This window comes from Nocardia sp. NBC_00508, assembly GCF_036346875.1.
Classification (GTDB): domain Bacteria; phylum Actinomycetota; class Actinomycetes; order Mycobacteriales; family Mycobacteriaceae; genus Nocardia.
This window is the reverse complement of record NZ_CP107852.1, coordinates 2,008,762-2,065,642: the sequence shown is the minus strand read 5'-3', so window position 1 is coordinate 2,065,642 and position 56,881 is coordinate 2,008,762. Positions and strand designations below refer to the sequence as shown.

Sequence of the window (56,881 nt, the reverse complement as noted above, 5' to 3'; positions counted from 1 at the left end):
CCGGCTGTTCGTCGAAGGGGCCGACGGGCCCGCGCTGGCCATGGGGGTGGAATTGGGGCGGGCGTTGCGTCTCGGTGCGGCCGTCACGTCGATCCGGCAGCAGGCCGATGGGGTCCGGGTGGGCGGTGAGTTCGGCGAAGTGCACGCCGAGCACGTGATCGTCGCGGTGCCGCCGGTCATGGCCGGGCGCATCTCCTACGATCCGCCGCTGCCCGCGGCCCGTGACCAACTGACCCAGCGCATGCCGATGGGGTCGGTGCTGAAATCCTTCGCGGTCTACGAGCGGCCGTTCTGGCGTGACGACGGGCTCACCGGCCAGTCGCTGAATCCGCACGATCCGGTGCCGGTGACCTTCGACGCCACCCGCCCGGGCGGGCCCGGCGTGCTCGGCGCGCTGGTGCCCGGCCGTGCGGCCCAGCGGCTCGCCGCGCTACCCGCGTCGGAGCGACGCGCCATGATCGTCGGATCGCTCGTGCGCGCGTTCGGCCACGCGGCCCGCGATCCGATCGAGTGGCACGAAAAGGTCTGGGCGGAGGACCCATACGCGCGCGGTGGTTACGGCGCCTTCTTCCCCCCAGGTGTGCTGACCACTTTGGGTTCGGCTCTGCGGCAACCGATCGGCGCGATCCATTGGGCGGGCAGCGAAACCGCCACGGAATGGTCGGGCTACATCGAGGGCGCGATTCGCTCCGGCGAGCGGGCAGCCGCCGAAGTGCTGGCACTACGTCGATCCGTGACCGGGGCGTGATCGGCCACGTAGCCCGAATGCTGGCTCGGGTCGGCCCCGAGGGACCAGAATGAAGGGGTGTTCCAGCGGATCGTGGTGGGCTACGACGACTCACCCGGCGCCCGAGCCGCCTTGACGATGGCGCTCGACTTGGCGGCGGTGCACCGCTGCGCGCTCACCGTGGTGGCAGTCGAAGAGTTTCTGCCGCACTACGGTCCGGTGGTCGGCGAGATCGAGGACGAACGCTCGATCGGAGAGCAGACTTGCCGCCGATGGCTGAACACCGCCGCCACGGCCGCCGAACAGCGCGGGATCCCGGTGCAGGCGGAGATTCGCGCGGGTCAGGCAGCACGGGAGCTGGCCACCGCGGCCGAGGACCATGATGCCGACCTGCTGATCCTCGGGCGCAGCGGACACTCGGGCATCTGGGGCCGGTTCATGGGCAGCACCGCAGAGAAGGCCGCCCGGCACGCGGGCTGCTCGGTTCTCGTCGCGCACGAGGGCGTCCGACCGGCCGAGCAGCGGTGACCGTGCGCGGCGGTGCGGCTACCCGGAACAGCCGCGGCATTCCGCCCGCCGACAGTCCTACTCCGAACAGCGCCGCATCGTGCGTATAGGAGACCTGTGTGCCTGAACTGACCGAGCACCCGATCGAGACCCGTGCGCGTCGCACCCGATGGCGCGAACTCTGGGGCATGCACGGCACTGCGCTGCTGGTCGTCGCCGCGGGCGGCGCGCTCGGTGCGCTGGCTCGTTATGGAATCGCACAGTGGCTGCCGGTCCATTCCGGTCGATTCCCGTGGGCCACCTTCCTCACCAATGTCAGCGGTTGCTTTCTGATCGGCGTGCTCATGGTGGCGGTCACCGAGATATGGGCGGCGCATCGGCTGCTGCGCCCGTTCCTCGGCGTGGGTGTCCTCGGCGGATTCACCACCTTCTCCACCTATGCCAACGAGATCCGCGCTCTGCTTCGGCCCGGCACGCTCGCTGTCGCGTTCGCTTACACGACGGGCACAGTGATCTGTGCTCTGTTTGCCACGGCTGCCGCGATGTGGTTCACCCGGGCCGGCTACGAGCGCCGGCGCCGCGCGCGGGTGCGGTCGGCATGAGCGTCGGAACGCTGCGCGGTAGCTCGGGTAGCGACCGAGAGTCCGGCCATGCCGCGGAGGGGACAGCGTGAACGTGCTGCTCGTCGTCTTGGGCGGCGCGTTAGGGGCGCCGCTGCGCTACCTCATCGACCGGGCGGTGCAGGATCGCCGCGACAGCCTGTTCCCATGGGGAACGTTCCTGGTCAACCTGATCGGTTGTCTCGTGCTCGGCGGGCTCAGCGGCGCGGGGACCGCGCTGGCGACGCCGCTGTTCGCCTGGCTCGGCACCGGATTCTGCGGGGCGCTGACGACCTACAGCACCTTCAGTTACGAAACCGTGCGGCTGGCCGAGCGCGGCGCCTATTTCTACGCGGCGATGAACGTCGTGGTCAGCGTGATTGCCGGGTTGGCCGCCGCCATGTCCGCGTATGCCGTGGTGCATGCCATGCTCGGCTGACGATGCCATAGCGGCGCAGGCGTGCGGCCGCTCGCGCCACGGTCGTCGAGGACGGCGGCGTGGCGGCATTTTGCGACGTGATCCAGCTCACTGTGTCTGTCCACCGCGAGCCGGTCACGGTGAGTTAAGCTACCGAACAGATGCAGTTATGCGCATACATTTCAGTGACGCGAGAGGGGTTGGGTCGATGGGACACGAGCACGGGCATGGTCACGCCCACGGACACGGGGTGTCCGGTAACGCCGACCGCAGGTGGCTGACCGTCGCGCTCGCTCTGATCGCCGGATTCATGGCGGTAGAGGTTGTGATCGGTGTGCTGGCGAACTCGCTGGCGCTGCTGTCCGACGCGGCGCACATGCTCACCGACGCGGCGGCCATCGTTCTCGCGCTCGCCGCCATCCGGCTCGCCGCCCGTCCCGCGAAGGGCAAATACACCTACGGCTACAAGCGCGCCGAGATCCTTTCGGCGCAGGCCAATGGTGTCACGCTGCTCGTGCTGGCGGGCTGGCTCAGCTATGAAGCCGTGCGGCGGCTGCTGGAGCCGCCGGAGGTCACCGGCGGACTCGTGCTGGTGACCGCGTTGGCGGGTGTCGCGGTCAATATCGCGGCCACCTGGGCGATCAGCAAGGCCAACCGGTCGAGCCTCAACGTCGAGGGAGCCTTCCAGCACGTGCTCAACGACCTGTACGGATTCATCGCCACCGCTGTGGCCGGCCTCGTCGTGCTGACCACCGGATTCGCCAGGGCGGACGCGATCGCCACGCTGGTCGTGGTGGCGCTGATGGTCAAGGCGGGGCTCGGCCTGGTGCGCGAATCCAGCCGGATCTTCCTGGAGGCGGCCCCCGCCGGTGTCGATCCGGACGTGCTCGGGCGCAGGCTGGTGGACATCGAGAGGGTCGACGAGGTGCACGACCTGCACGTCTGGCAGATCACCTCCGGTGACATCGCGCTGTCGGCGCATGTGCTGGTCCGCCCGGGCGCCGACTGCCACGGGCTGCGCCAGCGGATCGAGCGGTTGCTCGACCACGACTACGGCATCACCCACACCACGTTGCAGGTCGATCACAGTCACGGCGTCACCGCCTCTGCGGCAGCGGACGCGCAGCGCCTCCTCCCGGTGCTGGACGGCCACTGCGACGATGCCCACGGACCGGTGCACCGCGACCGCCCGTCGTCCGCGGCGCGGATCAGCGCGCCCTGACCTACTGCGCGCCACGCGCGTGGACTATGGCGGGCGGAATATCGCGCAGCACCGGAAGACGTTCGAACAGCGGCAGACTCACCGCGAGCGGCCCCCGGGAAGGTCCGTAGGATGACACGTTCACCTCGGCCACCCGCGGGCTCCACTCACGCAGGAGTCGCGCGACCCGGCTGCGCCGGATGCCCCACGGCATCGGGGGAGCGGTGTAGTGCGGCGTTTTGCGAAAGCCCTGCATGGTCTTCTGGGAGAACCACGGCGGGATGACGTCGAACATCAGCTCGACGCCGGGCAGTCGGTCGAAGATCGTGGCGCACAGCCGCCGCACCTCGCTGGGTTCGAAGTACATGAACAGCCCCTGCGCCGTGATGAAGACGCCGCGGTCGGCGTCGACTTCGTCCAGCCAGGCCAGGTCGAGTGCGCTGATCGGAAGGTGGCGACAGCGCGCGCTCGGTGGCAGGAACCGTTCCCGCAGCGCGATGCCTTCGGGGACGTCTACGCACAACCAGTGCACTTGTCCGTCGTCGCACCGCTGGAACTGGGTCTCCAACCCGGAGGCGAGTTCGACGACGGTCCCGCCGGGGTGCGCCGCCAGCCATGGGCGCAGCGCTTGGTCGAACCGCAGCGACCGCACCGCATGCGTGCCGTCGGGAGCGCCGAACGCCCGCTCGTAGTCGTAGTCGAGCGCGTCGAAGATCCGGACGCAGTCCGGGTCGCGCAGGATGCCGTCCGCTCGTTTCGCTTCCGACGCCCGGTTGTAGAGCGTCCACAGCATGGTCTCCGGGACTCCCGCCAATTCGACGTTCGTGCCCATGATTTCGTCCTCTCCGGCCGTGAACGCTTCTTCTAAATTTAGCCTAACCTAATTTATCTGGAAAACGATCCAGACGAGGGAACGGCTGCTCGGACTCCACCAGGTAGGCCAGCTCCAACAGGGTGCGTTCATTGCCGCGGGTGGCCGCGAACTGGACGCCGACGGGGAGCCCGGCCGCGGTGAGGCCCGCCGGAACCGTGATGGCGGGCGTTCCGGTGATGTTGTTGATCGGGGTGAAACAGACGTAGGCGCGCAGCCGGTCGATCAGTTCGTCGAACGGCACCGTCGGGCTGAGATAACCGAGTTCCGGGGTCGTGTGGCCGAGCGCTGGAAGCAGCACCGCGTCGTAGGGCCCGAGCGCCCGTTCGTAGGTGGTGGCCGCCGCGCGTAACCGGTAGAGCGTCAGCGGCGCGTGCAGGGCTCGGCGCAGGAACAGGCCGCGCAAGCCGACGGTGAGGTCGTCTACGCGGCGCGCATCGAAGCGGCGATCGAGCAGCTTTCCGGTCGTGGTGATCGCCGCCGCGAGCAGCCCCCAGTAGTGCAGGAAGGCATTTTCGATCGCCACGTCGAACGGCAGCGGCACCACCTCGACCGAATGTCCGCCGGATTCGAGGGTCCGGGCGACCTTTTCGACCGCATCCCGGGTCGGACCGGCCGCGAGCGGTCCCGCGATGTTGTCGAGCACAAGTGCGATCCGCATCCGCCGGGTTGTGGGTCCCTCGACATGGCCGATCGGCCGCAGCGCGGGGTTGCGCCAATAGCGTTCGGCCGCCGCGACGTACGCCGCCGTGTCGCGCACCGTTCTGGTCAGCACTCCCTCGCTGATGATATCGATCGGCAACGTGCGAGCCAGTCCGGACACGACATGCCGTCCGCGGCTCGGCTTCAAACCGACCAATCCGGCGCAAGCGGCCGGGATGCGGATCGACCCGCCACCGTCGTTGCCATGCGCGATCGGGACGACGCCCGCCGCCACCAGTGCGGCAGCCCCGCCGGACGACCCGCCCACCGAAAACCCGGTGTGCCACGGATTGCGCGTGGGCGGGCCGTGCGGAGGCTCGTTGCTGGCGTTGAAGCCGAACTCGGGCATGGCGCTCTTACCGAGGACGGTCATGCCTGTGCTGAGGAACTGCCGGGTGTAGCCGCTGTGCGCCCGGGCGGGCAGGGCGCGGAAGGCCGCGGTGCCCTGATTGGTCGGCATGCCCGCGACGTCGGTGTTGTCTTTCACGAAAGTGGGCACGCCATGCAAGGCGCCGGTCCGCTGGGCAGCAAGCAGCGGTTTCGTGTAGCTGGGGTAGGCGACCGCGGCCAGCTGCTCGACCTGCTGGGCGCGGGCCGCCGCGGCGGCCGCGAGTTCGCCTGGCGAGACCGCTCCGTCGCGCACCAGTGCGGCGAGGGCGATCGCATCGTGATCGCCGAGCGCGTCATCGCCGAAGGCGTGGACGCGCGTGGGTAGCGGAATATGAGCGTCGGCGGTCATGTACCGAATCTAGTGTGTGCACCAGGCAGTACGTCCAGATGAGAAAGGACCGCAGGTGCCCGCGACACAGCCCGATCCGCTACCACCCAAGGCGCGTGTCGGCCCGCAGCTGTTCGCCCTGCCAGCTGTCGGCAGACGGTGGAGCCCAGCGCTGCGCGCCGCGGTGGCGTTCGCCGTGCCAGGCGCGCTCGTCACCGGTCTCGGCCGCCCCGACGCGGCGGTGTTCGTCCTCTTCGGCGCCTTCGCTGCGCTCTACGGCGAGGGACGGCCGTTCCGGCTGCGCGGCCGGGTGGTGCTGGCGGCCGGTCTGGCGCTGCTCGCCGCGTGTGGCCTGGGTGGGCTGGTCGGCGGACTGCTCACCACCGGATTCGCCGCTTCGCTGGTCGTGGTGGTCGTGGTGTCGGCGATCGCGGTGTCGGCCGTTTTCGTGATCGACGCGCTGCGGCTCGGGCCGCCGGGCGCGCTGTTTTTCGCGCTGGTCTGCGCGGGCGCAGTGAAAGCCGTGGAGTCGGGCACGTCGCTGGTGACACTGTTGACCTGCACGGCGTGCGGTGTGCTCGCGTCGATCGTCGTTTCGATGGCCGGCGTGTTGCGTGATCACCGCAAACCCGAACGCATGGCGGTCGAGGCCGCGGTGCGCGCGGTCGACGCGTATGTCGCGGCGCGGGAGGCGGGCGGATCCGCTATCGATCTGCGCCACCGGGCGGGCGACGCGATGGCCGACGCGTGGGCCGCGGTCTACGACGGCGGCTTGCCGAGCGACCCTGGGGAAGCGAAGCTGCTGACCGCCCTGCAGCGTGCGCGGCACCGGCTCGCCGGGCACGCTCCCGCCGGCAACACCGATGACCTGCTGGTCGACCCGTTGGTCTCGTTCGCCCGTCCGAGCGTCGGCTTCCGGCTGCGGCGTTCCTTGTCCTTCTCCTCGCATGCGGCGATCAGCGCGATGCGCGTCGCGGCGGGCTGTCTGGGCGCAGGCGCGCTGAGTGCATGGCTCGGTCTGGAGCGACCGCACTGGGCGGTGCTCAGTGCGCTGATCATGTTGCAGACCGGGCCCGATCAGGTGCGCGGGCAGGTGCGGGCCATCCATCGTTTCGTCGGCACCCTCGTCGGCCTCGGACTGTTCGCGCTGATCTACCAACTCGCGCCGACCGGATACGCCCTGATCGTGCTGATCGCCGCACTGCAGTTCGGCATCGAGCTGTTCGTTTCGCGCAACTACGCGCTGGCCGTCGTCTTCATCACCCCGGTCGCGCTGATCGCGAGCGGGGTCGCCACCACGGACGGGCCGATCGGGCCGGTGCTGCGGGATCGGTTGGTGGAGACCGTGCTCGGTGTCGCGGTGGCGGTGTTCGCGCTGTACTGCGTCGTGCCGCACGGGCATAGGCGCACTTTCCAGTGGATGGAACGTCGCGCGCTCGCCGACGCACGCACCCTGCTCGACAGGCTGCGCCGCAAGCCGATGGACACCGCGGCGTGGGTGCTGGTCCAGCGGTTGCAATTCGAGTTGGTCGGGGTGGTCCGCAGCGGTATCGACTCGGCGACCGACGACCCCGAATGGACCCGTGGACACTGGCCGGAGCATGCCGTCCTCGCGCATTTCGGTCATGACCTGCTCGCCGCCTGCTGGGTACTGCAGCCGGGCGAGCGGCTCCCCGACGTGGACGGGTGGGCAGACCGCCTGGAAGCGGCCCGGCTCGAGCCGGGCGCGGCGAACCGGTTGCCCGCTAGGCGGTACCTCCGCCTTCGCTCCGGCCGTGCGCGGGCTGAGGACGGACTACGTCCGACAGCGCCCATTAGAGTTCGGCGCATGCACGACAGCGTGACGGTCCGGATGGCTGCACCGGCCGAGAAGATCTGGGAGCTGGTCAGCGATATCGAGAACACCGGGCGGTTCAGTCCCGAGACGTTCGCCGCGGAGTGGCTCGGTGGCGCCACCGGCCCCGCGGTGGGGGTGAAGTTCCGCGGGCACGTCAACCGCAATGGCTGGGGCCTGAGGTATTGGACCGTGTGCCGGATCGTCACCTGCGAGCCCGGTCGCGAGTTCGCGTTCACCGTGCTCGGCCCGCGCGGCATGCCGGTCATCACCTGGCGCTACGTTCTCGAGCCGGTGGACGGCGGCACCGACGTGACCGAGTCGTTCCAGTTGCACGACAACCCGGCGCTGCGGCTGTACTGGCTGGTGGCCGGATGGACGCGCGGCAAGACGAACGTCGAGGGCATGCGCGAGACACTGAACCGGATCAAGGCCGTCGTCGAATAGCCTCCTCGCACAAAGCCGTCCGGCGTGGCTCAGGTGGCGCACCTAGGCTCGATAACCATGAGTGCTCCTGTGTTCCTCGTACTCGGTGCCGGTCCCGGCATCGGGCTGTCGGTTGCCCGCTTGTTCGCCGATGACGGCTTCGCCACGGTGCTGGCCTGCCGCTTCGACGACGAGGCCGAACCGCTGGCGGAGCAGTTGCGCGGGCAGGGATTCGACGCGGAAGGCGTCGGGGTGGACCTGACCGATCCCGCCGACGTGGGCCGGGTGGTCACCGGGGTGGGCGAACGCCATGGCCGCATCGACGTGCTGCACTTCAATCCGAGCATCTTCCGCCAGGCCGATCCGCTGCAGTTGTCGGTTCCCGAGCTGATCGAGGACTTCACCGTCGGCGCCGCGGCACTGCTACCTGCCGTCCGAGCCGCGCGCCCCTTCCTGTCCGACGGCGCCCGCGTGCTGGTCACCGGGAGCGCGGCCGCCGACAAGCCGGGGCATCAGGCCGCCTCGCTCGGCGTCCAGAAGGCGGCGGTGCGCAACCTGGTGACCAGCCTCGACACCACACTGGCGCCCGCGGGCATCCGCGCTGTCGCGGTGCAGATCAACGGCGTGCTCGGCGAGGGGGCGTTCACCCGGGACCGGGTCGCCGCGGCGTTGCATGCGGCGGCTACCCGCCCCGCTGACGCATGGACGCCGCACGTCTCCTACGACGGCTGAATCCCGTCCACCTGGGACGCCCGCCAGCTGGATCAGGCAGGTGCGCCCACACAGATGACGTGTTCCCGGTAGTGCGGCGGCTCGGCGGGCAGCGAGAGTGAGTCGACCCGTGGTGCGAACCGGGTCAACGCCGGTCGCGGCTATCGCGGCCGGATCGCCGCGAATTCGATCGGCAGTTGCGCTGGCCCACGCAGATTGACGTGTTCCCGGTAGCGCGGCGGGTGCGTGGGCAGTGCTGTGGATTCGACGCGTTGTGCGAAACGGGTCAGCGCGATTCGCGCCTCCAAGCGGGCCAGCGGAGCGCCGACGCAGAAGTGGGCCCCGAGTCCGAAGGCCAGGTGGCGGTTGTCGCGTGCCGGGTCGAATCGGTCGGGGTCGCCGAATACCGCTGGATCGCGGTGTGCGGCGGCGATCAGGAGCACCACCAGATCGCCGCCCTGGATGTTCATGCCGCCGATGGTCAGGTCATCGGCGGCGATACGCGGAATCAGCTGAACCGGCGGGTCGAAGCGCAGCGTCTCCTCGACCACGCCCGCCGCCCGGTCCGGGTCCGCGCGCAGTGCGGTGAGTTCGTCCGGCCTGCGCAGCAAGGCGAGGGTCGCGTTGGCGATCAGATTGACCGTGGTCTCATGTCCCGCGACCAGCAGCAGCGCGCACGTCGAGATCAGTTCCGCGTGGGTGAGCACGTCACCGGCGTCCTCGGCCGCGATGAGTTCCGACAGCAGATCGGGGCCGGGCGCGTGGCGGCGGCGCTCGGTGAGTTCCTCGAAGTAGGCGTGCAATTCGGTTCCGGCGCACTGAATCTCGGCTGGGTCGGCGCGGAACTGAGGGGCCGCGCGGGAGGTCGGGTCGAGGGTGCGGGACAGCAGCGCGGACCAATTGCTCAGCCGCGCTTCGTCTTCCAACGGCACGCCGAGCAGTTCGCAGATCACCGTCACCGGAAGCGGGTAGGCCAAGTGGTCGACGACGTCGAATGTCCCCGCGTGTGCGCGTTGATCGAGCAGATCGTCGACGATCTCGGTGATCCGCGGCTCCAGTCGCCGCACGACGCGCGGGGTGAACGCCTTCGACACCAGTCGGCGCAGGCGGGTGTGGTCGGGCGGGTCGAGGAACAGGAACGAGGGTTTCGCCTGTGCCGCACCGTCTTCGCGCGTTCCGTCGTAGATCGGCATCGAACCGAGTTGCAGTCTGGCCAGCGACCGGTCGACGCTCGCCCGCGGATCGCGCAGCATGGCGGCGCAGTCGTCATAGCGGGCCAGCACGACCACGGGTGCGGTGCCGATCCGGAACGGACCGGATTCGCGCAGCCGCGCGAGGAGGGGGTACGGGTCCGGCCGCACCGCCGGGTCGAGCAGCCGCACGTAGTCGTCGGTCGGGTGGTTGGTGGTCGTCATCGACACTCCCAGCTGTCCGGCCCGGAGTCGGCGCCGGGCTTAACGGTATTATTCAGATACCGTCGGTAGGAATGCAATACTGGGTCGGGATGCGAAGATGTCGCCATGACACTCCGGCGCCCGGTCGACGATTCGGTCACTCGCGTCGTCGAACTGCTCGGCGACCGGTGGACCATCCTGCTCATCGCCGAGGCGTTCTTCGGGGTGCACCGCTTCAGCGATTTCGCCCGCAACATCGGCATCACCAACCGCAACCTGCTCACCAGCCGTCTGCGCATGCTGATCGAGGCGGGCATCTTCACCCGCACCGATCACGGCGGCGGACGCGTCGACTACCACCTCACCACCGCGGGCCGTGAGCTCTATCCCATCGTGATGGCCATGATGGTCTGGGGCGACAACCATCTGGTCGGGCCGGAAGGCCGCCCGATCGTCCTGGAGCACCGCATCTGCGGGCACGAGACCTCACCAGTGCTGGTCTGCGACCACTGCCGCGAACAACTCGACCCGCGCGACGTCGAACCCAAGGCGGGCCCCGGCTTCCACCAACCGCCGGGCGCCGAACAGGCCGGTTAGCCGGGGTGTACGCCGCCGGAGCGGAACCGCCTGCGGTGCGCTGGAATCGATCCGCGCTCAGTCCAGCATGCGAAAGAAGGCCTCGGCCAGATAGAACGGCAGGAGGACGTAATACAGCAGCATCGCCATTGAATCGGCTCCGATCATGAACGCGGGTCCCACGCCGTGCCGCCGTGGGTACGTCGCAAGATGGGAGACCGAGTGGTCTCGCGAGTGCAGGAGGCTAGTGCAGGCGCCGGGTGTCGGCAAGACCGATCAGCGGGTCGCCCGGTGGCGTACGTGCGACCACCGCGGCGCGGATCTCCGCCGTCGGATGTCAGTTACCGGTCATCGCCCCGCCACGCCGCCAGCACGGTCTTCGGGCCCGATGCCGCGGTGCTGACCCGGCACTTGTGCTCGGTCGACCACCAGCGGCGCGGCCGACCGACGGCGGCGGCCTGATCGACCCGCGCTACAGGCGGCGGATCCTGGCCAGCCATGCGGCGACGTCGACCTGTCCGGACTCCGCGACATCCAGCTGAGCCGCCTCCTGGGTCACCGCTTCGGTGACCCGTCCTCGATACCGAGCCGGACGCAGGTCCTCGATCGTCCAGCCGTCGCCGAAGGAATCCCGGATCAGCGTGTCGCTGATCCGTGGCCCGAACCCTGGCTCGGCATCGGAGAGCGCGAGGACATGGACCGTGCCGCCCGGCTTGCAGACCGCGTGCAAACTGCGGACGTACGCGGCGCGCGCCTCGTCCTCGGTTCCGAAGACGTGGAACAGCGCGCTGTCGACGATGGTGTCGAATGCGGGGGCAGAGCCGGGTGGGTCACCGGCGAAATCCGGCCGGTCGCTCAGCGTGAGCGCGTCGGCCACCTCGAACGCAGCGGTCGGCACGCCCTGTGTGACGGCATTGGCGCGCGCATACGCCACCGCGCTGGGCGACATGTCGATCCCGCGCACGTTGTACCCGAGTTCGGTCAGCAGAATCGTGTGCTCGCCCGCACCACAACCGGGATCGAGCACACGTCCGCTGATCCACCCCTCGCGTTCGAGCTCGACGATGGCGGGCTGCGGCTCGCCGATCACCCAGGGGGCGGTGTCGTTGTCGTAAACGGCGTTCCAGAAATCAGCGGGACGAGTCATCACTCCATGGTCCATCCTCTACCCCGCTCGAGGTCAAGATCGGAAATGATGCGGCGCCGAGCGGCGGGCCCATTCCGTCGGACCTGCCTACGGCCACCGGGTGCCGCGCCGACCTGCGTCGCCAACCCGTGACCGGGTACGCGCCCGGTATGAGCACACCGAATATCGATCCAACCACCGCGGAGTCGATGCAGCAGGATGCGGATTTCGCCGACGAGCACACCAAACCGACGCACGCCGACGAGCATCCGACCGACGAACAGCTGGAGACCGACGAATCGACGCCGCGCGGGCACGGCGGCATGGACCGGTGAGCACGGCGTGGCACGGTCGCTGGGAACCGTGCCACGCCCGGGCTCAGGCGATGGCGGCGACCAGCCGAGCCGCGTTGGCGGATTGGTCGTCGGCCGCCTGGTTGGCGGCCAGCTCGGCGTGCACCCGGTCGCGGTAGCGACTGATCTCGCGCTCGGTGGTGGCGGCGTCCCAACCCAGATGGCCGCCGATCAGCCAGGCCACCTCCGGGCTTGCGGCCAGTCCGCGGTCGGCCGCCTCGATGGAGATCCGGGTGCGGCGGGTGAGCACGTCGTCAAGGTGCAGCGCGCCCTCGTGGGTCACCGCGTACGCCGCCTCGGCGGCGAGGTAGTCCGGTGCGCCGGTCAGTGGCTTGCCCAATTCGGGCTCGCGTTCGATCAGTTCGAACAGGTCGGCGATCGCCGAACCGTAGCGGCCGAGCAGGCGCTCGACCGTCGCCCTCGGCAGGCCCGCGCGCTGGGCGAGGCTGTCCAGGTCGGCGGCGAGTTCCTGGTAACCCACCGCGCCGAGGATCGGCAGGTGCTCGGTCACCGACGGAGCGACCGCCCGGCCGAAGCCCGCCACCGCCGCGTCCACGACGTCGGCCGCCATCACCCGGTAGGTGGTGTATTTGCCGCCCGCGATCACGAACAACCCTGGGGCCGGTTCGGCGACCGCGTGCTCCCGCGAGAGCGTCGCGGTGTCGGACGACGCACCGGACAGCAGCGGGCGCAGCCCCGCGTAGGTGCCGACGATGTCCTCGCGGGTGAGCGGGTCGCGCAACACCCCGTTGACGTGGTCGAGCAGGTACTGGACGTCGGCGTTGCTGGCGGCCGGATGGTCCTTGTCCAGCGACCAATCCGTGTCCGTGGTGCCGATGATCCAGTGCGCGTGCCACGGGATGACGAACAGCACGCTCTTCTCGGTGCGCATGATCAAACCCGTGTCCAGGTTCAGGCGGTGGCGCGGCACCAGGATGTGCACGCCCTTGGACATGCGGACGTGGAACGGGAAATCGACACCGGTCATCCGGTTCATCTCGTCGGTCCACACACCGGTCGCGCTGATCACCCGGCGCGCCCGCACAGCGTGCACCTGGCCGGTCTCCAGATCGGTGACCTCCGCGCCGACGACGCGCTCGCCGTCGCGCAGCAACCCGGTCACCTTGGTGCGGGTGAGCACGGTCGCGCCGTGCTGGGCCGCGGTGCGGGCGATCATCATGGTGTGGCGGGCATCGTCGACCTGTGCGTCGAAGTACCGGATCGCGCCGGTCAACGCGTCCGCGCGCAGTGCGGGCGCCAGCTCCAGCGCCCGCGTGCGGGACAGGTGCCGGTGCATCGGCAGCGCGCGGGCGCCGCCGATGGTGTCGTAGAGCGCGACACCCGCTCCGATGTAGGCGCGCTCCCACACCCGGTGCTGCAACGGCAGCAGGAACGACACGGGGCGCACCAGATGCGGCGCGAGGCGGCGCAGCAGCAGCCCGCGCTCTTTCAATGCCTCGCGCACCAGCCAGAAGTCGAGCTGCTCCAGGTAGCGCAGGCCGCCGTGGATGAGCTTGCTGGAGCGGCTGGAGGTGCCCGCCGCGAAGTCCCTGGCCTCCACCAGGGTCACGGTCAGGCCGCGGGAGGCGGCGTCGAGGGCGGCGCCCGCGCCGACCACGCCGCCGCCGATGACGAGCACGTCGATCTCGGTGTCGCCGAGTGAGTTCACCGCGCGGGCGCGGTACTGGGAGTCCAATCGTGCGGACACAGCGGTATCTCTCCTTGTTTCGGTGTTATTCGGATAGGCCGACGTCGCCCCTCATTCGTCGACGTCGATCCAATCGAGGGTGCGGGCGACGGCCTTCTTCCAGCGCGCGTAGCCGCGCTCGCGCTGCTCCGCCGACCAGGTCGGATGCCAGCGTTTGGCTTCGTTCCAGTTCTGTTCGAGTTCGTCGGTGTCGTTCCAGAAGCCGACCGCAAGCCCGGCCGCGTAGGCGGCGCCCAGCGCGGTGGTTTCGGCGACCACCGGACGCGACACCGGCACACCGAGGAAGTCGGCCTGCAACTGCATGCACAGCTCGTTCGCGGTGACGCCGCCGTCCACGCGCAGCGTGTCCAACTGCACGCCGGAGTCGGCCTGCATGGCCTCGACCACGTCGCGGGTCTGGTAGCAGATCGATTCCAGCGTCGCCCGCGCGAGATGGGCGTTGGTGCTGTAGCGGGACAGGCCGACGATCGCGCCGCGGGCGTCCGAGCGCCAGTACGGCGCGAACAGTCCCGAGAACGCCGGGACGAAATACACCCCGCCGTTGTCCTCGGCCTGCCGGGCCAGCGATTCGCTCTGTGCCGCACCGGAGATGATGCCCAGCTGATCACGCAGCCACTGCACTGCCGAGCCGGTCACCGCGATCGAACCCTCCAGCGCGTACACCGGCTTGTCCGAGCCCAGCTGGTAGGCGACCGTGGTGAGCAGTCCGTGCTGTGACCGCACGATCTCGGTTCCGGTGTTGAGCAGTAGGAAGTTGCCGGTGCCATAGGTGTTCTTGGCTTCGCCGGGGCGGAAGCAGACCTGCCCCACCGTGGCCGCCTGCTGGTCGCCGAGCACACCCGACAGCGGAACCGCGCCGCCGAACGGACCGTCGGCGCGGGTGGTGCCGAACAGCTCCGGGTTGGCCGAGGGTGCGATGGTGGGCAGCATCGCGCGCGGAACACCGAAGATGGACAGCAGTTCGTCGTCCCAGTCCAACGTCTCCAGGCTCATCAGCATGGTGCGACTGGCGTTGGTCGGATCGGTGACGTGTACACCGCCGTCCACGCCACCGGTGAGCTGCCACAGCAACCAGGTGTCGGTGGTACCGAAGAGCGCGTCGCCACGCTCGGCGTCCTCGGCCACACCCGGGACATTGTCCAGGATCCAGCGCAGCTTCCCGCCGGAGAAGTAGGTGGCGGGCGGCAGGCCCGCCTTGCGCCGGATGGTCTCGCCGTGCCCGGCCCGCTCCAGCTCGGCGGCGATGCGGTCGGTGCGGGTGTCCTGCCACACGATGGCGTTGCAGTACGGCCGCCCGGTCTTGCGATTCCACACCACCGTGGTCTCGCGCTGGTTGGTGACGCCGACCGCGGCCAGATCGCCCGCGACCAGATTCGCCTTGGTGAGCGTGCTCTGGATGACCGCGCGGGTGCGCTCCCAGATCTCGGTCGGGTTGTGCTCCACCCACCCCGGGCGCGGCAGGATCTGCTCGTGCTCGAGCTGGTGGCGGGCAATTTCGTTGCCGCTGTGGTCGAACACCATGAAGCGGGTGCTCGTGGTGCCTTGATCGATCGCGCCGACGAACTTGGTCATTGCGGTCCTTTCGAGAATCTGCTAGCGGAGAGACGGTTCAGAACAGGAACTGGGCAGCGAGACCGGCCAGCGCGCCGCCGACCAGCGGGCCGAGCACCGGCACCCAGGCATACCCCCAGTCGGAGTTCTTCCCGCGCGGTTCGGTGCTGACTTCGGGCGACTCGGCCGACGAGCGGGCGCCTACGCCTACCGGCACCAGCTCTGCATCGGCCGGCACGGGCTTGCTGATCGGCAACAGTGCGTGCGCGATGCGCGGACCGAGATCGCGAGCCGGGTTGATGGCGTATCCGGTCGGGCCGCCGAGCGAGGCGCCGATGCCGACGACCAGCAGTGCCGCAGCGGCCGGACCGAGCCCGCTCGGGGTGTGGCCGAACGCGAGGATCACCAGGACGAGGGTGAACGTGCCGATGACCTCGGTGGCGAAGTTCCAGCGGAAGGCACGGATCGCGGGGCCGGTGGCGAACACCGCGAGCTTCTTCTCCTCGTCGGTCTCCTCGTCGAAGTGGCGCTTGTAGGCCAGGTAGGCAACGGTCGCGCCGAGGAAAGCGCCGACGAGCTGGCCGCTCAGATAAGCGAGCGTGCTGGCGCCCGAGATGGCGATGCCGGAGGCGTACTCCTCGGCGCCGCTGAACAGGATGCCGATGGTGACCGCCGGGTTGAGGTGGCCGCCGGTCTTGTAGGCGACGTAAACGCCGGCTAGCACCGCGAACCCCCAACCCACGTTGATCAGTAGCCAGCCGCCGTCCAATCCTTTGGACTTGGCCAGCAGTACGTTCGCGACCACACCGACCCCGAGCAGCAGCAGTACTCCCGTACCGAGTGCTTCGCTGAGGAAGATTGAGCCGAAGTTCATCGTTGAGCCTCCGTTTCGCCCCGCAGGTCGCGGGCGCGACCGTGCGTGAAACGGAAGTTACGGGCGGATTCCGACCGCGGATATAGGCCGCATTCGACAATGTCGAACGGGTCGGCTGGTTGCCGACGGGTGGCGCCACTACCGTCCGACCGGCTAGGAGGATGTATGGCGCAGCTCACACTGGGTTTCAATGATGTGGCCCAGGTATCACCGATCATTCGACATTGTCGAATCGCGACCTTCCGGATAGGTTTCCCGATATGCCGGGTCCGATCCAATCGATCGAGCGGGCTGCGGCCGTACTGCGGTTGCTGGCCCGGGGTTCCGGGCGTCTCGGCGTCGGCGACATCGCGGGCGCGCTCGATCTGCCCAAGCCGACTGCGCACGGCATCCTGCGCACGTTGCAGGGCGTCGGTTTCGTCGAGCAGGACCCGGCGACCGGCAAATACCAGCTCGGCGCGGCGGTCCTACGGCTGGGCAGCAGCTATCTCGACGCCAACGAGCTGCGCTCACGGGCGATCAACTGGGCCGACGCGTTGGCGGCGCGCACGGGCGAGTCTGTGCGCATCGGCGCACCGGTGGACGGCGCGGTGGTCGTGGTCCACCACGTGTTCCGGCCGGACTTCACCGAACAGGCGCTCGAGCTCGGCGAACTCCTGCCGCCACACGCCACTGCCCTGGGCAAGGTCCTGCTCGCCTACGACACCGACCTGGCCGCCTCGGTACGCGGTGGCGAACTGGCCCCGCTCACGCACCGCACCCTCGTCGACCGGGCCGCGCTCGCCAGGGCGCTGGCCGGTGTGCGACAGGCCGGTTGGGCGGGCGACACCGAGGAATTCCGGACGGGCGAAGCGGGTATCGCGGCGCCGATCCGAGCGCCCGGTGGTCTCGTGGTCGGCGCTATCGGCATCACCGGCCGGGTGGATCGGCTGTGCGACGCACAGTTGCGGCACCGGCGAGCGCTGGTCGATCACGTCCTCGACGCCGCACGGGCGGTCTCGCGGGATCTCGATGCGGCGCACTGAGTTCCGGCAGCCCGATGACAGGCGGACTCCGGCCGGGGGGTGCCGACGATGACACAACGTTACGTGCTGTCCATCGACCAGGGCACCACCTCCACTCGCTGCATCCTGTTCGATCAGCGCGCCCGCCTGGTCGGCGTCGGGCAGCGCCCGCACCAGCAGCACCACCCGCGGCCGGGATGGGCCGAGCAGGACGCGATGGAGATCTGGCGCAACGTCGAGCGGATCGTGCCACAGGCGATGCGGGATTCCGGCGTCGCGGCGAACCAGATAGTCGCGCTCGGCATCGCCAATCAGCGCGAGACCACGGTGGTGTGGGACCGGCGCACCGGGATGCCGATCGGGCGGGCCATCGTCTGGCAGGACGTGCGGACCGAGGAGTTGGTCGAGGAGCTGCGGGAACGACCGGGCGCGGACCGGATCCGCGAGCTGTGCGGTCTGCCGCTGGCGACGTATTTCGCGGCGCCGCGTCTGCGGTGGATGCTGGACGCCGTCCCGGGTCTGCGCGAGCGCGCCGAACGGGGCGAGGTGCTGTTCGGCACCATGGAGACCTGGCTGATCTGGAATCTCACCGGCGGGGTCGACGGCGGGCTGCACCTCACCGATGTCACCAATGCCAGCCGGACCCTTTTGATGAACCTCAGCACACTCACCTGGGACGACGAACTGCTGGCCTTCTTCGGCATTCCCGCCGCGATGCTGCCGCGCATCCAGCGCTCCACCGCGTCCTACGGCGTCAGCCGCAGGGTGGTACCCGGCATCCCGATCGCCGCCGCGCTCGGCGACCAGCACGCCGCGCTGTTCGGCCAAACCTGTTTCGCGCGTGGGGAGACCAAGTGCACCTACGGCACCGGCGGATTCCTCATGATGAACACCGGACGCGAGCTGGTGCGGTCCGAACACGGCCTGCTCACCACGATCGGCTACCAGATCGGCCCCGAGCCGGTGTACGCGTTGGAGGGACCGATCGCGGTCACCGGCTCGCTCGTGCAGTGGGTGCGGGACAACATCGGCCTGGTCACCAGCGCACCGGAGATCGAAACCCTCGCGCGCACCGTCGACGACAACGGCGGCTGCTACGTGGTGCCCGCGTTCTCCGGGCTCTACGCGCCGCATTGGCGCAGCGACGCCCGCGGCCTGATCGCCGGACTGACCTCCTACATCACCAAGGGGCACATCGCCCGCGCCGTACTGGAGGCCACCGCGTGGCAGACCCGTGACGTGGTCGAGGCGATGAACGCCGACTCCGGTCTGCAGGCCGAGGCCCTGCGCGTGGACGGCGGCATGACGTCGAACAACCTGCTCATGCAGATCGTGGCCGACGTGCTCGACCTCCCGGTCCTGCGTCCGTTCGTCGCCGAAACCGTCTCGCTCGGCGCGGCGTATGCCGCCGGCCTCGCCGTCGGCTACTGGCCGGATCTGGAAGGACTGCGCAATAATTGGCGCCTCGCCGCCCAATGGATTCCGCGCATGGACCCGGCGCATCGCGAGGACGAGTACGAGAAATGGAATCGCGCGGTCGAACTGACCTTCGGCTGGGTGCGATCGAAACCGCGAACTCGGTAACCGCACATCGCGCCTGGCGTACCGAACAACTTATTTCGTGAGCACATGGGTCACTCACTGGGTACGCCCAGAACTCGAGCAGCACCCAACGCAGGACCTGAACGTGAATCCCGCGTCACCCGATTGGTACGGCCTGAAGTCCCGGAGAGGCGGGGGAGCAGGACCTGAACGCAAATCGCGCGTTACCCGGCTAGAACGGCCTGAAGACCCGGAGAGGCGGAGGAGCGCTAGCGTCGCAGTCATGCGGCTTCATGTGGGATGTGCGATGTGGACGCACGCGGCATGGCAGGAACGGCAGCTCGCGCCGGGGGAGCGGTTGCGCTGGTACGCCACGTGGTGCAACGCGGTGGAAGGCAACACGACGTTCTATGCCACGCCGTCGCGGCGCACGGTGGAATCGTGGGCGAGCCAGTGCGATCCGGAGTTCCGGTTCGTGCTCAAGCTGCCCAGACCGATCACGCACGAGCGCAGGTTGTCCGGCGTCGAGGAGGAGTTGCGGTCGTTCCTCGGCGCTATGGCGCCGCTCGGGGAACGCATCCATGCACTGTGGGTGCAACTGCCCGGCTCGTTCGGTCCGGCCGACCTCGGTGCGCTCGCCGGATTCCTGCGCGTGCTACCCCGTGCCTACCGGACCGCGGTCGAGGTGCGCCATCCCGCGTTCTTCGCCGACGAGCAGGCCGCGCTCCAGCTCGAATACGTGCTGTCGCGCGTCGGCGCCGAATGGGTACCGTTCGACACCACCGTGCTTTTCGACGGTCCGGCCACCAGCGCGGCGGAGCTGGAAGCGGCGGCGAAGAAGCCGCGGGTGCCGCGCAGGATGCGCGCGCTGACGGAAAACCCGATCGTCCGCTATCACGGCCGCGACGATGTCGAGCGGACGGTCGCGGGCTGGCGACCGTGGGTCGGCACGGTCGCCGAATGGTTGCGCGAAGGGCGGTCGCCGACGGTGTTCCTGCACACGCCGGACAACGCGGGCGCGCTGGAGCTGGCTCGCCGTTTTCACGACGAGGTCCGTGCGCGCCTGCCGGAGCTCGACCCGCTGCCCGAGCCCGTGCCCGCCGGGCCGATGACGCTGTTCTGATCGAGAAGGACGTTCCCGCACGGTGATCGCGGGAACGTCCGGCTGTTCAGGACTGCAGGCCGACCTCGATCGCGAGCGTGAGCGTGATCTTGTCACCGATCACCGCGCCGCCGTCGGGCAGCGGCATGTCGATGGTGATGCCGAAGTCGCGGCGATTGATCACGGTCTTGGCCTCGAAGCCTGCGACCGGTCCGTGGCCCATGCCGGGGTTCACGCCGAGGAACTCCACGTCGAGCGACACCGGCTTGGTGACGCCGCGAATGGTGAAATCACCGTCCACCACGAAATCGTCGCCGTTGACCCGGAATCCGGTGGACTTGAAGGTGGCCACCGGGAACTGTTCGGCCTGGAAGAAGTCCGCGGTGCGCAGGTGGGCGTCGCGCTGCTCGTTGTCGGTGGTGACCGAGTCGACCCTGATCTCCGCCTCGGCCGATGCGCCGCCGTCCTCGGCGATGACCAGCTTGCCGGAGAAGTCGGTGAAGCGGCCGCGCACCTTGCTGACCATCAGGTGGCGTACCGAGAAGCCGAGTGTGGAGTGGGTGGGATCGATAGCCCAGGTGCCCGCGGTCAGGGCGTTGGTGGTTCCGGAGGCCATGATGTTCTCCTATCTGATTGAGATTTAAACTATGTGGACAGAGGGTGGATCAGCGGGAATTCGCGAAAGTCAGTTCGTGTCGAGCAGCTGCGCGAACGGTACCGGGTCGTCGTAGGGATCGGTGGCACGCGGGGGCGGCGTGTTGCTCAGCATGGCGGCGAATTCCGTTGCCGCGCGGTCGATTCGGGCACTCAATCCGTCCGTGTCGGCGGATGCCCAGTCCTCGGACGCCGCGTACACCGAGGTAGGCGCGGCCACCGCGCGCAGGTGGCTGAACATCGGACGCAGCGCGTGCTCCAAGGCCAGCGAATGGCGCGCGGAGCCGCCGGTCGCACCGAGCAGCACCGGCATACCGGTCAGCGAATCCGGCTCCAGCACGTCGAAGAACGTCTTGAAAAGGCCGCTGTAGGAGGCGTTGAAGATCGGTGTGACGGCGATCAGGCCGTCGGCGGTGACCACGGTGTCGATCGTTTCGCGCAATCCGCTCCCCGCGAATCCGGTCACCAGGTTGTCGGCCAGATCGCGGGCCTGGTTGCGCACCTCGACGACGTCGAACGTCGCCTCGACGCCGGAGTTCGCCAGCACCTTGGCGGTGGCCGTGGCGAGCCGATCGGCGAGCAGCCGCGTCGACGATGGAAGGGACAGTCCCGCCGAGACGACGGCGATGCGGGTCATCGGGTCGCCTCCAGCGTGGCGCCGCGGGCGGCGACCAGGCCTGCGTGTGTCGGCGCGTCCGGAACGTGCGCGGGGCGCATGGCGTCGAATTCCTTGCGCAACACCGGTACGACTTCCTCGCCGAGCAGATCCAGTTGCTCCAGAACGGTTTTCAGCGGAAGACCCGCGTGGTCCATCAGGAACAGCTGCCGCTGGTAGTCGCCGAACGACTCGCGGAAGGTGAGCGTCTTGTCGATGACTTCTTGCGGGCTGCCGACGGTGAGCGGGGTCTGCTCGGTGAACTCCTCCAGCGAGGGGCCGTGTCCGTAGACCGGCGCGTTGTCGAAATAGGGCCGGAACTCGCGCACCGCGTCCTGGGAGTTCTTGCGCATGAACACCTGCCCGCCCAGGCCGACGATCGCCTGGTCGGCCGAGCCGTGCCCATAGTGCTCGTAGCGCCGCCGGTAGAGCGAGATAAGCCGCTGGAAGTGCTCTTTCGGCCAGAAGATGTTGTTGGCGAAGAATCCGTCGCCGTAGTAGGCAGCCTGCTCGGCGATCTCGGGGCTGCGGATCGAGCCGTGCCAGACGAACGGCGGCACGCCGTCCAGTGGGCGCGGCGTCGAGGTGAACGACTGCAGCGGCGTGCGGAACTTGCCTTCCCAGTCGACCACGTCCTCGCGCCAGAGCCGGTGCAGTAGGTGGTAGTTCTCGATCGCCAGCGGGATGCCGTCGCGGATGTCCTTGCCGAACCAGGGGTAGACCGGTCCGGTGTTGCCGCGGCCCAGCATCAGGTCGACGCGGCCCTCGGCCAGATGCTGCAGCATGGCGAAGTCCTCGGCGATCTTCACCGGATCGTTGGTGGTGATCAGCGTGGTCGCCGTGGAGAGCTGGATCCGCTTGGTCCGCGCCGCGATATAGCCGAGCATCGTCGTCGGCGACGACGGCACGAACGGCGGGTTGTGGTGCTCGCCGGTGGCGAAGACGTCCAGCCCGACCTCTTCCGCCTTCTGTGCGATCGTCACCATCGCCGTGATGCGCTCGTGCTCACTCGGCATCCGCCCGGTGGTCGGGTCGGCCGTCACATCACCGACCGTGAAAATTCCGAACTGCACGACGCCTCCTTCGTGCTCAGTCTGACCCAATTTGGTGGATATGGCAACCAATGCAACGGCCATCGGTGCCGGGCTATTCCCGAAGCGGCGGTGTGGCCTCGGCTACGGCAGGTATTCCTCCAGCCAGGTGCGGGTGAGGTGGCGGGTGACCTGGGCTCCGGTGTCGAGTTCGGTGGTGCCGAAGGCGTGGTCGAGGAAAGGGAGCTCGACATAGCGCTGGGGGATGCCCGCGGCATCGAGCGCGGCGGCATAGGCCGCGGTGTGCTCGGCGAGCACGAGGTGGTCGTTCGCGCCCTGGATCAGCAGCGTCGGTGGCGATTTGCCGGTGATGTGCGGCGCGGAGTCGGTCGCGGCGTACCGATCGGGGTGCTGCTCGGGCGTTCCGCCGAGGTACTGCCGGGCCGCATCGGCCCCGACCGCGGTCTCGGTGCCGAAGGCGGTGAGGTCCACCGCCGGGTACAGCGCGATCACCGCGCCGACCCGGGGCAGCTCGGCTGCGCTGCCGCAGCTGGGTCGCAGGACACCGGCGTTGATCTTGTTCGCCACGTTGATCGCGAGGTTGCCGCCCGCGGAGTTGCCGAACGCGGCGAGGCGGTGCAGGTCCAAGTTGTATCGCTGTGCGTTCGTCGCGGCCCAGGTCAGTGCGCAGGCGACGTCGGCGTCCGCGGTGTTCCAGCGGTGGTCGGCGACGCCGGAAAGCCGGTAGTCCACATCGAGGACGGCATACCCGTTGTCGGCCAGCCACGTCGTGTAGGCGTTCGTGCCCCGGCTGCCCCCGACGAACGCGCCGCCGTGGATGCTGACCACCAGCGGCGCCGGGGCGGACCCGGGCGTGGGCAGGTACAGATCCGCTTGGATCGGTTGCCCGTCGACGGTCGCGTAGGTGACGGTCTCGTCGGGCGCGTCGCCGGTGGTGCTGAACGGGACGGCCGGGGCGAACGGGATCCAGGCGCCCGCGGCGTCTCGCGCCGCGCATACCAGTGCCGCGCTGGTCGCGACGGACAGGACGAGTCCGACGGCGGCCACCACCGCAACCGCTCCAGCAGCCCGCCGATGGCCTGCGTTCGAGCGGAGCGCTACCAGCGAAAGTCCGGCCGCGACCACCGCCGATACCACGTTCCACGAGCCCATCGCGTCGCGCACCGCGCCGAGCAAGAGTACGGCGGACTGAGTGATCGCGTTGCGCAGCAACGGCATGACCCACGCGACCGGCACGACGACGAGCAGCTGGCTGAGCGCGAGGTACGCGGCGAGCGCCGCCGCGAGCGTCAGCAACCCGATCCGGCCGACGCGCCGCGGGCCCTCGGACCTTCCGGGTGCGGCCACGTCCGTTGCTCGCTCGTCGGTCATTCGAGGGTCTCCGCTTTCGTATCGGTTCGTGACGACTCCAACATAGGTCCGCCGCGGTGCTGCGCCGCTTCCCGCTGGCGAGGCGTCCGGCTCGCAATGGGGTAGGCGACTACGCACGACTTCCCGTGGCGGGTCCGCAGAATCGGTCGTCACAGGTTCTCGGACACAGCGGTTTCGAAGGGGATTCGATGACTGGATATCGCGATTGGTTGACGCCCGCTCCGAATCCGGAGCCGCCGCTGGACAGTCGTCGCCGCGGCGAGGCCGACCAGATGGCGCGCGATCCCGCGGCGGCGCGGGCACTACCGTGCCGACCGCGGACCCACCTCGCCGCGTCCGGGCGGCCGAGCGCGGGAGTGCGCAGCGCGCTGCGCCGGAGCCATTCGCAGGGAACGTCGAGCGACGCCGAAATACGCTCCGCAGCACGCCGTTCCGCCGAGTCGGCAGTGCGGATCGTGCTGGAGGTGCTCGACCGCAGGAGACCGGTGGCGCAGCTGGCCGTGGTCGCCGACGCCACGGTCATCGCCGCCATGCGCACCCTGATCGCCGCCGACTTGGTGCCGGGCCGCGCCCTCGGCGCCGCGGTGCCGATCCGGGTGAGCGTGGCGCTCGTGGATGCCAAGACCGCCGAGGTCTACGCCGCATACGCCCGCGGCGCCAGGCGTTTCGCGCTGGCGGCCCGCATCGTCCGCACCCGGTCGGCGGGCTGGCGGCTGACCGCTTTGCGCATCCGGTGATCGCCTCGCGGAGGTATGGCGGCCTCGGCGGCGTCACATGCACTTCGAGCCGCGGGGACGCGCCGGTCGTGGCTGATCGAACTCGTCGACCCGCCCCACCTCCACGGTGAGGTAGCCGGCTACCTAGGTCCGGACTTCGCCCGGCGTTCGGGTGATGGCCGACCGGCGACCCGGCCCTTCGAACGCCAGGGCGTCGCCGTATCGGCTCCGGCGGCACATCGGTTGTATGCCCACGCGGCGGCCGATTCACCGGGGTCTCAGCGCGTGCCGGGCGCTCCTGGCCCTCTACGTGCCGCCGCTCAATGCCAGCGAACTCAGCCAGTCGTGCATCCAAGACAGCGCGGTCGCGCCACCGCCGACGGGGTAGTTGCCGTAGGCGGTATGGGCCTGGGAGCGGTAGAACTCGTCGAGCAGCCGCGCCCGTTCCTGGTTGGCCGACTCCGACAGCTGGCTCTGCAACAGCGTGATCCCGCCGTTGGACATGAGGTCGCCGACGATGGCGTTCATTTCGAGCTGGTAGCGCCAGAGGTTTGCGGGGTCCGGATGGGAGGTCTGGGCCAGGAACCCCGCGAAGCGGGTCACGAAATCGTCCGTTGCCGTGGCGCAGTAGAGGTCGCCGACCGCGCAGATGGTGCGGGTCTGCGGGCTGACGAAACCGAAACCGCCGATCCGGGGACCGCCCGCGCCCGCACCGCCCACCGGCGGCCCGACCAGCGCGTCGGTGGGGGAGCGGCGCGGATCGGAAATGAGTCCGACCGCCGCGATCCGGTATGGCGGCACGGCGGCGAGGCCGGTGCCGATCTCGGCGGCGAGATCCCCTGCGGCGTCCGCTCCTTGGCTGTAGCCGAGTAGCGCGATCTTGGTCGCACCGCACTCCCTGGCCATCGCCGTCATCATGCCGCGCGCGCTGTCCACGGCCTCGCGCTTGGAGGCGCCGTAGACGTCGCTCTCCCACGGGAACGCCGTCGCGGCGTAGCTGACGTAGTCCACGCGCACCGAGGAGGGAAGTCCGTTGGTGACCCCGGCGAGCATTCCGGGGCCGGGCGGGTCGCCGTCCGGCCGGTCGGTGGTCTCCCATGTTCCCGGGATCGCCACCACGTACATGCTCGGGCAATCCGGTGCGGCTGCGGCGGGCCCGCTGCCAGGGCCGGCGCAGGACAGCGTCATCGCCGCGATACCGATGGCTGCCGAGATCAACTTCGATCGCATGCGTTCGCTCCTGGTAGTCCACGCGCCGCAGGCGCTCACCGGCAGGAATAGGCCCCCGCCGGTGCCGTGCGGTGGTCGGACCCGGCCCCGTCGAAGGCAGCACTGAGACTCGGTGGTCTCAAAGTGCAGCCAGGATAGCGAGACTATGCGAGGCGACACAATCGGCGCGACGAGTGACGCGCATCACAATAGACCAGCTGCGCCGCACTCCGGCTGATTGCTATGGACTGTGGGTGAACAAGATGACAATGGCCTCCGCCCATCGATCGATGGTTGCCGTGGCGGCGCGCTCGGTCGAGCGCAGCGGCCGGGACATCGCGGTGCCGCGCAGTATCGCGACCGTGAGATCGCGGACGGCCGGATAGCGCGGATGGGCGACGACCTCCGGACCGAACAGCGTGTCGACCACGCGGTGTAGGTCGCGCCCGGCCTGTCGTTCGGCCGCACGCAACGCCTCGGCAAGCGCCGGATCGGTGCGCGCGGCCGCCCACAATTCGAACTCGGCCTGCGCCGCCGGGCGTGTCATCGACTCGTACAACGCGGTCAGGGTGCGCACCACCGGATCGGAGCCGGCGCCCAGCCGATCGGCGACCTCCCGCACGGCCGCTTCGTTGCGTGCGACCAGATGAGCGACCAGTCCGGCGACCAGCGCGCCGATGGTCGGGAAGTGGTGTAGCAGCGCCCCGCGACTGATGCCCGCCGCGCGCTGCACCCCCAGGGTGGACAGCGCCGAGTAGCCCCGCTCGGCCAGGAGGTCGGCCGCGGCGTCGAGAATGCGGACGCGCGTCGCCCGCTTCTGCTCCTCACGTGGTCCGGCCATCGGGCTCCCTTCGTCGCCGGGACGATTTCACAGTCAGTATTGACTGTCAAACGTCAGGTGGGCCAGACTGCGGATACCGGGTTCGGCCGATGTCGAAGGGAAAACGATGACCGACAATGAACTCCAGGATGACCCCTCGGCCGCCTGGTATCGCAATTGGGCCGAGTCACCGGAGTCGCCGTGGGCAGGCCGCCCCGAGCCGGACGACGCCCGTGAGTACCGCACGTTGACCTACGAGCGGGACGGCCGCATCGCGCGCATCACCTTCAACCGGCCGGAGAAAGGCAACGCGATCACCCCCGACACCCCACATGATCTGGCGCACGCGGTCGAGCGCGCCGATCTGGATCCGCGGGTGCACGTGATCCTGCTGTCCGGGCGCGGCAAGGGATTCTGCGGCGGGTACGACCTGAGCATGTTCGCCGAGCAGGGTTTCACCGTGACCGGCGGCCCCGACGACGTAGCCGGGACGGTCGTCGATCCGGTGGTGCAAGGCCGCAACCACGACCCGGCACAGACCTGGGACCCGATGATCGACTACGCGATGATGAGCCGGTTCAACCGCGGGTTCGCCAGCATGATGCAGGCGAACAAGCCGACCGTGGCCAAGCTGCACGGCTTCGCCGTGGCGGGCGGCAGCGATATCGCCCTGTTCGCCGACCAGATCATCTGCGCCGACGACACCAAGATCGGTTATCCGCCCACCCGCGTCTGGGGTGTCCCGGCCGCGGGCATGTGGGCGCATCGCCTCGGTGACCAGCGCGCCAAGCGTCTGCTGTTCACCGGCGACTGCCTCACCGGAAAACAGGCCGTCGAGTGGGGCCTCGCGCTCGAATCCTGGCCTGCCGACGAACTCGACGCGCGCACCGAGGAATTCGTCGCGCGGATCGCGCGCATGCCGGTCAACCAGCTCATGATGGCCAAGCTGGCACTCAACTCGGCGCTGTATGCCCAGGGTGTCGCCAACTCCGGCATGATCAGCACCGTCTTCGACGGCATCTCCCGGCACACCAAGGAGGGCTACGCCTTCCAAACCCGTGCCGCCACAGTCGGTTTCCGCGCGGCGGTCCGGGAGCGCGACGAGCCGTTCGGCGATCACAAACGCAATCGGTCCGAGCGGTAGAACACTCGGTCGACCAACCGTCGGCGAGGCCCGTAGCGATGCCGCTGCCGGATCGGCGGCTACTCGCCATGGTCGATGTGCCCCCGACGATCTCGTCCGCGCGGTCGGCGACGTGCCACCGACAGTTCGCCCGATGTAGTGGCCACCGTGCGGCCTTCGACCGCGAGGTCCGGTCACCACGTCCGAGCCCGGTCAGCGGGCGGGCGGAACCTTTCCGGCCGCCTCCTCCTCGACGTCGTGGCCCATCCGCACGTCGTGCGCGACCTCGCCGCCGCACACCGTGACGCGGCTGGTCACCGGCGGGTAGCCACGCGCGACGATCGTGTAGTCGCCCTCGGCGAGATCGGTGACCACGTAGTGGCCGTTCTCGTCGGTGCGTGTCGTCGCGGTGAGTACGCCCGCCGTGTCGAGCACGCTGATCTGGACATCGGAGGCCGCCCGCCCGCCGTCCGACCACGCTGTTCCGGCCAGGACCGCCATCGGGGCGAGCTCGATGTCATGGTGCAGGGGCCGGTTGTCCGGAACCGTCAGCGTGGTCGCGCCAGGACGCATGTGCTCGGCGATCGCCACCAGGGTGTAGCTACCGGGTACCAGGCCATGGCACAGGTAGGCGCCGTCGGACGCCGCGGTGGCGGACCCGACGACCTCGCCGTCCGGGTCGGTCAGAGTGACGGTCGCGCCGGGGAGCGGCTCTCCCCGGGTGCGCGACCGGACCACGCCCGACACCTCCCCGGAGCCGCGCAGCGTGATGTCGACCTGCTGGGTCCGGTCTCCGGCGGTGACGTCGACCGCCGCCGGTTGATGCCCGGCGGCCGACACGATCAGCACGTACCGACCGGTCTCGGGCGCGTCGACGATGTAACCGCCGTCGGAGCCGCCGGTCGCCCGCCCGGCCTGACGTCCGCGCTGGTCGATGAGAGTCAGCGCGGCGGAGGACACCGGGCGGCCGTCTTCGCGGCGGACGTGACCGCGGAGAGACGGAACGTCTTGCGCGCCGAAGCTCGCGTGCAACTCGAGGTGCCGCGCGCCATTGCCTGCCGGGTCGCCCGAGTCGTGCTTGCCCGCCGCCGCGAGCACCGGTTCCGGTTGCGACAGCGCTTGCGCCGCGCCCTCCCAGACCTGGTCCGCGTCCCACTGCGACTCGGCATCCTCCGGCTCGTCGATCGGCCTCGCCGGAACCGGATTATCCTGCAGCGGAATCTCTTTCATGAACATCAGCACCACGCAAGCCAGCAGCGCCACCCCCGCCGCCGCGTAGAACACACCGTGCATGGAGTCGGTGAACCCGGTGAGGATCGGTATCTTCAGCTCGTCGGGCATGGCCGCGATGCCGCTGGTGTTGGACTGTATGCCGCCGAGCTGCTCGGGGCCGAAGCCGGGCGGCAGCCGGCCGCCGAACGCGTCGGTGATCCGGTGCGGCAACAGGTTGAACAGGATCGTCAGGAACACCGCGACGCCCAGGGTGCCGCCCATCTGCCGGAAGAAGGTGGCCGACGCGGTCGAAACGCCCATGTCCGAGCGCGGTCCGGCGTTCTGCGCGGCGATGATCAATGTCTGCATGCAACAACCGAGCCCGAGGCCGATCACACCGCCGTACATCAGAGGCTGCCACAGCGGGCTGTCGTAGTGCACCTGCGCGTACAGCGTCGCGCCGACGGCGACGATGAAAGTCCCGGTCACCGGCAGGATCTTGTAGCGACCCGTCCGCTTGGTGATCCGCCCGGCCGTCTGCGAGCCGATAGTGATGCCGAGCACCAGCGGCAGCATCAGCAGCCCGGCCTTCGTCGGCGAGTAGCCGCGCACCACCTGGAAGTACTGCGGGACCATGGTGATCGCGCCGAACATCGCGACACCGACGATGAAACCGCCTGCGATGGTGACGCTGAAGGTCGAATTCCGGAACAGCCGCAACGGGATCAGCGCCGCGTCCTTCATCAGGAATTCGACGAGAACGAACAGCAGGAAGCCCGCCGCCCCGATGCCGTAGCAGATCAGCGCCCGCTCCGACGACCATCCCCAGTGCCTGCCCTGCTCGGCGACGATCAGCAGCGGCACGACGAAGATCGTCAGGGTCAGCGCGCCGAACCAGTCGATGCGCTGGTTCTGGCGCTGGTGCGGCACGTTGAGCACCTTGGCCACCACGAGCAGGGCGATTACGCCGACCGGGACGTTCACCAGGAACACCCAGCGCCAGCCGTCGATGCCGCCGAGCTCTGCGTAGTCGGAGAAGAAGCCGCCGAGCACCGGACCGAGCACGGTCGCGGTGCCGAAGACCATCATGAAGTAGCCCTGGTAGCGCACCCGCTCCCGGACCGGGACGATGTCGCCGATGATGGTGAACGCCAGCGACATCAGCCCGCCCGCGCCCAGGCCCTGGAAGGCGCGGAACCCGGCCAGCTGGTACATCGAGGTGGCGAAGGTGCATGCCACCGAACCGATGATGAACAGTCCGATCGCCAAGAGATAGAACGGCTTTCGGCCGTAGATGTCGGCCAGTTTGCCGTACAGCGGCGTGGTGATGGTCGCGGTGATCAGGTAGGCCGTTGTCGCCCAGGCCTGTTCGTCGAAACCGTGCAGGCTGTTGGCGATCTTCACGATCGCGACGCTGACGATGTTCTGGTCGAGTGCGGCCAGGAACATGCCGAGCAGCAGGCCGGACAGGATGGTCAGGATCTGCCGGTGCGACAGTGACGTGCCCGCGCCCGCGTCCAGGTCCCGCGGAGCCTGGGTGGTGGAATTCGTCATGGATGAGCCCTAATTCGGATCGGCTGGCTGTCGGGGAGTTGTCTCGATTCCTGCGGTGAGCCGGTCGAGCAGAACGGTCAAGGTGTCCCGGTCCCGCGCGGACCAGTCGGCCAGGATGTCGGCCAGCCACCGATTGCGCAGCGCGCGATTCTCCTCGAAGACGCGCACGCCCTCCGCGGTGGCCGCCAGTACGCACGCGCGGCCGTCGACCGGATCGGCCCGGCGCTCCACCAGGCCGTGTGCCACGAGCGATCTGCTCTGTCTGCTGATGGTGGAGGCCTCGGCATGCAACAGCTCGGCGAGCCTGCCCGCGCGCTGTGGTCCGTCGTGGACCAGGCAGAACAGTACGGAGTAGGCCAGCCGCTCCAGTCCGTCCGGGCCGGGCTTGGCCGGCTGGGCCTTCGCCCGGTTGACCGCTCGTACGAACCGGACCAGCTGCTTGCCGAGCTCGTCGGCGGCCACCAGGTCGGCCGCCGTGACGACACGCTCGCGAGCGGTGGTGGACATGGCGCTTACCTCGACGTTCTCCAACAGCGGATTAGTTAGCAAAGACAACTAGTTGCTTTTGGCAACTATACATCCGTGGGTGCCGGACATTTGCGAGGTGGGTCACCGTGCCGTTCGGCCTTGTCTGTTGACCATTCGACCGACAGGATCCACTGAAATATGCAATGTTGTTACTGCGCAACGGCATTGAGTGGGAACCCACGGTGGCCGAGTAGGCACCGGTAAAAGGGGGTGCGGCGAGATCATGTCGTCGAACACGTCCGAGCCCGGCGGTCGCCCCGGCCGGGCAGGGCCCGACCGGGTGCCCACGTGGCCCGGGATGATCGCGCCGCAGCGTCCGTCGCACCGCGTTCGCCGGGAACGGCGCCCGGCGCCCCGCGGTCGGCGCCGTTCCCGGCGCGGACCACGCCGTGCCTGGCTGGTCGGCGGCGTCGGGATGGCGGCCTCGCTCGCCGCGGCGGCGCTGGTGCTGGTGTACACGGACGCGGCGTCCGCACCACGGCAATCGGCCACCGTCGCCGACCCGGTGCTCGGCGGCGGCCCCGGCTGTGAGCCGATCCGGGGGGAGCAGTTGGTGCGCGGCAACGGCACCGGTTCGGTCGACTCGGGTCCGGACGTGATCCTGGCCTTCCAGCACGCGTATTACGTGGCCCGCTCGGGAACGGCCGCCCGATCGTTGACCGCCCCGGACGCCGCCGTGCCACCGGTGGCCGTGATCGACGCGGGTATCGCCTCCGTCCCTCTGGGAACCCAGCACTGCGTCATGATCACCTCCATGCTCGACGGCCGCTACGACGTGGTCATCACGGAGCTGCGACCCGACGCGGCGAACCGCACCTATCGCCAGTTCGTCACCGTGGCCGACAGCGGCGGCAAATCCACCATCATCAAGATCGCCGCACCGAACTGACCACCCCGATCTTCTGGCCCGTCGTCGTTATGACCCTCGAGCGCAGCGGATTTCGCTACGCTCTCACTGCCGGAGCGATCGGCGGCGAATGCGGTGCATGTCGGGTCGGTGCAGGGGAGGTCGTCGGTGGGATTCGCACGATGTGGTGCGGCTGTGGGAGTGGCGCTTTCGGTTCTTCTGGCGATGCCGGTGCCGTCGGTCGCGTCGCCGGACGTTTCGATGGTGGAGCCCGCACCGCCGGAGCAGGACGCGTTCTATCGGCCGTCGGCCGGCTCGGTCGCGTCGAAGCGGCCGGGCGAGATCATCGCCGCCCGGCCGGTCGAGATCGCGAACCAGCTCGGCGCTTCGCTGGATGCCGAGGCGTGGCAGGTGTCCTATCGGTCGAACAACAGCGCCGACCAGCCGATCGCCGCCATCGCGACGCTACTGAAACCCCGCGCCGGAACCGGCGAGCTGGTGTCGCTGCACCCGGCTGAGGACTCCACCGGGCTCTACTGCGCGCCGTCGTACACAGTGCGCCGGTCGGTGCAGGCGGGTCTGCTGGACGGCCAGCTGGATCCGCTGCGCGGCGCCCAGGCGCTGCTGGCGCAGGGGTGGACCGTCGTGGTGCCCGACCATCAGGGGCCGAACGCGGCGTTCGCCCACGGACCGCTGGCCGCGCGGATCGCCCTGGACGGCATTCGTGCCGCGGAGCGGTTCGGTCCGCTGGGGCTGCCGGGTGCGGACACCGAGGTGGCGATGTGGGGCTATTCCGGCGGTTCGATCCCCACGCTGCACGGAGCGGAATTGCGTGCGGCCTACGCACCGGAGGTGAATCTCGTCGGCGTCGTCTCGGGCGGCACCGATGTCGATCTCGAGGTCCTGTCGCGGGAGGCGAACAAGGGGCCGGGCGCCGGTCTGGTCGCGGCCGCGATCATCGGGCTCGCGCGCGAGGAACCGGAGCTGGACGCCTTCCTGCGTGCGAACGTCACACCGCGCGGACGCGAGCTGCTCGCCGCGAAGGACCGGATGTGCGTCCTGAAACAGGCCATGACGGAACCATTTCTCGACATCGATAGTCTGGTGCGGGGCGGTCTGCTGCACACGTCGATCATGCGGGACGTATTCGCGCGCACCAGGATGGGCAAGTCGGTCCCCGACGCCCCGGTCTTTCTCTACCACGCCGCCGCGGACTGGCTGGTGCCCATCGGCCCGGCCGACGACCTCTTCGCCGCCTACTGCCGGGACCCCGCCGCGCGCGTCAGCTACATCCGCGACCACCTGAGCGAGCATCTGACGCTGAACACGCTCGCCGAGCACAGTGTGGTCGCCTGGTTGCGCGAGCGATTCACCGGGGTTCCAGCCGAAAGCGGCTGCACGACAGCGAATATCGCCTCGATAGTGTTCGGGCGCTGATCCGGTCGACGCCTGTCGGCTGGATCGAGGAGAACGCTCCGCGACGACGGCGTGCCGGTGAACTCCGGATACTCCCGCGGGATCGGTCTGTGCAGTGCCGCAGCGGCCGACGACCGGGGGCTGCCGCCCCCTACTCGATTCCGGCGACCTTCCGGCAGCGCCAGTCCAGGTAGTTGATCATCGTCCAGAAGTCCTTGAACGCCGGATTGGTGGTCTGGCCGTGGTGGTAGCGGTAGTAGATCTGCTGGGCGATGACCGCAAGGCGGAACAGTCCGAAAGCCTCATAGAACGGCCAGTTCTCGGCCGGATGACCGGTGCGCGCGCAGTAGTGCTCGACGATCTGCGCGCGGGTCAGCATGCCGGGCAGATGGCTCGGCTGACGGCGGAAAGACCGCATGGTCTCGTCGTCATCGGCCTGCACCCAGTAGGCCAGCGCGCCACCGAGATCCATCAGCGGATCGCCCAGAGTCGCCATCTCCCAGTCGAGTACGCCTACGATCGCGCCCGAACCCGCTGGGTCGAGCACGAGATTGTCGAGCCGGAAGTCGTTGTGGATTACGGTGGTCGCGACGTCCGCGGGCTGATTGCCCTCCAGCCAGCCCATCACCGCCGCGAAATCGCTGACATTGTCGGTGCGCGCGTTGACGAACCGGCGCGACCAGCCCGCGACCTGACGGCCGACGTAGCCCGCGCCTTTGCCGAGTTCGGTGAGTTCCGCGGCCACCGGGTCGACTTCGTGCAGTTCGATCAAACAGTCGAAAGCCGTGGTCGACAGTCGCCGCGCCTGATCATTGGACAGGCTCATCCCGTCCGGCAGATCACCGCGCAGGATCGTGCCCGCCACGCGTTCCATCACGTAGAACTCGCTGCCGATCACACCCGGATCGATGCACCGGGCGACCATCCGCGGCACGTACGGGTAGTGCGGACGCAGCCGTTGCTGTACCGAGAACTCGCGGCCCATGTCGTGCGCGGAGGCGGCCTTCGTCCCCGCCGGTGGCCGGCGCAGGATCAGATCGCGGTCCGGATAGCGCAGCAGATAGGTGAGATTCGAAGCGCCGCCGGCGAATTGACGCACCTCGGGCGGCCCCTCGAGGCCTGGCACCTGATCGGCGAGCCAGGCGTGCATGGCCGCGACGTCGAAGGCGTCCTCGGCGCGCACGGCGGCGGGCTCCGGCGCGCTCACCGGTCGGTCCCGTACTTACGCAGTTCCTGCCGGGCGATCACGCCGAGGTGCACTTCGTCGGGACCGTCGGCGAAGCGCAGCGACCGAATGCCCGCGAAGGCGCGTGCCAGCGGGAAGTCATCGGAAAGACCGGCGCCGCCGTGCAGTTGGATCGCCATGTCGAGGACTTCCTGGGTCATCCTCGGCACGACCGCCTTGATCTGGGACACCTCGCTGCGCGCGCCGGCCAGTCCCTTCGTATCCAGCAGCCAGGCGGTGTGCAGCACGAGCAGCCTGGCCTGATCGATCGCGACGCGCGCGTTGGCGATGCGCTCCCGATTACCGCCGAGGTTGGCCAGCGGCTTGCCGAACGCGGTGCGCGACAGGCTGCGACGGCAGGCCAGTTCGAGCGCGCGCTCGGCGAGCCCGATGGCGCGCATGCAGTGATGGATACGGCCCGGGCCGAGGCGGCCCTGCGCGATCTCGAAGCCCCGTCCCGGCCCCGCGATCACGGCGTCCACAGGTAGCCGCACGTCGGTGAAGGTGACCTCGCCGTGTCCGTAGGGTTCGTCCAGGTAGCCGAAGGTGCTGAGCATGCGCTCGATCCGCACACCGGGTGTGTCGAGCGGGACCAGCACCATGGAGTGGCGCTGATAGGGGTGCGCCGCCGGGTCGGTGAGTCCCATGAAGATGACGAACTTGCAGTTCGGATGGCCGATGCCGGTGCTCCACCATTTGCGGCCGTTGAGCACGATCTCGTCGTCGTCGACTACGGCGGTCGCGGCCATGTTGGTCGCGTCGGAGGAGGCGACCTCGGGTTCGGTCATGCAGAACGCCGAGCGGATCGTGCCGTCCAGCAGCGGCTCCAGCCACTCCCGGCGCTGCTCCGCGCTGCCGTAGTGCAGCAGCACCTCGGCGTTGCCGGTATCGGGGGCGTTGCAGTTGAACACCTCCGGCGCCCAGCCGGAGCTGCCCATCGCCTCGGCCATCGGGGCGTAATCGACGTTGCTCAGGCCCGCGCCGAGTTCCGGATCGGGAAGGAAGAGGTTCCACAGTCCCGCGGCCCGCGCCTTGTCCTTGAGCTCTTCCACCACCGGCGGGACCGCCCATGGCGACTCGCGCAAGAAGGCCGCGTACTCCTCGTCGCGTGGCTCGATCTCGTCCCGCACGAACTGCCGCACCTGGTCGGTGAGGCGGACGGCTCGGTCGGAATGCGTGAAGTCCATACCCATCCTCGAGGCTGCGCTGAGCATTGCTCAACTTCCGGTCGGGTCATTGGTAGCATATTATTGAGCATTGCTCAATAGAGCACGCGTGATGAGAAACTACTGCGCAGCGCCTTATCGCGCCGACCGAGTGCGGCTGTCCCGCACGACACAGGAGGCTGGATGACCGAGGCTGCCGCGGAGCCCGGCGGCCGCCGCTCGGCGGACGACCGGCGCAGACAGCTGATCGGGATCGGGCTGGGCATGCTGCTCGACCGGCCCTGGCACCAGATCACCGTCGACGCGGTCGCGCAGCAAGCCGGCATCTCACGGGGGCTGCTCTTCCATTACTTCCCGACCAAGCAGGACTACTACGCCCAGCTCGTCCGCGCCGCCGCGCAGCGATTCCTCCGCGGCACCGGTCCCGACCCGGATGCCGCCGACCCGCTCGCGTCGATGATCGCCAACTTCGTCGGCTACATGCGCAGGCGCAGCGGACCGCTGGTGAGCCTGCTCCGCGCGGCGGGCCAGGATCCGGTGCTCGAGTCGATCATGGAGCGGATGCACGACGAGCTGACCGATCGGGTGTTCGACGCGCTCGGGCGGGCCGAGCCGACGACCGCCGAGCGTCTGGTGGTCCGGTCGTGGTGGGCGATGGCCGAAGATCTGACGGTGCAGTGGCTGGCCCGTGCCGATGTCGACCAGAACCTGCTGGACCGGCTGCTGTTCGACACGCTGTCGCGGGTGCTCGACTCGGTGGACGCCGAACGCGCGGCCGGTCGGGGCTGATCGACTCGCCCATTGCCGACCGGTTTCGATTTCGCGTGAAGTCTCGAAATGCTCTCCGGGAGAATTCGGCCCGGTGCCGCCGAGTGGTGAATCTCGGCGACACCGGCGTATCCGAAACGCTCCGCGGGAGCGCACGCGCCGCCGCGAAGGGAAAGCGCGCCACCTCAGCATAGGGTGATCAATGGTTCGGCGCGCGGCTCGATGCCGAGGGTGTGCTGTAGGCCGACGCGTGTCGTCCGCGGCACGCCGAATAGTTTTACGGGATGGCAAATGAATAGGTTTCGCTTGCAGCAGTGCATCGACTATGAATGGGGTGTGCCGTTGCCATACGTGATCACTTGTCTGCCATCGAATCTCCCGTGCAGGGAGCGCTGATGGTCATCGAACATCCCATCGAGGACGAGGTCACACAGCTGGCGAGACGGGTCGAGAAGGCCCGTGGACGGCTCGCCTACCAGTTCGATCCCGCGCTGACCCAGGCGCTGTCGGAGGACGAACTGCATGCCGAACGTGAACTAGCCGAACGGATTCGCACTCAGGAGCGCGGACAGCGCTGGAAAGAGGCGCAGGCTACCGCCGCGGCCTCGGACCGGGCCAGGCAGACCACCGAAGCGATCGAGAAGGCCGACATGCGAGATCTCCTGCTCGCCCGCAAGGCGATTGCCGCGCAGCGACGCGAATCAAGCCCGCACGCGAAGCTGGCCTCGCTCTACCGGCATAGATCCTGGTCGCTGCGCGCGCTGGCCGGTGTCGTCGCGGCGGGCATGCTGTGGTCGGCGGTCAACGTCCAGCAGAACATCGCGCCCGGCGGGGCGACCGATCCGCTGTACTGGTTCAGCTATCTGCTCGAAGGCATGATCAGCGTCTGCCTGATCATCATCATGATCGGCACCAACAAGGTCGCCGAATGGGGCGTGGTCGACAACCGTCGCCAGGTCGCGACGGCCGAAATCGCCCTGCTGGCACTGACGGTCAGCCTCAACACCTACCCGTATCTGCGCGCGGGCGCGTGGTACGACGCCGCGGTGCACGCCATCGCGCCGGTGATGATCGGCGTCGCGCTGCTCATCCACGATGCCGCCAGCGCACGCTACGGCCTCGCCATCGCCAGAGCCACCGAGCAGGTCCGCGAGCTCCCCGACCCGGCCGAGCAGATTCGGCTCACACTGCCCAGGTACCGGATGCCGGTTCCGCCGGAGGCGATCACGTCCGGCGTGCCGCACGATCAGCCGGACGTTGCCCAGTATCCGGCGGCGCCACCGGTCGAGGTGATCGAGCAGGAGGTCACGGAGGCGGTCGTCGACGAAACCGATGACGCGCCGGAGCATCCCGTCGAGCGTCCCGCTCCGGTGCGCGCCGAGCCGAAGCGCGCACCCGTCGAGTCTCCCCGGAAGCCGCTGCTGCCCGAGACCATCGAAGCACTCGACGCGATGGAGAGCTTCGAGACGCCTACCACCACGCCGGTGCAGGCCGAGACCACCGAAGCCGCGGTTGCCGCGAAGAGTAGTGCCGCTTCGGCCAACGGCAAGAATCCCGCCCCGACCAGCGAGCCCGTCGCGCCGTCGGCGGCTCCCGCGACCACGGCCGACGAGCGCCCCGCGACGCGGGTCCCCACCGAAGAGCCCGCCCCCGCCAAGGCGGTTGTCCGGCCCCCGGCCACACCGCGAACCTCGGTATCCGACAGCGAAACCCCGACCGCCGCGCTGCCGGAGATCACCCCTACGCCCCGGCGCCCGCTTGCCGACGCGAAGAGCGAGACCCCAACGGCGGAAGCAAAGAACGGCAAGGACAGTCCCAAGCCCGATCTCGAGCCGCCCGCGACGGCCCGCACCCCGGACATCTACGACACCGGTTCGTTCCGCGTCGCCGACATCCTCGAGCAGGAACTCGCCGAACTGCAGGCCGAACGCCGCCGCGCCCGCACCAACAGGCAGCGGTCCGCCTCGACCGCGGGCCGCGAATCCTAGCCACACCCGTTCTCCAGCAACGATGCCCGTCGACGCAAACCGTTCGACGGGCATCGTCGTTTCCGGGGGCGGGTCGATCGTGTACCAGCGGTTGGAGCCGCGCAGGATGTTCTCGGCGTTCGCCGATAGCTGCTGAGAGCAGATCTGCCGAGGGCAGCGTGGCAGCGGTTTCGCGGGTCGACTGAGGCACCGTGGAGGCATGGCTCACGACGACAAGACCCCGATGTTCAGCTGGCGGGCCAGGGAGCAACTGCTCAGCCGCCGCGTACTGGTGCTGGACGGCCCGCTCGACGACGACAACGGGACGCTGCTGATGACGGAGTTGCTCACTCTCGCCGCGGAGGACCCGGAGGCGGGCATCTCGCTCTGGATCCATTCCCCGGGCGGATCGGTCCCATCGATGCTCGCCATCCGCGATGTGATGCGGTTGGTTCCGTGCGAGGTCTCGACGCTCGCTCTCGGATTGGCGTGCAGCGCGGGGCAGTTTCTCTTGTCGGCGGGCAGCCGGGGTCGGCGTTTCGCGTTGCCGCACGCCCGGGTGCTGATGCATCAGGGGTCGGCGGGTATCGGCGGCAGTGCGGTCGACGTCGAAGTCCAGGCCGACGATCTGCGCTACACCGTGGAGACGGTGCTCGGCATCATCGCCGAGGACACCGGCCAGCCGTTCGACCGGATCTACGAGGACTCGCTGCACGACCGCTGGTTCACCGCTGCGCAAGCCAAGGAGTACGGCTTCGTCGACCACATCGTCGACTCGTTCGGACAGGTCGTCCCCCAGCGGCAGCGCATCGGTATCTCGGCATGAGCGAGCGCAGCGAGCGAATCATCGACACAGCGCGCACCGCGCATGGCGGAGCCGAGCGGCAGCGAGGCGCAGTCATGAGCGTCAGGCTCGGAAGCGGCGGCGTGCGCGACCTCGCAGGGCCTGCGCACGCCGGAAAGGACACAGCATGAGCACTTACACCATCCCCAATGTGATCGCGCAGCATCCGCGCGGCGGTGAGCGGATCACCGACATCTACTCGCACCTGCTCGCCGAGCGGATCGTCTACCTCGGCACGCCGATCGACTCGGGCGTGGCCAACGCGCTCATCGCGCAGCTGCTGCACCTGGAATCGGAGAGCCCGGAGCAGGAGATCAACCTGTACATCAATTGCGAGGGCGGCGATCTCTCCTCGATGCTCGCGGTGTACGACACCATGCAGCACATCAAGTCACCGGTGCAGACCACCTGCGTGGGCCAGGCGATCGCGGTGGGCGCGGTGTTGCTGGCAGGCGGGGAGCCGGGCCGCCGCGCCATGCTGCCGCACGCGAGGGTGGTGCTGCATCAACCTGCCGCGCGGGGCCAGGGCGCGATACCCGACCTCATCCTGCAGGCCGACGAGCTGGTGCGGATGCGCGCGGAGATCGAGTCCATCCTGTCCCGGCACACCGGCCAGTCGGTGGAGCGACTGCGGCATGACACCGACCGCGACCGGGTCTTCACCGCGCGAGCAGCGGCCGACTACGGCTTGGTCGACCAGGTGCTCGGCGCCCGCGACTGATCAGGCGGCCAGCGCCTGGAGCGTCGGCCCGGCGCCGGAGCGCGGCGCGGGCCGGAGGAAGGCGACCCGGCGCTGCGCGCGAAGCTCATCCGCCACCTGCTCGACGAGCTCGCCCAGCGTAGTGCCGAGCGATCCCGCCAGAGCGGCGATCATCTCACTCGACGGCTCTTTGCGGCCCCGCTCCACCTCGGACAGGTATTGCGGGGAAATGCCCGCCCGCTTGGCCGTTTCGACCAGCGTCTCGTGCCGATCCTGGCGAAGCGTGCGTAGCTGTTCGCCGAGGGCCTCGCGCCAGAGCGGTTCCGGAGCCGTCCGCGGTTCCGGCCCTCGGAACCGGTCGTCGCGTCCTCCCGGGATCGAGTGAAGTCTCGGATGCTCGGTCATGGTGTGAGCGTACGGTCCGGCCTCCCCGGCCTGCCCGCTATTACGCTCAGGGCGTACGAGTTCGAGTTGCGCTGAATTCCGCCTCGCGCCAAGGAGTTCATCCTCCGGCGCGATGCACGCCGCGGCAGCGCGCGCCCGGGCTCGTCTGATCGCGCTGATGCCGTTCGGCGTGGTCGCTGCCGTTCGCGCGCCCGACCGAGGATGATAGGGAACCGTGCCGGAGAATCCGAAGGTTTCCGACCTCAAGCCGCGCAGCCGCGACGTCACCGACGGCCTGGAGAAAGCCGCCGCCCGCGGGATGCTGCGCGCGGTCGGCATGGGCGACGAGGATTGGGAGAAGCCGCAGATCGGCGTGGCCTCCTCCTGGAACGAGATCACCCCGTGCAATCTCTCCCTCGACCGGCTCGCCAGGGGGTGCAAGGACGGCGTGTTCTCCGGCGGAGGCTTTCCCATGCAGTTCGGCACCATCTCGGTGTCCGACGGAATCTCCATGGGACATGAGGGAATGCACTTCTCCCTGGTCTCGCGTGAGGTGATCGCCGACAGCGTCGAGACGGTGATGCAGGCCGAGCGGCTGGACGGTGCGGTGCTGCTGGCCGGCTGTGACAAATCGCTGCCCGGGATGCTCATGGCGGCGGCCAGGCTGAACCTGGCGAGTGTGTTCCTGTACGCGGGTTCGATTCTGCCGGGAATCGCGAAGATGTCCGACGGCAGCGAGCGCGAGGTGACGATCATCGACGCGTTCGAGGCGGTCGGCGCCTGCGCGCGCGGCCTGATGAGCCGCGAGGACGTCGACGCCATCGAGCGGGCCATCTGTCCGGGCGAGGGCGCGTGCGGCGGGATGTACACCGCCAACACCATGGCCAGTGCGGCCGAGGCGCTCGGCATGTCGCTGCCTGGCAGCGCGGCACCGCCCGCGACCGACCGCCGCCGCGACGGCTACGCCCGGCGCAGCGGCGAGGCGGTGGTGGAATTGATCCGGCAGGGGATCACCCCCGCGGACATCTTGACCAAACCCGCCTTCGAGAACGCGATCGCGGTCGTGATGGCCTTCGGCGGCTCCACCAATGCCGTTCTGCACCTGCTGGCGATCGCACACGAGGCGAACGTCGACTTGGCGCTGGACGATTTCGCCCGCATCGGTCGCCGGGTGCCACACCTGGCCGACGTCAAACCCTTCGGCAGGCACGTGATGACCGACGTGGACCGGATCGGCGGCGTGCCGGTGCTGATGAAGACGTTGCTCGACGCCGGGTTGCTGCACGGCGACTGCCTGACCGTGACGGGGCGGACGGTGGCGGAGAACCTGTCCGCTATCGCCCCGCCGGACCCCGACGGCAAGGTGATCCGGGCAATGGCGTCGCCGATGCATCCGACCGGAGGCATCACCATCCTCTTCGGGTCGCTCGCACCGGACGGCGCCGTCGTCAAGTCGGCGGGCTTCGAATCCGACGTCTTCACCGGCACTGCAAGGGTTTTCGACCGCGAGCGGCCCGCGATGGACGCTCTCGAAGACGGCACGATCTCGGCGGGAGACGTGGTGGTCATCCGGTACGAGGGCCCGAAGGGCGGTCCGGGGATGCGCGAGATGCTGGCCATCACCGCGGCCATCAAGGGCGCGGGCCTGGGCAAGGACGTCCTGCTGCTCACCGACGGACGGTTCTCCGGCGGCACCACCGGTCTGTGCGTCGGGCACGTCGCCCCCGAAGCGGTCGACGGCGGACCGATCGCCTTCGTGCGCGACGGCGACCGGATCCGCCTCGACGTCGCCGTGGGAACTCTCGACCTCCTGGTCGACGCCGAAGAACTGGCCCGCAGACGCGAGGGTTGGAAACCCCTGCCGCCTCGCTACACCCGCGGTGTGCTGGCGAAGTACACGAAACTGGTGGGCTCGGCGTCGATCGGCGCCGTCTGCGATTGAAGTTCAGAGCATCCCGGAGCTCTGGCAACGCGTCGATCCAGGGCGGCGTGCGCCGTCAATCGGACGCTGCGAAACGACCGCTCCGTTCGACTCGTATCTCCGCCGGTCGCATCGGCGCGCGGCGCAGCGGTGTGGTTTCGGCTGGCGCACCCGCGAGGCCCGCGAGTCGGCGGGCGCCGAGTATTTCCTCGATCGCTTCGGGTGTGAGCAAGCCGAGTTCGATCGCGATCTCGGCGACGGATTGCCCGGTTTGCAGTGCTTGTTTGGCGATGCGGGCACTGGCCGCGTATCCGATGTAGGGGGTCAGAGCCGTGACGATGCCGACAGAGCGCCGAACGCCCTGCTCGAGATGGTCGCGGTTGGGAGTGATGCCCGCGACGCACTTGGTCGCCAAGGTGTCGACCGCGGCGGTCAGATGTGTGGTCGTGCGCAGCATGCCATAGGCGATGATCGGCTCGAACGCGTTGAGTTGGAGCTGCCCGGCCTCAGCGGCCATGGTCACGGTCAGGTCGTTGCCGATGGCCTCGAAGGCAACCTGGTTGACGATCTCCGGAACGACCGGGTTGACCTTTCCCGGCATGATCGATGACCCGGCCTGAACCGGCGGCAGATTGATCTCGCCGAAACCCGTTGTGGGGCCGGACGACATCAGCCGCAGGTCGTTGCACGTCTTGGACAGTTTGACCGCGACACGCTTGAAAATGCCGGAGACCTGAACGAAGGCACCGCAATCCTGCGTGGCCTCGATCAGGTTCGCAGCCGGCGTGACGGCTTCGCCGGTGAGCTCGGCCAGGTGGGCGCAGGCCAGCGCGGGATAGCTCGGATGGCCGTTGATTCCGGTGCCGATCGCGGTCCCGCCGAGGTTGCTCTCACACAGCAGCGCGATGCCCTCCTCGAGCCGGTCGCAGTCCTCGCGAACCATGACCGCGAAGGTGCCGAATTCCTGTCCGAGCGTCATGGGGACGGCGTCTTGCAGCTGGGTGCGGCCCATCTTGATGACGTCGGCGAATTCGACCGCCTTCGCGCCGAACGCGTCCGCGAGCCTGCGCAGTGCCGCGACGAGTTCCCGAATGTGCCGCACGACGGCGAGCCGGACGGCGGTCGGATAGACGTCGTTGGTGGATTGGCCGAGGTTGACGTGGTCGAGCGGATCCAGTTCGAGGTAGCTTCCGCGGTCGTATCCGAGCAGTTCCAGCGCTCGGTTGGCGATGACCTCGTTGGCGTTCATGTTCGTCGAGGTGCCCGCGCCGCCTTGGATGGGGTCGATCGGAAACTGGTCGTGCAGCGCGCCGCCCCGGATCTCGTCGCAGGCCGATTCGATTGCGTCGGCACGACGAACGTCGAGCATGCCGAGTTCTCGGTTGGCGCGGCAGGCGGCCTGCTTGACCGCGGCGAGTGCGGCGACGAGCGCGGGGTATCGCCCGATGCTGTCTCCGGTGATGGCGAAATTGTCCAGCGCGCGTGCGGTGTGGATGCCCCAGTACGCGCCGGAGGGGACGGTGCGGGTACCGAGCGAGTCTCGTTCGGTACGGGTGCTGTCGGTCATCATCGGCTCCGGGCGGTCAAGGCGTCTTCGCGGAAAGCTGTTGGAAGCGGCGTGGTCGTCGCGGGATTCGACAGCTCGCCGAGCAGGTTGGTCATCATCCAGTCCCGTAGTTGCCCGCCGGAGAACCCGAGGTCGACGAGGTAGGCCAGCTTGGCGAGCGCCGCCTCTCTGGTCATATCGCCTCCGCTGATCGCACCCGCGTCGAGTAGGGCCCGCCCGGGCAGGTATCGCTCGAGATCGACCGAACCGCTGTCACACTGAGTGATCACGACGACCGGGGTTCCGCGCCGAGTCGCCGTCCGGATCGTCTCGATTACTTCGGCCCCGTGCGGCATCGTGCCGGAGCCGTAGCATTCGAGGACGATTCCACCCGGGTACTGCCGAAGTGCCGCCGTCAGAAGTTCGGCGTGCAGACCGGGAAAGACCGTGAACAGCCCGACGGGAAGGCGGGTAGTCGTGCTGTGTCGTCGGGGGAGGAATGCCGGGGACGGGGGCGGGGTGAATTCCCGAACGGTGGTGAAGCCGTCGTAGTCGTCGCAGGCGCGTTTGCTGGCCCGCAGGGCGGGATGCAAAGCCGAGCCGAAAGCGATATAGGTTCCCGGGCCCGGTTGTGCGGCAATCGAATCCAGTGCCAGATGCAGGTTGCGCTGCGCGTCGCTGCCAGGGTGGCCGAGTGGTATCTGGGCGCCGGTGAACAGTACGGGGACATCGAGATCGCGCAGTTCGAACGCGACGCGGGCGCCGACATAGGCCATGGTGTCGGTGCCGTGAATGACGACGACACCATCCGGGCGCGTCGATTCGACGCTGTATCGCACCCACTCCGCTATCCGGAAGGCGGTGCCCGGGTCGGCCTCGGCGCTGTCGATGACGCGGTCGAATTCGGCGTACCGGAGCTCGACCGACCGGCCCGTCAGCTCGTCGTATCGGGTGATGACGTCCGCGATCTCGGCGCCGATTCCCGAACGCGGTCCCATGCCCGCGCCCCGATCGGCCATCCCGAAAGTGCCGCCGGTGTAGAGGACGTGGACTCGCAATGCCGCGTGGGAACGTGCGGTTCCGCGATTGATCATGCGCCCGGCGCTCCCTCGGTGGTCGCGTCCTTGCGGTCCGTCGAGGCGAGCACGTCCGGATCCAGACGCCCCCTGATCCTGAACCATCCCGCGACCATTGCCGCGACGACGACGGTGAACACAGCGAGCGTGATCCGCCCGATCTCGTCGTCGAAGAACATCAGCGCGACGACGCCGGCCAGGAAGCCGAGAGTCAGGATGTTGAGCACCGGAGCGAACGGCAGCCGGAAGGCGGGTCGACGGTACTCGCCCCGCTGGGACTTCCGCACGAAGATCCAGTGACAGATCATGATCGAAGCCCAGGTCCCGACGATGCCGAGCCCGGCGAGGTTCAGCACGATCTCGAACGCTTTCTGGGGCATGAGGAGATTCAGCACCACGCCGGCGATGCCGACCGAACTGGTGATCAGGATTCCGCCGTACGGAACCCCATGGCGATTCATCCGCGCGGCGAAGCGTGGCGCCGCTCCCGCCACGGCCATCGACCGCAAGGTGCGACCGGTCGCGTACAGACCCGCGTTCAGGCTGGACATCGCGGCGGTGAGCACGACCAGGTTCATGACATCGCCCGCGTGCGGGATCCCGATCGAGCTCATCACGGTGACGAACGGGCTCTCGCTGGGGGAGTACGCCGTCCACGGCAGCAGCAGCGTGAACAGGACCACCGAGCCGGCGTAGAACAGGATGATCCGCCACATGATGGAGTTGACCGCCTTCGGAACCACGGCGCCGGGGTTGTCGGATTCGCCCGCGGCGACGCCGATCATCTCCGTCCCGCCGAACGCGAACACCACCCCGAGCGCGATGGTGAGCATCGGAGCGAGGCCGTGCGGGAAGAAACCACCGTTGTCGGTGATCGTGGAGAATCCGGGGACATTCCCGTCGACCGGTGTGCCGGTGACGAGGAACGCCACGGCCAGCACCATGAAGGCGACGATGGTGCCGACCTTGACCAGTGCGAACCAGAACTCCAGCTCGCCGAACAGGCGCACCGACACGACGTTGAGCCCGACGACGACCGCCAGCGCTATCAGCGCGAGGACCCACTGCGGTATCGGTACGAACAGCGACCAGAAATGCGCGTACAGCGCCACGGCGGTGATGTCGGCGACCAGGGTGGTCGACCAATTCAGGAAGTACAGCCAGCCGACCGAATATGCCCCGCGCTCGCCGAGGAATTCGCGGGCGTAGGAGACGAACGCGCCGGACGAAGGCCGGTACATGACCAACTCGCCGAGCGCGCGCACCACCATGAACGTGAAGACACCGCACACGATGTAGACGATGGCCAGCGACGGACCGGCGAGCGCCATGCGGCCACTGGCCCCGAGGAACAGCCCGGTGCCGATGGAACCGCCGATCGCGATCATCTGCATATGGCGCTTGCGTAGCTGTTTCTGATAGCCGGCATCGCCGATGTCGACCTTCGCTGCTGGTGTTGGCGTGGCTGGCCGGGCCGACAATTCGTCGTGGTGCGTCATGGAAACCTTCCTTGGGCCGAAATCCAGCCTGCGGGACAGCGCGCTGCTCAACCGAGCCCGGAAGGGGTATAGCTGCCATGCGGTCAGGCTGTAAGACAGGTTGACCGTAATACAGGTCACATCTGCTGTCAACGCCGGGCTCGAACGAAACTCGCTGGACCGAGCGTTTTGACGCCCTACCGGCGGATCTCCATACTTGGTCACGTGACAGTCGAAGAAGGTCGGGTGCAGCGCATCGGCGCCACGGAAGCGGTCTTTCGTCGGCTGAAGGGCCTGATCCAAAGCGGCGAATACGAGGTAGGCGACCGCTTGCCCGCCGAGCTCGCCTTGGCCCAACAGTTCGGCGTCAGTCGTCCGGTGGTCCGCGAGGCGCTGCACGCCTGTGCGACCTTGGGCCTCACCGAAACGCGAACGGGCCGAGGCACTTTCGTCGTCTCCAAGAAGGAGAGCGCGCAACTGACGTTCGCCGGTGTGGACGCCGGAGATCTGATCGAGGCTCGTCAACTCATCGAGATCCCCGCCGCGGGGTTCGCGGCGCGGCGCCGCATGCCGGACCAACTGCAGCACCTGTTCGAGTTGCTCGACAAACTGGCGGCAGCCACCGACGTACGTGAGTGGGTCCGCTACGACGGCGAGTTGCACACCGCGATCGCGGCAGCCAGCGGAAACAAAATGCTGACCGCCGTGGTCGCCGATACCCGCCGTGCGCTGGACCCGCAGTCGGAATTCCTCAATCTGACCCAAGACCGCCGCGCCGATTCCGATCGGGAACACGAGGCCATCGTCCGGGCCATCGAAGTGGGCTCGCCGGAGGCCGCGGAACAAGCGATGGCGGAACATCTGGAGCGGGTAGCGGAGACGATAGCCCGCATCGGCGAGTAGTCGATGCCATACGGTTGCGTGCCCGCGGCCGAACCGCTGCTGGTCACGCGTGTGGGCATTGTCACCGCTGCCGTCAAGGTTGCGTCAACACGGGTGTGATCCGCTGGTCCGTCGGTCGACACTCGCTGGTGTGAGTAGCGTTGTGCCGCGCACGGAGCCCGAGCCGCCTGCCGCGCCTCGGTCGCACCACGTGAACAGTTCCTGAAACGGATTTCAGGTGACTTCAGGCTGCCTTCAGCCACACCCTGCGACGGTACTGGTCATCTTCGAGACCACGACTTCCGCAGGAGGTTTCACCATGGATGCCATTCTCGGCCGCGCACTCGCGGGTCTGCGCTGGCTGCTCATCGGCGCCGCTGTCGCCGCGTTTCTGGTCGGTGGCGCGGTAGCGCTGGGTGCCGCCACCAGTACCCAGGGGCACGATTGGATGCTCACCGCGGCCCCCACCATCGGCAGGCAGCAGGCCATCGACAAAGCGCTCGCGACCGTGCCGGGCGGCACGGTGATCTCCGCCGAACTCGACGGCGAAGGGGGAACCACGGTCTGGGAGGTCGAACTCAGGGCGTCCGACGGCATCGAGCACGAGGTGACTATCGACTCGAACAGCGGCGCCGTACTCGGCACAGCGAAACAGGACTGACAGCCGAGCATTCGCGATGATCCGCCTGCCGGACCCCGGATTGTCGAATTGCCCGCCGACAGCATCAATCGTCACGTAATCGCATCATCGATACACACGGGTTAGGTTCCGAGAACATGTTTCTGCGCAGGATCGCGACAATTTCCACGCTGGCTGTGGCGGTTACCGGCATTACCGCCGGAACCGTCGGCGCCGCTCCGCAACCCACCGACAGCGGAATCGTCAACTACACCGCAACCACATCCGAACAGAGCGTCGTCATCGACATCGACTCGGGTTCCATGGAGGTCGAGAACGGGGTGTTCGAAGTCGAAGCAGCCAATGGCACCGTACTCGCGGGCACGCCGCTGGAGTTCCGCGTCGACGATTTCCTCTTCCCCATCGCCGCCGAGGTCAAGGGCCGAACCGCCACGCTCACACCGCAATTCGACCTCGAGCACGCGGTGTATCAGCCGGTTGCACTTCCTTTCGAAGACCAGGCTCTGTGGCGAACGCCGTACGAACGCGAAGTCGCGGCCTTCACGCGCTTGAAGGACACCGTCGCAACTGGAGCCGCGATCGGCACCACCGTCGGCGGAATCGGCGGCGGTATCGTCGGCTGCGTACTCGGTGGCATCGCCGGTGCTACCATCGCCGCCGCGACCATTGTCGGCATGTTCGGACCGTTCATCCCCGCCGCGGCCGTCGGCTGCCTCGGCGGCATCCTCGCCGTGGGCGCGCTCGGCACCCTCGCCGGTCAGCTCTTCGTGACGGCCCCGGTCGCCATCGCCGCACTCGCCCAATACTTCACCACGATCAATCAGCCGTTCACCCCGGCGCCCAGGTAAGACGGTCTTCTCCGCCCGCCCGAGCTCAGACGGCGAGGCGCGGGTTCTGAGAACGCATCCAACTGTTATGAAGCGCCAGGACATGCCAGTCGTCCTGGCGCTTCATCCGGTGCATGCATCAGCGACTGGTCAGGGCCTCGTCGGTGCTCACGATTGCGGAGCATCCTCGGTGTGCGCCTCGTAGACGAGTTTGATCTTGAGACTGGCATCAGCGGAGCCGCTGGCCACGATGACATTGCCCTTCATCGAAAACCCCAGTCCGAATTCGACTTCCACGCGATCGGGCCGGGTCTTGTTCCCGAGTTCGCGAACCGTGTTCGCGGTCGAGGTCGCTGCGGCGGCGATCACATCACGGGCGCGCTCCAGCGCGTCGACCACCCGCCCGGACCCGGCACCGGTACCGGTGCCGGTGCCAGTGGGTTCGGAGCCGGGTACCTTCACCGTTTCCACGAGCACGTCCACACCCCCGAACCGCATTTCGACCACCGGGCCACCGGCCACCCCAACCACCCCTTACGTAAATTCGAAAACTGTTGTCCGCCCGCCGCTATCGGGCGGGTCGGCGTCCGATCCGACGGACACCACACCATACTCAGCTTCGCCTCGGCCGCACAGGGACATCATCCACAACGGTCACGGTCAGACGGACAGCTTCGGTACGACTTCCTCCATCAGGAGTTCGTGGCTGTGCCACATCTGCTCCTGCTTGCCCATGTGGTCGTACTTGGTGGGCAGTACCGTTCCGAATCCACCGAGTTCTCCGTACAGGTCGTCCAGACGCTGGCGAACGGTGTCCGGCGAACCGACGATCCACAGGTGATCCATCAAGTAGTCGATGGTGATATCCGAGTCGTGCACAGAGTCGTCGTGCTTCAGGTGCTCGAACCAGCCGAACCCGCCCATGAACTCGAGATAGTGTTTCTGCCAGACCTCGGCCTGAAGGCCGTTGCGGACGAATTCGCGTGCATCCGTGTCGGTGTCGGCCACGAAGATCTCGCGGTTCACCCGCCAAATGCTGCGGTCGACCTGGTGGCCGTTCTCCTCCGCCGCGGTGGAGTAAGTATCCCAGTGGCCCTTGAGGAATCGTGCGTTGAAGAACACGCTCAGCGGAATGTGCCCGCCCTGACCGGCGAACTTGATGCTGGCGCTGTTGGGCGAGAAACCCGCGATGGCGATCGGCGGATGCGGATCCTGATACGGCTTCCAGAATGGGCCGAAGCCATAGGAGCACTTGGTCGGTTCGTCACCCATCAGCAGGCCGTGGCCGGGATTGCGGACATGCCAGAACTTGCCCTTGAACTCCCACTCGCCGTCGAGGTGCTCGGTCCAGATCCTCTTCATGATCTCGATCGCTTCGGCCTGCATCTCGCGGTGCTGACCCGAGAGGTTGTCGACGTTCGTCAGCGTGAAGTCGCCGGATATGGCACCGGCCGCGATGCCGCACATGTACCGGCCCTGCGCCATGTGGTCGAGCTGCATGATCCGGAATGCCAGTGCCGCCGGATGGTAGAACTGGGGAATATAGCCGCCGGAACAGAGCTTGATGTTCTTCGTCCGCGGGATGGCCTGCGAGATGATCAGGTCACCGGCAGGCCACGGCTCGGTCTTGGCGGTGAGGTGCTCACCGAACCACGCCTCGTCGACACCCAACGAGTCGAGGAACTCGATTTCGTCGAGGTCTTGTGCAATTCCCTCGAGCACGGGTGTGTTCGGCGGGTGAACCGGCTGCATGAAGAATCCGACCTTCATTTCGAGTTACCTTCTTTGCAGGGATCATGTTGTGGTGTGTTCGTATTGGATGATTCAGTCGCTCGAGCGGATTTGCCGGCGCTGTCATGGTTTGCGTGCGACGCCGCCGTAGGAGGAAATCGACTGCGGCGTGCCTACCTGGACTGCGTCATTGCGCCATTCGGTGATCGGACCGAAGCCCGGTTCGACGAACTCGAATCCGTCGAAGGCCGCGCGGATCGCGTCCTGGGTGCGTGGAAAATATGGCACACCACCGGTTTTGGTGTACTCCTCACACAGGGTCACATACGCCTGGCTGTCGGGGGTTCCGTCCCACAGCACCAGATAACTGCCGGAAGGAGTCGCGTCCATGACGGTGCGCACGATGCGCAGCATGTCCTCGTATGTGCGGGCATGGCCGAGCACGCCCATGAACATGACCCCGACCGGCTGGGTGAAATTCAAGATATTGCGAGCGTCGGCGACGATCTGGTCGGGGTCGTGGAAATCGCAGTTGAAGTAGGCGGTAACGCCTTCATCGGTGGTGCTGGTCAACAAGGCGCGCGCGTGGGTGAGCGCCAGCGGGTCGTTGTCGATGTAGACGATCTTGGACTCCGGTGCCACGGACTGGGCGACCTCATGGGTGTTCTGCATGGTGGGCAGACCGGTGCCGACGTCGAGGAACTGGCGGATCCCCGCCTCGCCGGCCAGGTATCGCACCACTCGGACGAGGAACTGGCGTGACTGCACGGCCACGGTCGCGATGTCCGGGTCGATCTTCAGGCTCGCCTCACCGACAACGCGATCCACCTCGTAGAAATCTTTGCCACCCATCCAGAAGTTCCAAATCCGCGCGGAGGATGGGATGTCGGTGCGGATCATCGATTCGTACTCATTGGTCATGGGTTCAGCTCCTCGGTCAGTGCTGGCCAGATGGTCGGTGGCGGCGGGACGCCGATGTGCTGCGTAGCTTCGACCGGACGGGCTACCCGGCACCCAGGGGCGACCGAACATGTTGCTGTGCTGCGCCATTCGCGATCCCGGCGCGCCACGCTACAACAAGCCCCCATGTGTCCGGGCACATTTTGCCGAATGTTCAGATCCCCACGTTCTCGCTGCTGCCGTTGCGGTAGCCGAGGGTGCCCCATCACCTGTTCGAGTGAGCTATCGGTATGAGTTCGACATTGGATGCGAAGGTGACTGCGGGGCTACGCCTGTCGATCGAGCAGATCCTCGAGAGCCCTGGCCTGGGCGGGGTCGAGGACTTGGCGTGTTCTTGCGAGAAAGGGCCCCGGACCCATCCGGTCGCGCAGTTGTCGCAGCGCATCCACGTTGTGCACGGCTGCTGCCCCGAGTTTCATCTCTGTGTGTAGGAGCCAGGCTCGGATGTGCAACTGTACTGCTTCGATCAGCTGGCCACGCTCGAGTTCGAGGGACCCGAGGGAAGAGATCGTGGTGGCTATTCCGGCGCGGTAGCCGAGTTCTTCGGCGATGGCGAGGGCACGCCGGTAGTGGTGTTCGGCTCCGGTGTAGTCACCACGAAGTTGGGCGAGAATACCGAGTTGGTGGTGGTTGCCGGCTATTCCGGCGCGGTCGCCGAGTTCCTCGGCGATGGTGAAGGCGCGCTGGTATTGGTGTTCGGCCTCGGTGTAATCGCCCTGCAGCTGGGCGAGCGCACCGAGCTGGCGGTAGCTGGCGGCTATTCCGGCGCGGTCGCCGAGTTCTTGTTTGATGGTGAGGGCGCGCTGGTATTGGTGTTCGGCTTCGGCGTGGTCGCCCCGATCCTGGGCCAGCGCGCCGAGCTGGCCGTAGCTGGCGGCTATTCCGGCGCGGTTACCGAGTTCTTGTTTGATGGTGAGGGCGCGCTGGTATTGGTGTTCGGCTTCGGCGTGGTCGCCCCGATCCTGGGCCAGCGCGCCGAGCTGGCCGTAGCTGGCGGCCATGCCGGAGCGGTTGCCCAGTGCCCCCTTGATCATGAGCGAGCGCTGGTATTGGTGTTCGGCTTCGGTGTAGTCGCCTCGTAGTTGACTGATCATGCCGAGTTGGTGGTAGCTGGCGGCTATTCCGGCGCGGTTGCCGAGTTCTTCGCCGATGGTGAGGGCGTGCTGGTATTGGTGGGGACTGCTGCACGATCGGGTGACAGATTCGATCACGCGGCCTGACTGGCCGGTGGGGTCATGATGGTCTCGTATTGGACCGGCGTCAAACGGCCGAGGGTAGCTTGGCGTCGGCGGCGGTGGTAGGTCCGTTCGATCCAGGTGACGATCGCGATGCGCAATTCCTCACGGCTGCACCAGGATCGGCGGTCGAGGACATTCTTCTGCAGCAGCGCGAAGAAACTCTCCATGGCGGCATTGTCACCGGCCGCGCCGACACGGCCCATCGACCCGGCCATGCCGTGACGAGTCAGGGCTCGCACGAATTTCCGGCTGCGAAATTGCGATCCGCGGTCGGTGTGCAGAATGCAACCGGCCACCTCGCCACGGCGAGCCACCGCATTGTTGAGCGCGTGCACCGCCAGCGCCGATTTCATGCGTGAGTCGATGGAGTAGCCGACGATCCGGTTGGAATAGACGTCCTTGACCGCACAAATGTAGAGCTTGCCCTCGCCTGTCTGATGTTCGGAAATGTCGGCCAGCCACAACCGATTCGGAGCCTCAGCGGTGAAGTCGCGTTGGACCAGGTCATCGTGGACCGGCGGGCCGGCCTTGCCCTTTCCGCGTCGCTTCTTGCCGAACGCACTCCACCAGCCCTGGGCCGAACAGATCCGCCATGCAGTGCGGTCGGCCATCGGTTCACCGGCGGCGCGGGCCTCGTCGGCGAGAAATCGGTACCCGAATTCGGGATCGTCGCGATGGGCGTCGAACAGCGCGTTGGCCCGATACGCCTGGTCGAGTTCGGCGGCAGTGACCGGTTCGGCCAGCCATCGGTAGTACGGCTGACGAGCCAGTTTCAGCACCCGGCACGTCACCGTGACGGGGATCCCGTCTTCGGCCAGCTCGCGGACGAGCGGGTAGATCATTTTCCCGGCAGGTTCGCCTGCGCGAAATAAGCGGCGGCCCGTTTGAGGACCTCGTTCTCCTGCTCCAGCAACCGGATTCGCCGTTTCGCCGCCCGCAGCTCGGCCGACTCGCTCGTGCTGGTGCCCGGTTTGGTTCCCTCGTCGACGTCGGCCTGACGCATCCATTTCGACAGCGTCATCGGGTGGATCCCGAAATCGGCGGCGATCTGCTCCAGCGTCACACCATCGTCGCGATTGCGAGCCACACGCACGACATCGTCGCGGAACTCACGGGGATAGGGCTTCGGCACGATGACATCCTTCCAGCCCACCCGAAGGGCAAGCCAACTCGGTTGTCACCTATCCGTGCAGCAGTCCCGTGTTCGGCTTCGGTGTAGTCGCCTCGTAGTTGACTGATCATGCCGAGTTGGTGGTAGCTGGTGGCCATGCCGGCGCGGTTGCCGAGTTCTTCGCCGATGGTGAGGGCGTGCTGGTATTGGTGTTCGGCTTCGGTGTAGTCGCCTCGTAGTTGAGCGATCATGCCGAGCCGATGTAGCCAGTGAGCGCGCTCGGGTGCGTTGGGTTGTAGGTGGCGCAGGGTGTCGTGGATGAGGGTGGTTTCGTGATCCCACGCACCGATGGTGTGCAGACGGTCGCAGATGGCGAGGGTGAGGTCGTGTGCTGCGGCCGTGTTGGAGGTTTGCTGGTAGTGGTAGCGGGCTTCTAGCCGGTCGTGCAGATCGGCATCGCGATCCTGTGGCCAGGCTGCCACGCGCCAGACCCAGTATGTGGCAGCACGACGGTGCGCGGCGGCGAGGACGTCGTCACGCTGGTGTTGTGCGCAGGACCTTTCGAGTGCGGCGGCGGTCGAGCGATGCACGAACGCCCGCCTGTTATCCGGATCGATGGTCAGCAGGCTGTTGGAGGCCAACTCGCGGGCGAGCTCTCCGAGGTCGGCATCGGTGGCGATCGGCGGGCGCGGCTTGGTGTTGTATTCGGCGATTGCGGGTGCGATCTCATCGAGTACGTGCTGCGGGAGCGCGGCGAGGTCGAACGCGGGTGCCGTGGGATCGATGCCGTATCGGGCGGCGATGGTGTTCTTCAGTGCCCGGTAGTCCGGTTGCCGGGCGGCGCCGGGGCTGTCGGTGCCGATCTGGTAGAGCAGGGCGTTGTCCTCGACGGGTTCTCGGTAGACGGAGGCGCCGATCAGCAACTGATGTGCGGCAGGGGTGAGTTGGCCGAGGAGTTGGTCGAGCAGGATGTCATCGGCGATGAGCGTGACGGTGGCGGCGAGGGCGGTATCGAGAGTGAGCGCTGTGAGCGCGTGTCGTGCTACGGGGTTGTTCGCGATGGCGCCCTCGAGCCGATAGGTGATGTCGTGGTAGCGGCCGATCTGGTTGTTGAGCAAGGCGTCGAGGTATTCCAGGCTGCGCGGATGGCCGCCCACGAGCCGCCAGATGTGGTCCAGCTCCTTGACGGTGAGGCGGTCCAGCGCGGGCAAGGACCAGATCAGCTTGAACGTCTCCGCCCGCGACAGCGGTCCCACCTGATGCAACAGCAGCCGATGGTGGGCGTTGTCCGGGAGCATGAACGGGTAGCGGGAGGTGACGAGCAGCCGGCTGCATCCCGGGTCGGCAAGCCACGCCGACAGCAGGGCCGCCAAATGGGGATCGGACAGGGAGCGTGCGTCGGTGAGGTTGTCTTCGAAGTTGTCCAGCACCACCAGTACCGGCACACGGTCGAACACGAATGCTCGCAGCGCGGTCAGCCGGTTCTGCCACGTCTCAGTGGCGCTCGACGCGATTTGGGCCGCCCGCAGCACACGTGGGTCTCGCGGGGCACCGTCATCGATCAGGCAGTGTCGGCGGATGGTGCCGGCGACCGCCGACAACAGGCTATCGATGTTGGTCTCGCCGGTGACTACTGGGATCACAGTGGCGAGGCGTTGGCAGTGCACGATCCGGGCGGCCAGGGTTGTCTTTCCGACACCACCGATGCCGTGCAGCACGACGCCCGGGTACTGATTCCCCGTCAGATACGCAGGGAGCCTGCGTTGTTCGCGACGCCGCCCGACGAATTCCCCGACCCCACGAGTCGGCAATCCCGATACCGTAACGGTGTCATGCGGCGGAACTGCTTCGGATATGGCCGGGTCGTAGACACTTACGGCGCCAGTGTCGGCCAGCACCGTGACGACGCTCCACTCGTCCATGCTCGCCAAGATGACTTCGGTGGGATCGGTCGAAGCCGACCACTGCTGGTGGATGAGGCGGCGTGCGTCGGCGACCGCGGTGACCACATCCGGAATTCGATTCTGGGTGAGTTCCTGGTAGACACGGGCGAACAGCGCCGTGGCGTAGCGATCGGTCACCGAGGTTTCGGTGCCGATCACCACACTGGCGCCATGGGCGATCAGCGCGGCGGCGAACGACGGTGCGGCTGCCTCGGCGGCGACATCGGTGTAGCAGGCGGCCAGGCTGATCACTGGCGGCATCGAACCAGGTGGGATCGCCTCGGCGACAAGCTTTTCCGCGTCGACCTCGCGTACCGAGCCGGTCTCGTCCTCGAGCAGCAGACACCCGGGCTTGCCGTGCCCGGACAGGTGCAGGATATGCGCGGGAGCCTGAGCCAGTTCGGCCCTGATGGCTGCGGTGGTGGCGAACTCGACGATGCGGACCTCGGCGTCGCGGTGGCGGGCACCACGCACCGCCGACAGCACATTACGGAGTTCCCGCTCGTAATCCAACACCGGCCCGCTGCCCTCGTCCGGCGCCGCGATCGCCACCAGAATCCGCAACGGAGCAGGGAGATTACGCACTGGTGGGGCGGGCACACGCCGATAGACCGTGATCAGCGGGTGCAACACGAGCGGCCGTCGAGTGATGGGATCAGGCAGCGCCTCCCACGGCAACCCAGGGAACGGTCCCGCCTCGATCCCGATTCTGACCGGCACGTGCGCGGCCGCGGCGTCGGTGAGGATCTGCGCAAGCGCCACGGACACCGGCAACGGCAGAAAGGAGTCGGCGACCAACTCGCCGGCACGCCGCAACGACACCGAATGGGCTCCGGTTTCCGATGCCAGGCCGGTGAACTCGGCCCGCGTAATCGCCGACGACCACAGCCGCGTCCGTTCCCTGCGCACCTCGGCGATCGCATTCGTCAACCCGGGACGCACTCCGGTGTGGGGGGCGGTCACGTCTATACCGGTGCCGTGCAACCGCACCCGAGCATCGGTCACTGTCAGCACGACCTCGACCGCACCGGTTGGCGATAGCGGCCCGGTCACGGCGATTTCGCGCATTTCGGCCAGCAACGGCTGCAGGTCCTCGACCCGCGCCACCCATACACTGTCGCGTCCCCACCCGTCCGCGCTGTTGTAGCGCTGCGACACGACCCCGATCACAACATCGTCGGACAGCCGCCGCACCGGCGCACCGCTCATCCCCCGCACCACCGCGGAAGAGACGAAGCGTCCCAATGGGATCTCGTCGTCACGAGTGGTGCCGCCACCCCAGTACCCCGGCGCGTCCAGAAAACGGTGGGTGTGCTCGTCAGGGAACACCGAGACCCCGGTCACGACAGCCGGGACGGTCAGATCGATCCGGT

At 68.0% G+C, this 56,881-nt stretch carries 51 protein-coding genes and 1 pseudogene (2 of these 52 running past the window's edge); 25 read left to right on the top strand and 27 right to left on the bottom strand.

The window, feature by feature from the left end; translation table 11 throughout:
• The 5 genes from OHA40_RS09285 to OHA40_RS09265 all read left to right on the top strand — a co-directional run.
• On the top strand, positions 1–748 hold the 3' portion of the coding sequence (locus tag OHA40_RS09285) for a flavin monoamine oxidase family protein (protein WP_330232653.1). The gene continues 605 nt to the left of window position 1, outside the view; only the last 748 of its 1,353 coding nucleotides appear in the window; the start codon falls outside the window, past its left edge; its stop codon occupies positions 746–748.
• A 57-nt stretch (positions 749–805) separates the two neighbouring features.
• Positions 806–1,255 carry a universal stress protein gene (locus OHA40_RS09280; RefSeq protein ID WP_330232652.1) on the top strand — a complete coding sequence of 150 codons (450 nt, stop codon included), beginning with the start codon at positions 806–808 and terminating at the stop codon, positions 1,253–1,255.
• A 98-nt stretch (positions 1,256–1,353) separates the two neighbouring features.
• Positions 1,354–1,836: a fluoride efflux transporter CrcB gene (gene crcB / locus OHA40_RS09275; RefSeq protein ID WP_330232651.1), complete on the top strand. Its 483-nt coding sequence runs from the start codon at positions 1,354–1,356 to the stop codon at positions 1,834–1,836.
• Between the two features lie 67 nt (positions 1,837–1,903).
• Complete coding sequence (gene crcB, locus OHA40_RS09270; protein ID WP_330232650.1) at positions 1,904–2,272, top strand: fluoride efflux transporter CrcB; 369 nt, start codon at positions 1,904–1,906, stop codon at positions 2,270–2,272.
• A gap of 187 nt (positions 2,273–2,459) precedes the next feature.
• Positions 2,460–3,473 carry a cation diffusion facilitator family transporter gene (locus OHA40_RS09265; RefSeq protein ID WP_330232649.1) on the top strand — a complete coding sequence of 338 codons (1,014 nt, stop codon included), beginning with the start codon at positions 2,460–2,462 and terminating at the stop codon, positions 3,471–3,473.
• A gap of 1 nt (position 3,474) precedes the next feature.
• Here OHA40_RS09265 and OHA40_RS09260 read toward each other — a convergent pair whose 3' ends face one another.
• Both OHA40_RS09260 and OHA40_RS09255 read right to left on the bottom strand, forming a co-directional pair.
• Positions 3,475–4,284 carry a class I SAM-dependent methyltransferase gene (locus OHA40_RS09260; RefSeq protein WP_330232648.1) on the bottom strand — a complete coding sequence of 270 codons (810 nt, stop codon included), beginning with the start codon at positions 4,282–4,284 and terminating at the stop codon, positions 3,475–3,477.
• A 43-nt stretch (positions 4,285–4,327) separates the two neighbouring features.
• Positions 4,328–5,764 carry an amidase gene (locus OHA40_RS09255; protein ID WP_330232647.1) on the bottom strand — a complete coding sequence of 479 codons (1,437 nt, stop codon included), beginning with the start codon at positions 5,762–5,764 and terminating at the stop codon, positions 4,328–4,330.
• A 577-nt stretch (positions 5,765–6,341) separates the two neighbouring features.
• Between OHA40_RS09255 and OHA40_RS09250 the strand changes: the two are divergent.
• From OHA40_RS09250 to OHA40_RS09240, 3 genes and pseudogenes are all read left to right on the top strand, one after another.
• A pseudogene (locus OHA40_RS09250) lies at positions 6,342–7,055 on the top strand (FUSC family protein); the annotation flags it as partial.
• A 516-nt stretch (positions 7,056–7,571) separates the two neighbouring features.
• Positions 7,572–8,024, top strand: a complete 453-nt coding sequence (locus OHA40_RS09245) for an SRPBCC family protein (RefSeq protein ID WP_330234104.1) — start codon at positions 7,572–7,574, stop codon at positions 8,022–8,024.
• Positions 8,025–8,081: 57 nt separating this feature from the next.
• Positions 8,082–8,735, top strand: coding sequence for an SDR family NAD(P)-dependent oxidoreductase (locus OHA40_RS09240; protein ID WP_330232646.1), 654 nt, complete (start codon positions 8,082–8,084; stop codon positions 8,733–8,735).
• Between the two features lie 140 nt (positions 8,736–8,875).
• Here OHA40_RS09240 and OHA40_RS09235 read toward each other — a convergent pair whose 3' ends face one another.
• On the bottom strand, positions 8,876–10,129 hold the full coding sequence (locus tag OHA40_RS09235) for a cytochrome P450 (protein WP_330232645.1): 1,254 nt from the start codon (positions 10,127–10,129) through the stop codon (positions 8,876–8,878).
• A 105-nt stretch (positions 10,130–10,234) separates the two neighbouring features.
• On the opposite strand from OHA40_RS09235, the gene OHA40_RS09230 reads away from it, so the two are divergent.
• Positions 10,235–10,705: a winged helix-turn-helix transcriptional regulator gene (locus OHA40_RS09230; protein ID WP_330232644.1), complete on the top strand. Its 471-nt coding sequence runs from the start codon at positions 10,235–10,237 to the stop codon at positions 10,703–10,705.
• Between the two features lie 451 nt (positions 10,706–11,156).
• Here the strand turns inward: OHA40_RS09230 and OHA40_RS09225 are convergent, their stop codons facing one another.
• On the bottom strand, positions 11,157–11,831 hold the full coding sequence (locus OHA40_RS09225; protein ID WP_330232643.1) for a class I SAM-dependent methyltransferase: 675 nt from the start codon (positions 11,829–11,831) through the stop codon (positions 11,157–11,159).
• Positions 11,832–11,980: 149 nt separating this feature from the next.
• On the opposite strand from OHA40_RS09225, the gene OHA40_RS09220 reads away from it, so the two are divergent.
• On the top strand, positions 11,981–12,145 hold the full coding sequence (locus tag OHA40_RS09220) for a hypothetical protein (protein WP_330232642.1): 165 nt from the start codon (positions 11,981–11,983) through the stop codon (positions 12,143–12,145).
• A gap of 43 nt (positions 12,146–12,188) precedes the next feature.
• Here the strand turns inward: OHA40_RS09220 and glpD are convergent, their stop codons facing one another.
• The 3 genes from glpD to OHA40_RS09205 are packed head-to-tail and all read right to left on the bottom strand — an operon-like array spanning position 12,189 to position 16,296.
• Positions 12,189–13,871, bottom strand: a complete 1,683-nt coding sequence (glpD, locus tag OHA40_RS09215) for a glycerol-3-phosphate dehydrogenase (RefSeq protein ID WP_330232641.1) — start codon at positions 13,869–13,871, stop codon at positions 12,189–12,191.
• Between the two features lie 51 nt (positions 13,872–13,922).
• Positions 13,923–15,443, bottom strand: a complete 1,521-nt coding sequence (glpK, locus tag OHA40_RS09210; protein WP_330232640.1) for a glycerol kinase GlpK — start codon at positions 15,441–15,443, stop codon at positions 13,923–13,925.
• Between the two features lie 37 nt (positions 15,444–15,480).
• On the bottom strand, positions 15,481–16,296 hold the full coding sequence (locus OHA40_RS09205; RefSeq protein ID WP_330232639.1) for an MIP/aquaporin family protein: 816 nt from the start codon (positions 16,294–16,296) through the stop codon (positions 15,481–15,483).
• 260 nt (positions 16,297–16,556) lie between these two features.
• On the opposite strand from OHA40_RS09205, the gene OHA40_RS09200 reads away from it, so the two are divergent.
• From OHA40_RS09200 to OHA40_RS09190, 3 genes are all read left to right on the top strand, one after another.
• Positions 16,557–17,321, top strand: coding sequence for an IclR family transcriptional regulator (locus tag OHA40_RS09200; RefSeq protein ID WP_330232638.1), 765 nt, complete (start codon positions 16,557–16,559; stop codon positions 17,319–17,321).
• A gap of 48 nt (positions 17,322–17,369) precedes the next feature.
• The gene (gene glpK, locus OHA40_RS09195) at positions 17,370–18,884 is read left to right on the top strand and encodes a glycerol kinase GlpK (RefSeq protein WP_330232637.1); all 1,515 of its coding nucleotides are present in this window, start codon (positions 17,370–17,372) and stop codon (positions 18,882–18,884) included.
• Positions 18,885–19,125: 241 nt separating this feature from the next.
• Positions 19,126–19,965, top strand: a complete 840-nt coding sequence (locus tag OHA40_RS09190) for a DUF72 domain-containing protein (protein WP_330232636.1) — start codon at positions 19,126–19,128, stop codon at positions 19,963–19,965.
• 46 nt (positions 19,966–20,011) lie between these two features.
• Here the strand turns inward: OHA40_RS09190 and OHA40_RS09185 are convergent, their stop codons facing one another.
• The 4 genes from OHA40_RS09185 to OHA40_RS09170 all read right to left on the bottom strand — a co-directional run bounded on the left by OHA40_RS09185 (position 20,012) and on the right by OHA40_RS09170 (position 23,676).
• The gene (locus tag OHA40_RS09185) at positions 20,012–20,560 is read right to left on the bottom strand and encodes a YceI family protein (RefSeq protein ID WP_330232635.1); all 549 of its coding nucleotides are present in this window, start codon (positions 20,558–20,560) and stop codon (positions 20,012–20,014) included.
• A gap of 69 nt (positions 20,561–20,629) precedes the next feature.
• Complete coding sequence (locus tag OHA40_RS09180) at positions 20,630–21,235, bottom strand: FMN reductase (protein WP_330232634.1); 606 nt, start codon at positions 21,233–21,235, stop codon at positions 20,630–20,632.
• A complete protein-coding gene (locus OHA40_RS09175) occupies positions 21,232–22,326 on the bottom strand; it encodes an LLM class flavin-dependent oxidoreductase (protein WP_330232633.1) in 1,095 nt (364 codons plus the stop codon). Before OHA40_RS09175 ends, OHA40_RS09180 begins: the two co-directional genes overlap by 4 nt.
• Before the next feature lie 102 nt (positions 22,327–22,428).
• Positions 22,429–23,676 carry an alpha/beta hydrolase gene (locus tag OHA40_RS09170; protein ID WP_330232632.1) on the bottom strand — a complete coding sequence of 416 codons (1,248 nt, stop codon included), beginning with the start codon at positions 23,674–23,676 and terminating at the stop codon, positions 22,429–22,431.
• Between the two features lie 188 nt (positions 23,677–23,864).
• Here OHA40_RS09170 and OHA40_RS09165 point away from each other — a divergent pair, with 188 nt between their 5' ends.
• Positions 23,865–24,413: an Rv3235 family protein gene (locus OHA40_RS09165; protein WP_330232631.1), complete on the top strand. Its 549-nt coding sequence runs from the start codon at positions 23,865–23,867 to the stop codon at positions 24,411–24,413.
• Positions 24,414–24,698: 285 nt separating this feature from the next.
• On the opposite strand, the gene OHA40_RS09160 is transcribed toward OHA40_RS09165, so the two are convergent.
• Together OHA40_RS09160 and OHA40_RS09155 are read right to left on the bottom strand one after the other, a co-directional pair.
• On the bottom strand, positions 24,699–25,622 hold the full coding sequence (locus tag OHA40_RS09160; protein WP_442943960.1) for a cutinase family protein: 924 nt from the start codon (positions 25,620–25,622) through the stop codon (positions 24,699–24,701).
• A gap of 220 nt (positions 25,623–25,842) precedes the next feature.
• Positions 25,843–26,442, bottom strand: coding sequence for a TetR/AcrR family transcriptional regulator (locus tag OHA40_RS09155; RefSeq protein ID WP_330232630.1), 600 nt, complete (start codon positions 26,440–26,442; stop codon positions 25,843–25,845).
• A 106-nt stretch (positions 26,443–26,548) separates the two neighbouring features.
• Here OHA40_RS09155 and OHA40_RS09150 point away from each other — a divergent pair, with 106 nt between their 5' ends.
• Positions 26,549–27,565, top strand: a complete 1,017-nt coding sequence (locus OHA40_RS09150; protein WP_330232629.1) for a crotonase/enoyl-CoA hydratase family protein — start codon at positions 26,549–26,551, stop codon at positions 27,563–27,565.
• 192 nt (positions 27,566–27,757) lie between these two features.
• On the opposite strand, the gene OHA40_RS09145 is transcribed toward OHA40_RS09150, so the two are convergent.
• Complete coding sequence (locus OHA40_RS09145) at positions 27,758–30,310, bottom strand: MFS transporter (protein WP_330232628.1); 2,553 nt, start codon at positions 30,308–30,310, stop codon at positions 27,758–27,760.
• A gap of 9 nt (positions 30,311–30,319) precedes the next feature.
• Positions 30,320–30,817 carry a MarR family winged helix-turn-helix transcriptional regulator gene (locus OHA40_RS09140; protein WP_330232627.1) on the bottom strand — a complete coding sequence of 166 codons (498 nt, stop codon included), beginning with the start codon at positions 30,815–30,817 and terminating at the stop codon, positions 30,320–30,322.
• Positions 30,818–31,061: 244 nt separating this feature from the next.
• On the opposite strand from OHA40_RS09140, the gene OHA40_RS09135 reads away from it, so the two are divergent.
• A complete protein-coding gene (locus tag OHA40_RS09135) occupies positions 31,062–31,727 on the top strand; it encodes a hypothetical protein (protein WP_330232626.1) in 666 nt (221 codons plus the stop codon).
• Positions 31,728–31,880: 153 nt separating this feature from the next.
• Positions 31,881–33,122 (top strand): lipase family protein, encoded by a 1,242-nt coding sequence (locus tag OHA40_RS09130; RefSeq protein ID WP_330232625.1) that lies wholly within the window; start codon positions 31,881–31,883, stop codon positions 33,120–33,122.
• Positions 33,123–33,252: 130 nt separating this feature from the next.
• On the opposite strand, the gene OHA40_RS09125 is transcribed toward OHA40_RS09130, so the two are convergent.
• Positions 33,253–34,308: a phosphotransferase family protein gene (locus OHA40_RS09125; protein WP_330232624.1), complete on the bottom strand. Its 1,056-nt coding sequence runs from the start codon at positions 34,306–34,308 to the stop codon at positions 33,253–33,255.
• Entirely contained in the window at positions 34,305–35,513 is a 1,209-nt protein-coding gene (locus OHA40_RS09120) for an acyl-CoA dehydrogenase family protein (protein WP_330232623.1), read from the bottom strand. Before OHA40_RS09120 ends, OHA40_RS09125 begins: the two co-directional genes overlap by 4 nt.
• Before the next feature lie 162 nt (positions 35,514–35,675).
• On the opposite strand from OHA40_RS09120, the gene OHA40_RS09115 reads away from it, so the two are divergent.
• From OHA40_RS09115 to OHA40_RS09100, 4 genes are all read left to right on the top strand, one after another.
• A complete protein-coding gene (locus tag OHA40_RS09115; RefSeq protein ID WP_330232622.1) occupies positions 35,676–36,281 on the top strand; it encodes a TetR/AcrR family transcriptional regulator in 606 nt (201 codons plus the stop codon).
• Positions 36,282–36,655: 374 nt separating this feature from the next.
• Positions 36,656–38,248 (top strand): hypothetical protein, encoded by a 1,593-nt coding sequence (locus OHA40_RS09110; protein ID WP_330232621.1) that lies wholly within the window; start codon positions 36,656–36,658, stop codon positions 38,246–38,248.
• Positions 38,249–38,447: 199 nt separating this feature from the next.
• Complete coding sequence (locus OHA40_RS09105; RefSeq protein WP_330232620.1) at positions 38,448–39,053, top strand: ClpP family protease; 606 nt, start codon at positions 38,448–38,450, stop codon at positions 39,051–39,053.
• A gap of 145 nt (positions 39,054–39,198) precedes the next feature.
• The gene (locus tag OHA40_RS09100; protein ID WP_330232619.1) at positions 39,199–39,792 is read left to right on the top strand and encodes a ClpP family protease; all 594 of its coding nucleotides are present in this window, start codon (positions 39,199–39,201) and stop codon (positions 39,790–39,792) included.
• Here the strand turns inward: OHA40_RS09100 and OHA40_RS09095 are convergent, their stop codons facing one another.
• Positions 39,793–40,176 (bottom strand): helix-turn-helix domain-containing protein, encoded by a 384-nt coding sequence (locus OHA40_RS09095; RefSeq protein WP_330232618.1) that lies wholly within the window; start codon positions 40,174–40,176, stop codon positions 39,793–39,795. It abuts the gene before it with no gap.
• Between the two features lie 214 nt (positions 40,177–40,390).
• Here OHA40_RS09095 and ilvD point away from each other — a divergent pair, with 214 nt between their 5' ends.
• Positions 40,391–42,097 carry a dihydroxy-acid dehydratase gene (gene ilvD, locus OHA40_RS09090; protein ID WP_330232617.1) on the top strand — a complete coding sequence of 569 codons (1,707 nt, stop codon included), beginning with the start codon at positions 40,391–40,393 and terminating at the stop codon, positions 42,095–42,097.
• Positions 42,098–42,152: 55 nt separating this feature from the next.
• Here ilvD and OHA40_RS09085 read toward each other — a convergent pair whose 3' ends face one another.
• Genes OHA40_RS09085 through OHA40_RS09075 form a run of 3 tightly spaced genes read right to left on the bottom strand, consistent with a single transcriptional unit; the run spans position 42,153 to position 46,197 of the window.
• The gene (locus OHA40_RS09085; protein ID WP_330232616.1) at positions 42,153–43,643 is read right to left on the bottom strand and encodes an aspartate ammonia-lyase; all 1,491 of its coding nucleotides are present in this window, start codon (positions 43,641–43,643) and stop codon (positions 42,153–42,155) included.
• Complete coding sequence (locus OHA40_RS09080) at positions 43,643–44,716, bottom strand: asparaginase domain-containing protein (RefSeq protein ID WP_330232615.1); 1,074 nt, start codon at positions 44,714–44,716, stop codon at positions 43,643–43,645. Before OHA40_RS09080 ends, OHA40_RS09085 begins: the two co-directional genes overlap by 1 nt.
• Positions 44,713–46,197: an amino acid permease gene (locus OHA40_RS09075; protein ID WP_330232614.1), complete on the bottom strand. Its 1,485-nt coding sequence runs from the start codon at positions 46,195–46,197 to the stop codon at positions 44,713–44,715. Before OHA40_RS09075 ends, OHA40_RS09080 begins: the two co-directional genes overlap by 4 nt.
• A gap of 204 nt (positions 46,198–46,401) precedes the next feature.
• Here OHA40_RS09075 and OHA40_RS09070 point away from each other — a divergent pair, with 204 nt between their 5' ends.
• The 3 genes from OHA40_RS09070 (at position 46,402) to OHA40_RS09060 (ending at position 48,546) form a co-directional block, all read left to right on the top strand.
• On the top strand, positions 46,402–47,079 hold the full coding sequence (locus OHA40_RS09070; RefSeq protein WP_330232613.1) for a FadR/GntR family transcriptional regulator: 678 nt from the start codon (positions 46,402–46,404) through the stop codon (positions 47,077–47,079).
• 298 nt (positions 47,080–47,377) lie between these two features.
• Positions 47,378–47,719, top strand: coding sequence for a PepSY domain-containing protein (locus OHA40_RS09065; RefSeq protein WP_330232612.1), 342 nt, complete (start codon positions 47,378–47,380; stop codon positions 47,717–47,719).
• 116 nt (positions 47,720–47,835) lie between these two features.
• Entirely contained in the window at positions 47,836–48,546 is a 711-nt protein-coding gene (locus tag OHA40_RS09060; protein WP_330232611.1) for a hypothetical protein, read from the top strand.
• 147 nt (positions 48,547–48,693) lie between these two features.
• Here the strand turns inward: OHA40_RS09060 and OHA40_RS09055 are convergent, their stop codons facing one another.
• The 6 genes from OHA40_RS09055 to OHA40_RS09030 all read right to left on the bottom strand — a co-directional run.
• Entirely contained in the window at positions 48,694–49,047 is a 354-nt protein-coding gene (locus OHA40_RS09055) for a CU044_2847 family protein (protein ID WP_330232610.1), read from the bottom strand.
• A gap of 138 nt (positions 49,048–49,185) precedes the next feature.
• Positions 49,186–50,295, bottom strand: coding sequence for an LLM class flavin-dependent oxidoreductase (locus tag OHA40_RS09050; protein WP_330232609.1), 1,110 nt, complete (start codon positions 50,293–50,295; stop codon positions 49,186–49,188).
• 84 nt (positions 50,296–50,379) lie between these two features.
• A complete protein-coding gene (locus OHA40_RS09045; RefSeq protein ID WP_330232608.1) occupies positions 50,380–51,177 on the bottom strand; it encodes an SAM-dependent methyltransferase in 798 nt (265 codons plus the stop codon).
• A gap of 305 nt (positions 51,178–51,482) precedes the next feature.
• Entirely contained in the window at positions 51,483–52,427 is a 945-nt protein-coding gene (locus OHA40_RS09040; RefSeq protein WP_330232607.1) for a tetratricopeptide repeat protein, read from the bottom strand.
• A protein-coding gene (locus OHA40_RS09035) for an IS3 family transposase (RefSeq protein WP_330230251.1) occupies positions 52,424–53,586 on the bottom strand; the annotation gives its coding sequence in 2 pieces (ribosomal slippage) (positions 52,424–53,299 and positions 53,302–53,586; 1,161 coding nt in all). The genes OHA40_RS09040 and OHA40_RS09035 overlap by 4 nt, the downstream gene beginning before the upstream one ends.
• Positions 53,514–56,881: the 3' portion of a CHAT domain-containing protein gene (locus OHA40_RS09030; RefSeq protein WP_330232606.1), read on the bottom strand. 310 nt of this gene lie beyond the right edge of the window; the window shows 3,368 of its 3,678 coding nt (coding positions 311–3,678); its start codon lies beyond the right edge, outside the window; the stop codon is at positions 53,514–53,516. Before OHA40_RS09030 ends, OHA40_RS09035 begins: the two co-directional genes overlap by 73 nt.

What these genes read in the sequence shown, in the direction of transcription:
- OHA40_RS09265 (WP_330232649.1), top strand. Translation starts at nt 2,460, where the DNA reads ATGGGACACGAGCACGGGCATGGTCACGCCCACGGACACGGGGTGTCC.
- OHA40_RS09260 (WP_330232648.1), bottom strand. Translation starts at nt 4,284, where the DNA reads ATGGGCACGAACGTCGAATTGGCGGGAGTCCCGGAGACCATGCTGTGG.
- OHA40_RS09255 (WP_330232647.1), bottom strand. Translation starts at nt 5,764, where the DNA reads ATGACCGCCGACGCTCATATTCCGCTACCCACGCGCGTCCACGCCTTC.
- OHA40_RS09245 (WP_330234104.1), top strand. Translation starts at nt 7,572, where the DNA reads ATGCACGACAGCGTGACGGTCCGGATGGCTGCACCGGCCGAGAAGATC.
- OHA40_RS09240 (WP_330232646.1), top strand. Translation starts at nt 8,082, where the DNA reads ATGAGTGCTCCTGTGTTCCTCGTACTCGGTGCCGGTCCCGGCATCGGG.
- OHA40_RS09235 (WP_330232645.1), bottom strand. Translation starts at nt 10,129, where the DNA reads ATGACGACCACCAACCACCCGACCGACGACTACGTGCGGCTGCTCGAC.
- OHA40_RS09230 (WP_330232644.1), top strand. Translation starts at nt 10,235, where the DNA reads ATGACACTCCGGCGCCCGGTCGACGATTCGGTCACTCGCGTCGTCGAA.
- OHA40_RS09225 (WP_330232643.1), bottom strand. Translation starts at nt 11,831, where the DNA reads ATGACTCGTCCCGCTGATTTCTGGAACGCCGTTTACGACAACGACACC.
- OHA40_RS09220 (WP_330232642.1), top strand. Translation starts at nt 11,981, where the DNA reads ATGAGCACACCGAATATCGATCCAACCACCGCGGAGTCGATGCAGCAG.
- glpK (WP_330232640.1), bottom strand. Translation starts at nt 15,443, where the DNA reads ATGACCAAGTTCGTCGGCGCGATCGATCAAGGCACCACGAGCACCCGC.
- OHA40_RS09205 (WP_330232639.1), bottom strand. Translation starts at nt 16,296, where the DNA reads ATGAACTTCGGCTCAATCTTCCTCAGCGAAGCACTCGGTACGGGAGTA.
- OHA40_RS09200 (WP_330232638.1), top strand. Translation starts at nt 16,557, where the DNA reads ATGCCGGGTCCGATCCAATCGATCGAGCGGGCTGCGGCCGTACTGCGG.
- glpK (WP_330232637.1), top strand. Translation starts at nt 17,370, where the DNA reads ATGACACAACGTTACGTGCTGTCCATCGACCAGGGCACCACCTCCACT.
- OHA40_RS09190 (WP_330232636.1), top strand. Translation starts at nt 19,126, where the DNA reads ATGCGGCTTCATGTGGGATGTGCGATGTGGACGCACGCGGCATGGCAG.
- OHA40_RS09185 (WP_330232635.1), bottom strand. Translation starts at nt 20,560, where the DNA reads ATGGCCTCCGGAACCACCAACGCCCTGACCGCGGGCACCTGGGCTATC.
- OHA40_RS09180 (WP_330232634.1), bottom strand. Translation starts at nt 21,235, where the DNA reads ATGACCCGCATCGCCGTCGTCTCGGCGGGACTGTCCCTTCCATCGTCG.
- OHA40_RS09170 (WP_330232632.1), bottom strand. Translation starts at nt 23,676, where the DNA reads ATGACCGACGAGCGAGCAACGGACGTGGCCGCACCCGGAAGGTCCGAG.
- OHA40_RS09165 (WP_330232631.1), top strand. Translation starts at nt 23,865, where the DNA reads ATGACTGGATATCGCGATTGGTTGACGCCCGCTCCGAATCCGGAGCCG.
- OHA40_RS09160 (WP_442943960.1), bottom strand. Translation starts at nt 25,622, where the DNA reads ATGCGATCGAAGTTGATCTCGGCAGCCATCGGTATCGCGGCGATGACG.
- OHA40_RS09155 (WP_330232630.1), bottom strand. Translation starts at nt 26,442, where the DNA reads ATGGCCGGACCACGTGAGGAGCAGAAGCGGGCGACGCGCGTCCGCATT.
- OHA40_RS09150 (WP_330232629.1), top strand. Translation starts at nt 26,549, where the DNA reads ATGACCGACAATGAACTCCAGGATGACCCCTCGGCCGCCTGGTATCGC.
- OHA40_RS09145 (WP_330232628.1), bottom strand. Translation starts at nt 30,310, where the DNA reads ATGACGAATTCCACCACCCAGGCTCCGCGGGACCTGGACGCGGGCGCG.
- OHA40_RS09140 (WP_330232627.1), bottom strand. Translation starts at nt 30,817, where the DNA reads ATGTCCACCACCGCTCGCGAGCGTGTCGTCACGGCGGCCGACCTGGTG.
- OHA40_RS09135 (WP_330232626.1), top strand. Translation starts at nt 31,062, where the DNA reads ATGTCGTCGAACACGTCCGAGCCCGGCGGTCGCCCCGGCCGGGCAGGG.
- OHA40_RS09120 (WP_330232623.1), bottom strand. Translation starts at nt 35,513, where the DNA reads ATGGACTTCACGCATTCCGACCGAGCCGTCCGCCTCACCGACCAGGTG.
- OHA40_RS09115 (WP_330232622.1), top strand. Translation starts at nt 35,676, where the DNA reads ATGACCGAGGCTGCCGCGGAGCCCGGCGGCCGCCGCTCGGCGGACGAC.
- OHA40_RS09110 (WP_330232621.1), top strand. Translation starts at nt 36,656, where the DNA reads ATGGTCATCGAACATCCCATCGAGGACGAGGTCACACAGCTGGCGAGA.
- OHA40_RS09105 (WP_330232620.1), top strand. Translation starts at nt 38,448, where the DNA reads ATGGCTCACGACGACAAGACCCCGATGTTCAGCTGGCGGGCCAGGGAG.
- OHA40_RS09100 (WP_330232619.1), top strand. Translation starts at nt 39,199, where the DNA reads ATGAGCACTTACACCATCCCCAATGTGATCGCGCAGCATCCGCGCGGC.
- OHA40_RS09095 (WP_330232618.1), bottom strand. Translation starts at nt 40,176, where the DNA reads ATGACCGAGCATCCGAGACTTCACTCGATCCCGGGAGGACGCGACGAC.
- OHA40_RS09085 (WP_330232616.1), bottom strand. Translation starts at nt 43,643, where the DNA reads ATGACCGACAGCACCCGTACCGAACGAGACTCGCTCGGTACCCGCACC.
- OHA40_RS09080 (WP_330232615.1), bottom strand. Translation starts at nt 44,716, where the DNA reads ATGATCAATCGCGGAACCGCACGTTCCCACGCGGCATTGCGAGTCCAC.
- OHA40_RS09075 (WP_330232614.1), bottom strand. Translation starts at nt 46,197, where the DNA reads ATGACGCACCACGACGAATTGTCGGCCCGGCCAGCCACGCCAACACCA.
- OHA40_RS09065 (WP_330232612.1), top strand. Translation starts at nt 47,378, where the DNA reads ATGGATGCCATTCTCGGCCGCGCACTCGCGGGTCTGCGCTGGCTGCTC.
- OHA40_RS09060 (WP_330232611.1), top strand. Translation starts at nt 47,836, where the DNA reads ATGTTTCTGCGCAGGATCGCGACAATTTCCACGCTGGCTGTGGCGGTT.
- OHA40_RS09050 (WP_330232609.1), bottom strand. Translation starts at nt 50,295, where the DNA reads ATGAAGGTCGGATTCTTCATGCAGCCGGTTCACCCGCCGAACACACCC.
- OHA40_RS09045 (WP_330232608.1), bottom strand. Translation starts at nt 51,177, where the DNA reads ATGACCAATGAGTACGAATCGATGATCCGCACCGACATCCCATCCTCC.